We start from the raw sequence: 53,142 nt of genomic DNA on the forward strand, positions 1-53,142 counted from the left end.
AAACTTGTTCGTTGTCTTGCTCATAAGGACTCCATCTACTCAAGAGTTGGAGCCTCCGACAATCCCGGGGCGGTTCAATCATTACAGAGGAGCAGTTCTTTTCGGTCCAAAAGGCACTTCGCGATCGTGCACCAAACAAGACCGCTCCGCGCCTAACCACGAGTGCGGTACTCCTTGGCGGGATTGCCTACTGTGGATGCCCGGACTGCCATTCGCCGTTGCAACTTGCGACTGGAACAAGCCGAACCGGTCAAGTGCACCGCTACTACAAGTGCTCCAACCGGATCATCCGTGGCGAATGTCCCGCCGAAAAGCCAATCACAATCCGCGAAGACGAACTTGACGAGATCGTGATCAGCGCGATCTGCGACGATGTTCTTCAGCCCGACAGGCTTCAAGCAATTGTCAAAGCATTCGCCGAGTTTGAAGCTGATGGTCAAGCGGAAGCGTCTGAGCGGATCAAAGCTCTCAAAGATCATCTTCGTGGCGTAAAGAGCAGGATCGACAACCTTTACGAAGCCATCGAAACCATGGGGCTGACTGAGGATGGGACAAGAGAGCGCCTCTCGAAGCTCAATCATGAACGACGGGAGCTAGAGCAACATATCTCTTCCCAGCAGTCACTCTTGGAAGGATCAAGCAAGCCAATCTCTTTGGATGATGCCGAGCAATTGGCCACCAAGATCAAGGAGAACCTGTTAAGCTCGGACATTAATATTTTGCGCAGGTATGTGCGCAATTTCGTCAAGATCGTTGTAGTTGGAGAAAACGACATCTTCATCGGCGGTCACAAATCCACTCTCGCTGAAGCAGCTAAGGGGATTGAGGCGAGTGACCAGAGCCGACAAACCATGGTTCGCGGTTCTGTGCAAGAATGGCTGGGGTGGCAGGATTCGAACCTGCGCATGCCGGTACCAAAAACCAGTGCCTTACCACTTGGCTACACCCCAACAGAGCGGCGTCGTATAGCGGTTCCCGCGCAGATGTGAAGGGTGTATGGTTGGTTATTCAGAAGTCGCTCGCCGCCCAGCCAGACCGGCTTCGACCGTAGCAATGGTCTTGTGATCCAACCGGTAGAACAGCATAGCCGCCCCGGCTGGGATCAGGATCAGCGCGGGCATCACGGCAAAGGCAAAATGGATACCCGCAATCGCTCCGGCGCTTTGCTGTGCGCCTGCGACAAAGCCGGTCAGATCGAGCACCAACCCCGGCAGCGCGCCGCCTAACCCCATGCCGATCTTCACTGCAAAAATCGACGCGGAAACGGTCAGCGCCGTCATCTGCTGACCCGATTTCCAGTCGATATATTCGGCGATGTCGGTGAACATTGAGAAGGCCAGAACCATCAAGAAGCCAAACCCGATCCCGACCAGATATTGTGCGATAGTCTGGGGCCACACGGCATCCAGCGGCACGCTTGCAAAGGCGATGATGCCGATAATCTTCAATGTTCCGCCGCAGATAATCAGATGCGCTTTTTCAAACCGGCTTTGAAGCCTATAGCCAAGGATCACTCCGGTGACCTGACCCAGCGCCAAAGCGGTCAGAAACAGACCGAAACGGTCGAGAAACAGAAACACCGGAGCGCCGTCATCCCCAGCGACATATTTGAAGAAAAACCGCGCGGTCGATGCCCTGCTGGAGATCGACAACACACCGAACACGGCCGACACCGCCACCGCGATCCACGCGCCGGTCCGCACCAGAATTCCCAGGTCACCGCTGATGGAATTGTTGGTCGCTGCCGCCGGAATGCGTTCTTTGGTGGCGGCGAATGTGGTCCAAAAGATAAACACTGAAACAGCAGCAAAGATGCCCATTGTCAGCATGATCCCGCGTGCTTCGTCGCCTTCGCCAAGCTCGCGCACCAATGTTGTGGCCAGCACGCCGACGACGATCCCTGCCAGGCCGGAAAAGAACATGCGGTATGCCGTGACGTTTGCCCGCTGCTTGGCCGAAGGTGAGATGACCCCCAATAGCCCGGAATAGGGCACATTGACCGCAGTGAATGCCAGCATCGCAAGGCCATAAGTCACATAGGCCCAGACCAGCAGCCAGCCCGTCGACATTGGCGGCGCGGCGAAAATGGCAAAGCCGGTGATGCCAAACGGCACCGCGCCGAACAGCAGATAGGGCCGATACCGTCCCCAGCGCGTGCGCGTGCGGTCGCTGATTGCGCCCATGATCGGATCGGTGACCGCGTCGAACACCCGCGATAGCAGCATCATCAGCGCCATGGCTGCCGGTGCCACTCCGCCCAGATCGACGAAGAAGAACAAGAGATAGGCGCCAAAGAAATTGAGATAGAGGCCAGAAGGCACATCGCCGACGCCGTAGCCCAGCTTTTCCTTCAGGCGGATTTTCTCATGCGGCTCAGCGGCCAAGCGTTGATCCTCTTCACCGCGACAATGGGCCGGAAGCGGTTAAACTTCCAGCCCATTTCGTAACCCGGTCCAATCGAAGAATCAGAAGGTGAAATCGAGGTTCTTGCCGTCAAAATCTGCCGCTGAATGACGCGCCGCGAGCTGCTGATCCTCATCGCCCCAGACCTTGTTGACCAGTCGCCCGCGCCGCACGCCCGGACGCTGCGCTATCTCGCGCGCCCAACGGGCGACGTTGGTGTATTGGTCTATCGACAGAAAGGTCTTTGCCTCGTTGTAGATCGTGCCGGCTACAAACGGGGCCAGCCACGGGAAATTGGCGATGTCAGCGATGGTGTATTCGTCGCCCGCAAGGAAGCGCGTTTCTGCGAGGCGCTTGTCCGCAACGTCGAAAATGCGCTTGGCTTCCATCGCATAGCGGTTGATCGGATATTCGTATTTTTCCGGCGCATAGGCATAGAAATGGCCAAACCCGCCGCCAATAAAGGGGCCGGTGCCGACCTGCCAGAACACCCATGACAGCACCTCTGCGCGCCTTGCCGGATCGCTGGGGAGGAATGCGCCGAATTTCTCCGCCAGATGGACCAGAATCGCGCCCGATTCGAACACCCGGAACTCGCGCTCACCGCTGGCATCCACCAGCGCCGGAATTTTCGAATTGGGATTGATGTCAACAAAGCCGCTGGTGAATTGCTGCCCGTCGCTGATGTTGACGGTGAAGGCGTCATATTCGGCGCCACTGTGGCCGAGTTCGAGTAATTCTTCGAGCATGACCGTGACTTTCACCCCATTGGGCGTGGCGAGCGAATAGAGCTGGAAGGGATTATTGCCGCGCGGCAGCTCCTTTTGCTCACGCGCACCGGCGGTGGGGCGGTTGATCCCCGCAAAGCGGCCGCCCGAAACAGTGTCGGCGTCCCAGATTGTTGGCGGGATGTAGGTGGGATCGGACATATGCGTGTCTCCTGTGATGGGAAGGAATGTTCCTGACGCTCCCTTGCCGAGCCAATTGGCGCTTTGCCCGCGATTGCGCAACTGCGCGCGCGCATGGTTTCGCTGTCAACGCGGAAAGTCAGGCTTTCCATAGCCCTAGGAAGCCGCCCGCTTTGTCGCTAGAGCGGGGGCGAAAGCTAACCGGAGCGCCCGCGCATCATGGCCGAAACATCGCATCCATTCTATGACATGCACGCCCACGGCTTTGTCCGGGTGGCAACCGCGACGCCTTCGCTTCGCACCGCCGATGTAGGCTATAACGTCGAAGGCGTGCTGGCAGAGGCGCGGCGCGCGCATGAACAGAATGTCGATCTGGTGGTTTATCCCGAACTGTGCGTGTCGTCCTATGCGATTGACGATCTGCATTTGCAGAACGCGCTGCTCGATGCGGCAGAAGCGGCGATTGGCACGATTGCAGCGGCGAGCGCGGATCTGACGCCGGTGCTGGTGGTGGGCGCAGCGCTGCGCCGCAACGCCAAGCTGTACAATTGCGCGGTGGTGATCGCGGGGGGCGAAGTGCTCGGCGTGATCCCCAAGAGCTATCTGCCCAATTACCGCGAATTCTATGAAAAGCGCTGGTTCGCGCATGGCCGCAATTGCCAGGATTTGTGGATCGGCATCAACGGAGATGAAGTGCCGTTTGGCACCGATCTGATATTCTCGGCGGCGAATTTGCCCGGCTTCACTTTTGGCGTGGAAATCTGCGAGGATTTCTGGGCACCCAATCCGCCGGGGACATTGGCGGCGCTCGCCGGGGCGCTGATCCTGTGCAATCTTTCCGCCTCGCCCGTCACGATCGGGCGCGCCGATGATCGCCATTTGCATTGCCGGTCGAGCAGCTCGCGCTCAATCTGCGCCTATGTCTATTCTGCCAGCGGTCACGGTGAAAGCACCACCGATCTGGCATGGGACGGGCAGGGCGTGATCTATGAGCTTGGCGGATTGCTGAAAGAAAGCGTGCGCTTCGACCTCGACCCGGAACTCTGCGTGGTCGACATCGACACAGACCGGATCGCGGGCGAGCGGATGCGCAACCAGACCTTTTCCGACGCGGCAGAGGCCCATGGCCGGCCCGAAGATACTTTCCGCAAGATTGTGTTCGAACATGCTCATACGGCGGGCGATGTCGGCCTGATCCGACCCGTTGCGCGTTTCCCCTTCGTGCCCAGCAACGCCAAGACGCTGGACGAGGATTGTTACGAGGCGTTCAATATTCAGGTCGATGCCCTGATGCGGCGTATTCAGGCGACCAAGGCCAAGAGCCTCGTGATCGGTATCTCGGGCGGGCTGGACAGCACCCATGCGCTGATCGTTGCGGCGAAAGCTTGCGACCGGCTGGGCCTGCCGCGGACCACCATTCGCGGGTACACCATGCCCGGTTTTGCCACCTCTGACATGACCAAAGGCAACGCATGGAAGCTGATGGAAGCCTTTGGCATCACGTCCGAAGAGATTGACATTCGCCCCGCCGCCAACCGGATGCTGGAAGACATGGGCCATCCCTTCGCCAAGGGCGAGCCGCATTACGACGTGACGTTCGAGAACGTGCAGGCGGGCCTGCGCACCGATTACCTGTTCCGTCTCGCTGGCCAGCACCAGGGATTCGTCGTCGGGACGGGCGATTTGTCCGAATTGGCGCTGGGCTGGTGCACCTACGGAGTGGGCGATCACATGAGCCATTACGGCATCAATTCGGGCGTGCCCAAGACGTTGATCCGTTACCTGATCCGCTGGACAGTGGCGACGCAGCAATTCTCCGAACAATGCGGCGAAGTCCTGACGGCGGTGTACGATACGGTGATTTCGCCCGAACTCGTGCCCGCCGGAGAAGATGGAGCAATCCAGGACACAGAGGCGCATATCGGCCCCTATGAACTCAACGATTTCTTCCTCCATCACACGATCAGGTTTGGCCAGCGTCCGGGCAAAATCGCCTTTCTGGCGTGGCATGCGTGGCGCGAAGCGGCGGCCGGAGCATGGCCCGCCGGTTTTCCCGAGCATCGCAAGAACGAGTATCATCTGGCGGAAATCGCCCGCTGGCTGGAAAACTTCCTGAGGCGTTTCTTCGCCTTCTCTCAGTTCAAACGCAGCGCGATCCCCAATGGGCCGAAAGTCTCTTCGCAAGGGGCGCTGTCTCCGCGCGGCGACTGGCGCGCGCCCAGCGACGCGGTGGCCGATGTGTGGTTGAAGGACCTGCGCGACAATCTGCCGCCTGACGTGCTGAACCCGTGAACGCATCAACCCTCGCCATATTGCTTGCCTGCAACATCGTCTGGGCGCTGAACGTGGTTGTAAGCAAACTTGCGGTCGACGATTTCGGCGTTCCGCCGCTGTTCTACACGGTGCTGCGTTCGGTGCTGGTGGTGGCGGTGCTGTTTCCGCTGCTGCGCCCGCTGCCCGCGCAATTGGGGCGCGTTCTGCTCATCGGTTTTGCGATCAGCGGCGGATCCTTCGCGCTGCTGTTCATCGGGCTGCAGACCGCCTCGCCCTCGGCAGCCGGGATCGTCAATTTGTCGGGTGCGCCGCTGACGGTGCTGTTCGCGATCCTGTTCCTCAAGGAAGAGGTGCGCTGGCGGCGCGGGATCGGCATGGCCCTGACGCTTGGCGGTGTGGTGATGGCGATTGGATCGCCTGCCGGTTCGCAAAGCGGGATTGGCCTTGCGTTTGTTTTCGCCTCGGCGCTGCTCGGCGCGCTGGGGTCGGTGTTCGTCAAACGGCTGGAGATTGGCTCGGCGGCATTGCAGGCATGGGCGGCACTGATTTCCATTGCCGCGATCCTGCCGATGACGCTGGCGTTTGAAAGCGGGCAGATGGCTGCGGTTACTGCCGCGCCGTGGGAAGTCGCCGGCTGCGTGGTGTTTGCAGGATTGATCGTGTCGGTGGGCGCGCATTCGGCCTACTTCAAACTGTTGAAATTGCACGATGCGAACCTGATCGTGCCGCTGACGCTGCTGACCCCGCTGCTCACCATCGGCTTTGGTGCGTGGCTGACCGGCGATCCCATTGGTTGGCGCTTGTTAGCTGGAGCGGGGGTTGCGATGAGCGGCGTTGCGATTATCGTGCTGCGGCCCAGCCGCAAGCTGTTCAAACCGCTGCTGGTGCGCCCGCGGATCTGAATGGAAGGCTCGCCGGGCGCTGAACCAAAGCGCCCGGCGAGCTTGAGTAAGTCAGCGGTTGATCAGGCGATCAACTGCCCAACCTTTTCATGCGCCGCCGCGATCTTGTCGGCACCGTCTGCGCCCATGATCCCGTCGGCGGCGATGATCTCGACATCTTTGATCCCGAGAAAGCCCAGGAAGAACACAAGCCAGCGTGACATGAAGTCGATCTCGCTGCCAATCGGCGTCCCGCCAGATGCGATGGCGAGATAGACCTTCTTGCCAGTGAGCAGGCCCACTGGCCCGGTTTCGGTGTATTGGAACGTGGTCCCCGCGCGTGCGACCAGATCGGCCCAGGCCTTCACCGTCGCGGGCACGCCGAAATTGTAGACCGGGCTGGCGATCACGATGGTGTCAGCCGCCTGAAGTTCTGCGATCAGCGTATCTGCGATGGCCGCGAGTTGCGTTTGATCGGGAGTGCGCGTGTCGATCGGCGTGAGGTTTGCGGCGAAACGTTCGGCGCTGACATAGGGCAGGTCGTTGGCGGCAAGATCGCGGCGGGTGACGCTGGCCCCGCCTTTGGCGACAAGCCCTTCGACCAGACGGTTGCCTAGGGCATTGGAAACGCTTTCGTCGCCGCGAATGCTGGCGGTGATGTGAAGGATATTGGACATGGGAAATGCTCCTGTGGAGGGTGAGAGGGGGTGGGGCCGACCGCAGGAGAGAGGGAGGGGGAATGCGGTCGGCCCCGAGGGAAGGCAATCAGGCAGCGTCGACAAGCACCACTTCGCTGTCTTCGAGCGCAGTGATCTGCACCTCTGCCAGCTGGGTGATCGCAACCCCGTCGCGGGCGCTGGCCTCCACATCGTTCACGCGCACCTTGCCGGTGGCGGGCACGAGGTAGAGGTGCCGATCAGCCGAGGCGGGCGTATAAGTCACGCTTTCACCGGCCTTGATCGTCGCACCAAGCACGCGGGCATTGGCGCGGATCGGCAGCGCGTCGTCGTCATTCACGACTCCGCTGGCGAGCGGGACGAAGGCTCCGGCGCGGGGCTCTTTGGGGAATTGCTTCGCGCCCCAGCTCGGTTCGCCGCCGCGCTGATCGGGAATGATCCAGATCTGGAACAGCGTGGTGTCCTCGCCTTCCAGATTGTATTCCGAATGGCGCACGCCGCTCCCGGCGCTCATCACTTGCACGTCGCCTGCTTCGGTGCGGCCTTCATTGCCCATGGAATCGCGATGGGTGATCGCGCCCGTGCGGACATAGGTGATGATCTCCATGTCACTGTGCGGATGCGTGGGAAACCCCGTGCCCGGCGCAATCTTGTCGTCGTTCCACACCCGAAGGCTGCCCCAATGGACGCGGGCGGGATCGTGATATCCACCAAAGGCAAAGTGGTGATGCGCATCGAGCCAACCGTGCTTGGCCGCGCCAAGCGTGCCAAAGGGGCGCAGTTCAATAATGGGTTCGTTCATGGCGTTTCTCCTGTTGCCGGAGTGGCCTCGGGATAGAGGCTCGCTCTGTTGAGATGGAGATAGGCGTCAGATGGTTGCCGGAAAACTGCGATAAAACTTGCCAAAATGTTCGGAATATTCGAACATAACCCGCATGAAGCTAGGTGATCCCAGTCTCGATCAATTGCGCATCTTCATCGAAGTGGTGGAGGCTGGCAGCTTTGGCGGCGCGGCGCGGCGGATGGGACGCGCGGTCTCCGCCATCAGCTACGGCATTGCGCAATTGGAGACGCAGTTGGCGGTCACGCTGTTTGAACGCGAAGGTTCGCGCAAACCGGTGCTGACCGAAGCGGGTGAGGGGCTGCTGGCCGAAGCGCGCGCCGTGGCGGACCGGGTCGATGGCCTGCTCGCCAAGACCCGCTCGCTCCACGCTGGGCTTGAAAGCAATCTTGGTCTGGTGCTCGATGTGATGCTGCCGGGCGAGGTCACTGCGCAGGTGCTGCGCGATTTCCGCGCAATATTCCCGACGGTCGCGCTGCGGCTGCGGGTGGAAGGGCTCGGCGCGGTGGTCGAATGTTTGCTGGACGAAGGCGCTCAGCTTGCCATCGGCGGCCCGATTATCGGTGAGGAAGCGGCGCTGGAACGGCAGGCGGTGGGCGCGGTGGACCTGATCCCGGTTGCATCGCCCGACCACCCGCTGGCACGCTGCGGCATTGTGCCGGGAGAAAGCCGCAAACATCTGCAACTCGTGCTGTCGGACCGATCACGCCGCACCGAGGGGCGCGAATTTTCCGTCCTCAGCCCGCTGACCTGGCGGCTGGGCGATCTTGGGGCCAAGCACACTTTGCTGAAAGCGGGGCTGGGTTGGGGCAATATGCCGCGCGAGATGGTGGCGAGCGATCTCGCCTCGGGCGCGCTGGTGGAGTTGGACCTGCCCGAACGGCCGGGCGCACATTATCAACTAAGCGCGCTATGGCGCCGCGACACGCGGCTTGGCCCGGCAACCAGTTGGCTGATCGATGCCTTTCGGGATGGCTTAGCAGCTAGGGCCTGAGCCTATATGAAGTCGCGGTTTTCGCGCAGCCAGCGTTCGGCAGTCCTCACATCGTCGAAGAATTCCACTTCGAGCCCCTTGCTGACCCGCTTGTACTGCATTTTCATCAGCGCCGTTGCATTGATAATCGCCACGCGTTGCAGCCCGAACTTGCGGGCATTGGCAAGGTGGTCCGCCACCAGATCGGCGGTTTCGCGGTCCTGCGGCAAAGCGTCGGTGAAATCGCCCAAGGCGTAGATCGGTTTGCCGGCCTTGATGAGAGGAAGAGTTTTCTGATTAAGCTCTTCCAGAAACCGCCGCATCGTCTCAGGATTCCAGAATCCCGCGCAGGCGAAATGAATCTCGCAGCGCGGCTCAATCAACTCTGACGAATAGAAATTTGCTGTTACGCTCATCAAGTCTGCATTAGCCAGCTTTGGTGAAGCTTCGGTTAAGTCCCGGCTTGCCGTAGCGTCATGGACCAAATCGGATCGCCGGATCGCCCGCTTTCCAAGGCACGAATTTGGGCATGATTCTGGCGAAGAGATCGCTGGCCAGGTGCGTCTTGAGCCATGGGTGCAGATGCGGCAAATCCTGCGCGTCGAACCAGTCCCGGTCGTGATTGGCAAACTGCCGGATGAAGGGAAACAGCGCCGCATCGGCCAAGGTGCGGGTGGCACTGCACATCTGACCCTGCGCGGCTAGACGCGCGTCCCATTGTTTAAGGATCGCCAGCCCCTCGGCGCGGTGGTCCACCCCGTCGGGTTCGTAGCGGTTTGGGTATTTGTAGCGGTCGAGATGGTGCTTGAACTTCCCATCTGCCAATTCGATCAATGCAGCATCATCGCCCGCCAGCCAGCCTTCGGGGTCGCTCTGCGCGAGCGCCCAGCGCATCACCGCGATGCTATCATCGATCACCTCGCCGCCGGGCAGGACCAGCACCGGCACGGTTCCCTTGGGGCTCGCTTCGAGCATTTGCGGTGGCTTGTCGGCAAGTTTGACCTCGCGCAGTTCCACTACAATTCCGGCGATCCACAAAGCCATGCGCGCGCGCATCGCATAGGGGCATCGGCGGAACGAATAGAGGATCGGCAGCGCGCTCACCCGCCGTCCTTGCTGCGCGCATTTTCCAGTTCGCGCTGGCGTTGGCGCTCGGCATAGCGGGCACGTTGTTCTGCGGTTTTCTCGTCGATGCAGCGCGGGCAGCTGATGCCTTCCTCAAACGCGGCGCTGGCCTTGTCGGCTGCGCTGATCGGGCGGCGGCAGGCGCGGCACAGGCCGTATTCGCCGGGTTCGAGCCCGTGGCGCACCGTCACACGCTCATCAAAGACGAAGCAGTCGCCCTGCCACTTGCTCTGGTCCTGCGGCACTTGTTCGAGATATTTGAGGATGCCGCCTTTCAGGTGGAACACGTCCTCGATCCCTTCGGAGCGCAGGAAGCTGGTCGATTTCTCGCAGCGGATGCCCCCGGTGCAGAACATGGCGACGCGCTTCTTGCCCGCGAGCAATTCCTCGCGGTGGGCGCGAAACCATTCGGGAAAGTCGCGGAAGGATTGGGTGGCCGGATCGACCGCGCCTTCGAACGTGCCGACCGCCACTTCGTAATCGTTGCGCGTGTCGATCACCACGGTGCCGGGATCGGAGATCAGCGCGTTCCAGTCCTGCGGATCGACATAGCGCCCGACGCTGTGGCGCGGATCGATATCGGGCTCGCCCATGGTGACGATCTCGCGCTTCAGCCGCACCTTCATCCGGTGGAACGGCATTTCGGGCGCGTGCGAGAATTTGACCTCGGTATCGAAGCAGCCGGGGAGGGCGCGGATATGATCGAGCACGGCGGCAATGGCGTTGTCGGTTCCCGCAATGGTGCCGTTGATGCCTTCCTTGGCGAGCAGCAACGTGCCCTTGACACCAACGTCTTCGCACGCGGCGAGCAGCGGAGCGCGCAGGGCTGCGGGATCGGGGAAGGGCGTGAACTTGTAGAGCGCGGCGACTTGGATCGAGTCAGTCATTGGTCAACCTGTCCACGCTACATCCATCGATCGCAACTCGGTATTCGTCGTCGCGGCGTTCGAGCCTAATCTGGCCTTGCACCTTACATCCCGCGAAGTCGCTGGCGCGTCCGCGAACAAGCTGTTCTCCGCCATCTTTTGTCAGAACGACTGCACCTTTGCCGTTTCCATAGAAGCTTACGATTTGTGCCGTCTCAAAGCGTGGCGGGGTTTTTAATCTTCCGGCTTCGTTCCAAACATAGAAGCCAAGGATTGCCGCCAATGCCAGCATGACCAGATAGAAACCGAGCGTTGAAGGAGAAATTCTCCCGCCGAGTGGCTGCAATTCGCTTAAGTCTGTCAAACCCGCATCTCCCAGCCGTGCTTGTCCTCGACCGCGCCGTCTTGCACGCCGGTCAGCTCTTTGCACGCGGCGAGCAGCGGCTCGCGCAGCGAGGCAGGATCGGGGAAAGGCGTGAACTTGTAGAGCGCGGCGACTTGGATGGGATCGAAAGTCATTCTGTCCGGCGACTGCCGGGCAGACATCCATCAGACACGCTTCTCATTTTGCCGTTGAATTCTTCGAGTTCAATCTTCGCACCTACCGGGCAACGTCCCCATTGTTCAACTGTCAGGGTTATCTGATGCGTGGTCCCGTCCGGGATTCTTACCCAGATTGCGGGTATTGGGTGTGTCCTTGTCGAAACGGAACCTCTCCACTGGATTTCTCCGACGAGTGCCTCTCCGCCCAGTTTCATCGGTCGACCTTGAACGTACCACAAGGCGGCCAACAGCGCGGCCGCCCCAAGCAGGCAGAGGAACAAGAATGCGCTTGAACTTCGCCAAATCGATGGTGCAAGCGGATCACCCACAGATCAAACCCGTATCACCCAGCCGTGCTTGTCCTCGACCGTGCCGTTCTGCACGCCGGTCAGCTTTTCACGCATCTTCTGCGCCATCTGGCCGATGCCGCCGGTGCCGATGGTGAATTCTCCGGCGGGGGAGGCGACCGTGCCGACCGGGGTGACGACCGCCGCGGTGCCGCAAGCCAAGGTTTCGAGCAGCTCGCCGCTTTCGGCTTCCTCGCGCCATTGGGCGATGGAGTAAGGCTCCTCGCGCACCTCAAGCCCTTCCTCGCGCAGCATGGCGATAAGGCTGTCGCGGGTGATGCCGGGCAGGATCGTGCCGGTGAGCGGCGGGGTGATGACACTGCCGTCGCGGCGCACGAAGAACAGGTTCATGCCGCCCAATTCCTCGACCCATTTGTGCTCGATCGCATCAAGGAACACCACCTGATCGCAGCCTTGGGCAATCGCCTCGGCCTGCGGCACAAGCGATGCGGCGTAATTGCCGCCGGTCTTGGCCGCGCCGGTGCCGCCGGGGGCGGCGCGGACGTAATCCTGCGACACCCAAATCTTCACCGGGTTCACGCCGCCCTTGAAGTAATTGCCGCTGGAAACGAGGATCACGACGAATTTGTATTGCTTCGCCGGACGCACGCCCAGAAACGCCTCGGATGCGAACATAAAGGGGCGGATATAAAGCGAGCCGCCCTCAACATCGGGCATCCAGTTGGCGTCGGTTTTCACCACCAGTTTCACCGCCTCAAGAAACAGCTCCTCGGGGATCTCGGGCATCGCCATCCGCCGCGCGCTGGCGTTGAAGCGCCGCGCATTCGCGTCGGGGCGGAACAGCGCAAGGCTGCCGTCAGGGTGGCGGTAGGCCTTCATCCCTTCAAAGATTTCCTGCGCATAATGCAGCACGCTCGCCGCCGGATCGAGCGCAATGGGTTCGCGCGGACCTATCCGCGCCGAATGCCAGCCGCCCTGATCTTCATCGAAATCGATGGTGACCATGTGATCGGTGAAGACCTTGCCAAAACCGGGATCGGCAATGCGCGCCTCGCGCTCGGCATCGGGTGTGGGCGAGGGGTGGGGGATTTTCTCGAATTGCATATCCGGCGATTAGTAAGGAGCGCCCCCAAGAGCAAGAATATTGGCCATAGCTGGTTCGGGCCACAGGCCCGCAAGCGCGGATGCGCCTTCGAAAAGAAAAAATGAAAAGGGCGCTTCCAGCCCGCCAGATGAAAACGGGGGTGGAAACGCCCTTTCATGGTCAGCGGCCAGGAAGTGCCGCTCACGAAACCTCACTCGGTAAGGAGACTGTTACCGAATATGCTCCGTAGGGATCTTCACCGACCTCGCTACTGAACCATGAGACATCGGATCACCTCCTTTCGCGCTAGATAGCCAAGACCTCGCCGTATCACCGGGGGCCGAGAGCCGCGTTCGCCGCTGGCCTCAAGTGCTGTTTTGAATCATGTGATTCGCGCGTGCAAGACTTGTAATTATCTTTTCCCACGTCATAATCGATGATCGTTGCGCAAAACGGCGCAGCACCGCCGCCTAGGGGAAACCCGGGCGTTTTTTATGCCTGTTGGCAGGATGTGGACAGGCTGCGCATAAGCCTGTGGATATTAACGTATAGAATCAGGAAATAGCCGACCTATCGGCAATCCTCGATCACCCTGCTCACCTCGGCCCAGGCGGGCAGATAGAGCGTGCGTTCGCCTTCGACCTCGACAGCAAAGCGGCCTTTGGTAAGCGCCATGGCGTCTAGGATCGGGTCGTTCACCGCAATATCTGCGTTCAGATAAGGGTTGGTGTCTTCGACTTGCACCACCTGCATTTGGCGTGTGGCGGTCTCTGTGCGGATAATCATTGCGCGCGGTGAAGCGGCGGTCCCCGAACGGAACAGTTCAATCTGGCCGCGTTGGCGGTCGCAGGCCATGATGAACTGGTCGCCCCTGTTTGCCGTAATGAAGATTGCGACTGGCCCGGAATCGCTGACTTCATATTCCCACACCCCCGGCGTTTGCGGCGCGTCGAGGAAATTGTCGTAGCGCGGCTCCTGCACCACCGGGGGCGGCATTTGCGTTGGTGTTGGGGCCGGGCGCACCACCGGCGGCGGGACAGGCGCAGGTGTTGGCGCCGAAACGCAGGCGGCGAGGCCAAAGGTCAACGCTATGGCGCCGGCGGCGTGAAGGTATGTCGCTTTCATGCGCCCTAAATGCGCGCTATCGGCTGAAGCGTCCATGACCAAACCGCCGAAATCCTCGAAAAAGAAGCGCGTCGATCACCTGCTGGTCGAGCGCGAGTTGGCCGAAAGCCGCACCCGCGCGCAGGCGCTGGTGATGGCGGGGCTGGTGTTTTCGGGCGAGGAGAAGGTCGCCAAGCCCGGTCAATCGGTGGCCGAGGATGCGCCGCTCGAAGTGCGCGGGCGCGATCACCCCTGGGTCAGCCGCGGCGGGATCAAGCTGGCGCATGCGATCGAACACTTTGGCCTCGATCCGGCGGGCGCGGTGGCGATGGATGTGGGCTCGTCCACCGGCGGGTTCACCGATGTGCTGCTGACCCACGGAGCCGACCATGTTTTCGCGGTGGATTCGGGCACCAACCAGCTCGCGTGGAAACTGCGGCAGGATGCGCGCGTCACGGTTCTCGAACAGACGAGCGCGCGGATCCTGACGCGCGACCATATTACCCGCGACTGCAATTGGGTGGTGTGCGATGCAAGCTTCATCAGCCTAGCCAAAGTGCTCGAACGCCCACTCGAACTGGCTGCGGTGCAATGCCGCCTGGTGGCGCTGATCAAGCCGCAATTCGAAGTCGCCCGCGAAGAAGTGGGCAAGGGCGGTGTGGTCCGCAATCCGGCGCTGCACGCGCGTGTGTGCGATGAAGTTTCGCAATGGCTCGAAGGGCTTGGCTGGGATATTGAAGGGATTGTCGAAAGTCCGATCACCGGCCCTCAGGGTAATGTTGAGTTTTTGATTTCCGCTATCAGGCAATAGCTCAATTCTTCGGGCCGCAGGCCCGCAAGGCCGACTGGCCGCCCGCAGCGATGCGACCTTCAGGTCGAATGAGCGAGGATTTCGCACGCCGGATGGCGTGCGGACATCACAACTCCAGCGACCCGATCTTTTCATCGAGATCAATCGGGATGTACGACAGCACCTCAGCTCCGCTCGCCTTTTCATAGGCCACGACTTCGCCATGCTCGCCAATCAGTTCTGCATGGCGGGCATCGCGCTGACGGATCAGATCGGCGATTTCATCGCGGTATAGCGCGACCATCGCGGTGACAAAGCGGTTGACCAGATCGTCTTCCTTGGTGTGGTCGACGTTAAAGCGGGGCAGATGCTCGATCATCACATCCGCCGGATAGAGAAATTCATTGGTCACAAACCTGTTTACGGTGAACCAGCTGCGCGGAATCCCTCGTGTATCGATCGACAGCGCGATCAGATGGGTCACATGCGCCCGCGCTTCCTCGCGCTGCGGCGGCCAGACCTTGGGCTCCAGTCCCTCGGGAAGCTGCGTCCGGTGCAGAAACAGGTGAAAATGGCCGTGCTCTTCCGGGTCGCGATCTCCCGGCGCATGAACGTGATAATACCAGCGCGCGCGGCAAAATTCGTCCCGCGCGTCGGCTTTGGGATAATGCGTCCAGAAATTCGCCCCATTTTCGGGCACCACGCGCAGCATCAGCGGGCGCTGTTCCAGCGCCATCGCGGTGATGGTTTCGATAACGATATGAGCGGCTTTGATTTGGGTGATGGGTGCAATTGTCATGGTGGCGATGTTGTAGCGATCCCAAGGCGAAGTTTCAAAAGGACAATTTATGCCCAAAGCACATTTGCCAATTGGTTTTTGAGCCTGCGCCGGACGCAAAACGGCCGATGGCAACTTGCGCTGCCATCGGCCGGATATTCACGCAGATGCGTTAAGCTTAGGCTGCTTCGCAAGCAGCGGCACAGCATGCGCCTTCGCATGCAGCGGCACAGCAAGCGCCTTCGCATGCAGCGGCACAGCATGCACCTTCGCAAGCAGCGGCACAGCATGCGCCTTCGCAAGCAGCAGCGGCACAATCAGCAACAGCAGTGGTGTCCGCTTCGGTTGCAGCTTCTTCAGCAGGAGCCGAGCAAGCAGCGGTAGCAACAGCGAGACCGCCAGCGACGGCGAGCATCGATGCAAAGTTGGTCTTTTTCATTAAATCGTTCCCCTCAGTGAAGTCTGGCCATTTCGGCTGTGACTCCAGTTGGTTAGATGGAGCGCGGGTGGAAGCTTCTTGCCGAACAGCGCTCCGAATCACGGCAAGAATGTGGCGAAGCTATCACAATGATGGGCAGGCGCACATGCACTTATTCATCTTTCCGCAATTTTGCCGCATGTCTGACCCAAAAACCGAGCAGGCAAAGGCGCTTGCTTGGCAAATGCTGCGGCAGAGTGATTGGCGCTTTCGGCCTGCTGGTGTATCGGGGCGGCTCGGGATTCGGACACGGCAAGTCTTGTTGATTTTTCGGCTGAAAAATCTTCGGGGCGGAGCGGGAGAAACAATGAATTTTCTGGCTTCCAAGGCGCAATTGCGCGCCAGCTTTATGCGCTGGGCGCTGTTTCTGGTGCCGCTGATCGTGCTGCTTGGCTTCGCCGCTGGGCAGCTTGGTAGCCCCCAGACCGTCTGGTTTCAAAGCCTGACCAAGCCTGCAATCTTTCCGCCCCCTGCTGTTTTTGGGATTGTCTGGGGTATTCTCTACGTTGTCATCGGTCTTGCGCTGGCGTTGGTGGTCAGCGCGTGGGGCGCGCATGGGCGCGGGCTGGCGATCATCGTCTTTGCGCTGCATTTTATCGGCAATCTGGCATGGACTCCGGTGTTCTTTGGAATGCAGAACATGTGGGGCGGGTTGTATGTGCTGATCTATGCCGTCGTTACGCTGATCGCGGTGATCGCGGTGTTCTGGCAAGTGCGCCGGATCGCTGCCCTGATGCTGCTACCCTATCTCGCATGGGCGATCTTTGCGGGCGTGCTCAACTATCAATTCATTGCCGAAAATCCCGATGGCGGCGTGACCGAAGGCAGCGGCGCTGCGATCGAAGTGACGCTGTAGGCAAAACCGGCCTAGACAAGTCGCTCAAGCTCTCCCAAATACAGATCATGCAAAGCGAAAACCCGATCATCGCCGACTTCGTCAAACTCGCCAACAGCGCGGCAGGCACCATGGCCGGTATGACCCGCGAAGCGCGCGAAAGCGCGCGTGAACGCATGCGTGAGGCGCTGGGCGGGGTCGATTTTGTCAGCCGTGAGGAATTCGACACGGTCAAGGCAATGGCGCAAAAGGCGCGCGAACAGGCCGATGCGCTCGAAGCCAAGGTCGCGGCGCTAGAGGCGAAGCTTTCGGGCAAATAGTCAGGTGCAGGCGCGAGGATGAACCTGCGCGCCCCCGCCATACTCATTGCCACTCGCGCGCATGCAGAAACCGCTGCGATTGTCCGGCTGCTGACTGAGGAGCACGGGCTTGTCGCGGGCTATGTCGCGGGCGGACGCGGGCGGCAATTGCGCCCGGTTATGATCCCCGGCAATGCGGTGGAGGTCGAACTGCGGTCACGCTCCGCCAACCAACTGCCCTTTGCCCGGATCGAACTGACCCATAGCCGCGCGCCCTGGATGACCGAGCCGCTGCCCGCCGCCGCGATCCAGTGGGCCTGCGCATTAGCAGCCAGCACACTGCCCGAACGTTACCCCTATCCTGCGCTCTATTCCGCGCTCGACGGATTGCTTACTGCGATCTGCCATGCGCCGTCCGCTCGCGGCTGGTTGGCGGCGATGGTCGCTTATGAAGCGATGTTGCTGCGCGAGCTTGGCTATGGCGGAGAAAGGCCCGATATGGGGGGCGACTTCGCCGCTCAGTTCGCCGCGTTCCGCGCGCTGCATCGCCCGATCCGCGACTACCTGCTTGCCGAGCGCGCCCGCGATGTTATGGCCGCGCGCACCGCGCTGGGTGAACGGCTGGCGCGGATGATCGAAGGATAGGCCATGAAGATTGCCGTATTGCCCGGCGACGGGATCGGTCCCGAAGTGACCCGCGAGGCGGTGCGCGTGCTCGGCGCCCTGGCGTTGCCTGGAATGACGCTGTTCGAAGGGGATGTCGGCGGAATCGCCTACAAACGCCATGGCCATCCGCTGCCGCTCGAAACGCTGACTATGGCGCGCGAAGCCGACGCGGTGCTGTTTGGCGCGGTGGGCGATCCCGATTGCGACGCGCTTGACCGGCATTTGCGTCCCGAACAGGCGATCCTTGGCCTGCGCAAGGAATTGGGCCTGTTTGCCAATTTGCGCCCAGCGAAGGTGTTTGTAGGGTTGGAGCATCTCTCGCCGCTCAGACCCGAAGTGGCCGCAACAATGGATTTGCTGATCGTGCGCGAGCTGACCGGCGATGTGTATTTCGGCGAAAAAGGCGTGCGCGCGGCGCTGGATGGCAGCCGCGAGGGCTGGGATTTGATGTCCTATAGCGAAACCGAGGTGCGCCGCATCGCTCAGGTCGCCTTTCGCGCGGCGCGCGGAAAGGATTGCCGGGTGTGCAGCGTGGACAAAGCCAATGTCCTCGAAACCGGGCAGGTGTGGCGCGACACGGTCAAGGATGCCGCGGGATCGCATCCCGATATCGAATTGTCGCATATGTATGTCGATAATGCTGCGATGCAGATCATCAGCCATCCGGGCCAGTTCGGGGTAATTCTGACGGGCAATCTGTTTGGAGACATACTGTCTGACCTTGCCAGCGCGGCCGTCGGTTCGATTGGTTTGCTCGCCAGCGCATCCATGGGCGACCGCCCGACCAGGGAAAGCGTCGGGCAGGGCTTGTTCGGCCTTTACGAACCAATCCACGGCAGCGCGCCCGACATTGCCGGCATGGGCAAAGCCAATCCGATGGCGACGATCCTGTCAGCCGCGATGATGCTGCGCCATTCGTTTGGCTTGGAGGCGGAAGCCGCGCGGATCGAAGGCGCGGTGGAAAGGGCGCTGGCAGACGGCATTCGCGGCGGCGATCTGGGCGGGGCGCACGGCACCGAGGCGATTGGCGCGGCGGTGCTGGAGCGGCTTTGAGATCCTGCCATGACGCTCGAACTGGCGATTGTCCTCCCGACGCTTAACGAGCGCGGCAATCTTGGCCCGCTGGTCGATCGGATCGAACGCGCGCTGGGGCCCGATGGCTGGGAAGTGCTGATCGTCGATGATGACAGCAAGGACGGCACCGCCGACGAAGCGCGCGCCATCGCGCTGACCGACCGGCGCGTACGGGTACTCCAGCGGATCGGGCGGCGCGGTCTGGCGAGCGCCGCGATTGAGGGCTTTTGCGCCACCGCCGCGCCGTTTGTCGCGGTAATGGACGCCGATCATCAGCACGACCCCGCGCTGCTCCCGCCCATGCTGGCTGCGCTGAAAGCAGGAGAAGCCGAAATCTGCGTGGCCAGCCGTTTTGCGGAAGGGGCGAGCACTGCGGATTGGGCAGAGCCGGAGCGCGAGCGGCTGTCGGGCATTGCCAATGCGGCCGCGCGGCGGATCACGGGCGTGGCTTTGACCGACCCGATGAGCGGCTATTTCATGCTTCCCGCCGCCGCCGCGCGCGCATTGGTGCCGCGGCTGTCGGGGATCGGGTTCAAGATATTGCTCGATCTGTTGGCGAGTGCGCCGGGCATTCTGGGCGCGCCGATGACAGTGAAAGAATTCCCCCTGCAATTCGCCGCAAGGCGGGAAGGGCAAAGCAAGTTGGACCGCGCCATATTGTTCGATTTTCTGGCTGGGCTGTATGACAAGGTGCTGGGCCGGATTATCCCGACCCGCTTCGCGCTGTTCGGCACGGTCGGCGCGCTCGGCGTGATTGTCCATATGGCGGTGCTGAGCGCCTTGTTGTTCGTGTTTGAGGAAAGCTTCACCGTCGCACAAGCGGTCGCGGTGCTAAGCGCGATGAGCTTCAACTTCTGGCTTAACAACTGGCTGACCTATCGCGACAAGCGGCTGAAAGGCTGGGGCGCGGTGCTGCGCGGCTGGATCGGGTTCTGCCTGACCTGCGCAGTGGGGGCCTTTGCCAATGTCGCGGTGGCGACCTTGCTACAAAGCGAAGGTCTGTTCTGGGCGCTCGCCGCGCTGGCGGGTATCCTGATCGGATCGGTGTGGAATTACGCGCTATCGAGCCGGTTTGTTTGGGGGCGGTTTTAAGAAGGCATTGTGCTTTCCTTGAAATCGAACTTCAGCTTGCTTGCCACGCACCGCTGGTTCGGCGTGTCCGAACGGATATACTGTATGATTCTAGGCATTGCTGCTTCGACCGATCGAATGATCGCGGTTGACATCGGTGGGTCGGTCGGGCGCACGGCAAATTTGCAATCGGTGAAACGTCCCGTCGCATTGACCGCGCAAACGAAATCGACAGTCGTCCCGTCCGGCCATAGCTGGCCGACATCGCTGGGGACGGCATTGACCCACCCGTCTTCGAAAATCACTTGCCCCCGTTGGGAGGGACAATTGAAATCATCATTTTCCACCGCCTGAGCGCTAACCAGCAACAGAACTGCGAAATGCTGTGTCACCGCCACCCCGCGATCCAGGTCCAGTCGGCGAAGCTCATCGGGCCAGCGAGCGGCGCGGCGGTCAGGATTTTGTAGAACAGCGCGAACATTCCCGCTGACCCTGCCAGCACCGTGTAAGCCCACCGGTCACGCCCGCTTACCTTGAGATCGCTCAGCGCCAAGGCCAGCGCGGCGAGCAGAAACACGCTCGGCATGAGATAGTGGTAATAGAACTGCACCGGCTTGGGCGCGATCAGCCACAGGCCCAGCGACACGCAATATCCCGTCGCGGCGGCCAGCCTCGCCCAATCATTGCGATATAATCCCATGACAAGGCACCAGACCAGCGCAGGCAGCCCCAGCAACATGGTCAGCGGATTGCCGATCAACAGCACTCCGCGCTGGGCCCCGTCGACATATTCATACAGGTACCAGATGCCGCGCGTGTTCAGCACCCATTGCGGCCAGGTGCTCTGATAGGCGTGCGGGGCGAGCACTTGCTGCTGCAAATCGAGCATTTCGGCGTGCAAGCCGATCATGCCGTTTTCAGCCAGCGGGGAGGCGTGGAACTGCGTTCCCAGCCAATATCCCGGTGCAAAGGTCAGCGCATAGACCGCCAGTGGCACCGCGCCAAGCCACGCGAACGCCTCGATCAGGCTGACGCCCGGCACGGGTATGCCGCGTTTGCTGGTGAACAAACGGCGGCGTCCGGCCGAAAGGCGCGCGGCAAAAAAGGTGAGGCCAAACGCCATCGCCAGCGGCACCGCGTTCCATTTCGACGCCAAGGCGCAGCCAATAAAGACGCCGGTCAGCGCAAGCCGCAATCTTCCTCGCTCAGGCTCTCGCATCGCAGCGGCAAACTGCCACGCGGCCAGCGCCAGAAACGCCGCCATGAAGATGTCGAGCATGGCAATCCGCGCGTGGACGAACAGATGAAATCCGGTCGCCAGCAGCACGCCAAAGGCGATCACGGCAAACCGGTCATGGCTCGCCCGCCACAGCGCGCGCATGCTCGCCGCGACCGCCACGGTGCCCGCGATCAGCGACATGATCCGCCAGCCCAGCGGATTGTCGCCGAACAATGCCATGCCCAAGGCGATCAATTCCTTGCCCAGCAGCGGATGTTCGCGGTTGAGGTAGGCTCCGCCCGACCCCTCCCAGAACAAGAGCAGCTCGCGCGCAGCGGGGAGGTAATGAACCTCGTCAAAATAGGGCGAGGCGGGGGTCGTCAGCCTGAGTCCGGCAAGCAGCGCGAACAACACGGGGATAATTACGCACCACAGCCGCGGGTCGCTGGGATGCGGCGGCGCGGTTGGCGCTCCGGCAGGCGCGTCCTGCAATTTCAAATGTCTGGCTGCGGCCTCTGTCATCGGGCGCAGAGGATTAGGGGCGCGCCCGATGCGGAGCAAGCACGTTTATGCTGCAGTTTTTTCCGCAGCTGCTTTTTCCAGCCAGAACAGCCGGGCGCACATAGCGAGCAGCCCGATGCTGGCGGTGCAGGCGACAAACAGCGCCCAAGGCAGCACGTTCATTCCCGCCTTGCGTGCGCGCGGCGCGATCAGGAACAAAGCGATCGTCACGCACATAATCAGGTCCCACCACACCTGCACCCCGGTAAGATTGGCCGTATGGTTGGTCCAGAACATCACGATCCCGTCCTGCCAGATCTGCACCGCGGTAAAAGCGGCAAAGCCTGCAGAGAGCATCGCGGCGAGCATTGCGTTTCCGGTGATGCGGTTTGAAACGAGCACCCAGACCAGAGCGGCGATGCCCGCAGCAAGCCCGGCGATGGTGAGAATTTCGGTGGGGGTCATGGAAGTCTCCTGCGAATTATGTAGCGACTGCTACGTCGCTTGATAGCGCTATGTAGCAGGTGCTACAAGGGGAAATGGCGACCGATCGACTTTCGCGCGAAACGCTGCTCCCGCTGCTCGCCGCGCATGTGCTCAGCCACGGGCTGGGCGGGGCGAGCCTGCGCCCGCTGGCCAAGGCAGCGGGCACCAGCGACAGGATGCTGATCTATCATTTCGGCAATAAGGAGCGGCTGATTTCCGATCTGCTTGACTATATCGCCGGCCTGTATTCCGCCGCGCTTCAGGAGGGCATGGGGCAGACCCGCCCCGCCAGCCGTCAGGAATGCGTGGCGCGTATTCTGGCACAGGGCCGCCAGCCTGAAATGCAGCCGTTTCTGGTGCTGTGGTGGGAAATTGTCGCGGGCGCCGCGCGCGAAGTGCCCGGATACAAGGACGCCGCCGATCAGATGATGGCGCGGCTGCTGGGCTGGCTGGAAACGCAGATGCCGGTTGATGATCCCGATCCAGTTGGCGGGTCGCGCTATTTGCTGACCCTGATCGAGGGCACTTTGATGCTCGGCACGGTCGGCCATGCGCGCACCGCCCGCGAAGGTCTGCTTGCGAGCGATCTTTGACCGCTTTAAGGGCTGGCTTCATGAAAAAGACCACCGGAATGAACCGCGCCGTCACGCAGAAATGGCGTCCCGCAACGCAGGCCGTGCGCGGCGGCACCTGGCGCAGCGAGCATGGCGAGACGAGCGAGGCGCTGTTCCTCTCCTCCGGCTATACCTATGACGACGCACAGACCGTCGCGGATCGGTTTGCGGGTGATGCCGAGGGCATGACCTATTCGCGCCTGCAAAACCCGACCGTTGCGATGCTGGAGGAACGCATTGCGCTGCTCGAAGGGGCAGAGGGTTGCCGCGCTCAGGCGACCGGGATGGCGGCGATGACGGCGGCGTTGCTGTGCCAGCTATCGGCCGGGGACCACTGCGTTGCCGCGCGCGCGGCGTTTGGATCGTGCCGCTGGCTGGTCGACAATCTCCTGCCGCGATTCGGGATCGAAACCAGCGTGATCGACAGCGCCGACAACGTTGCGTGGGAGGCCGCGATCCGGCCCAACACCAAAGTGTTCTTCTTTGAAACCCCCGCCAACCCAACGCTCGACATCGTCGATCTGCAATTTGTCTGCGATCTTGCCCGCGCGCATGGGATCACCACGGTGGTTGACAACGCCTTTGCCTCTCCCGCGCTGCAGCGCCCGCTGGAATTCGGCGCGGACGTCGTCGCTTACAGCGCGACCAAGCTGATGGACGGGCAGGGCCGAGTGCTGGCGGGTGCGATCTGTGCCAGCGAGGAATGGCTGACCGAGGTGCTGATGCCGTTTCAGCGCAACACCGGGCCGATCATCTCGCCGTTTAACGCATGGGTGGTGCTCAAGGGGCTGGAGACACTTTCTCTGCGTGCCCACCATCAGAGCCGCAGCGCGGTGGCGCTGGGTGAATTTCTGGAACCGCGGGTCCTTCGCGCCGGGGGAACAATGCGCCATCCGGGGCTGCCGAGCCACCCGGCCCACGCGCTCGCCATCAGCCAGATGGATGCAACCGGTCCGATCTTCGCCTTTGACGTCGGCACCCGCGCGCGCGCCTTTGCCGTGCTCGATGCGCTTGAACTGATCGATATTTCCAACAATATCGGCGATTCCAAGAGCCTGATGTGCCATCCGGCCTCCACCACTCACGCCAATATGGGCGAGGATGCGCGCGCCGAAATGGGCGTGAGCGAAGGCCTGCTGCGGATCAATGTCGGGCTGGAAGACATCGCCGACCTGATCCAGGATATGGATGCGGCGCTGAGCGCGGCGGGGCTTTGACGATTTAGCCTCGGTTCAGCGAAAAACCGGGGCAGCGGGCCTGACCCGCCACCCCGATTTCCAAGCACATATACCCCGCCGAATGCTCACCTTGCGGTGCTGGTCTTTAGCCCGAGCCTGCCGGGGTATTGGGAACGACTGGCAAGTGCCATCTGTCCGATGACGATCCCCTTGATAATCGCAGGCACCTAATAAATCCGCAGGGAACGCCGATAATGCCGGTTTAACCATCCTCGCACCAATTTGGGTCAAGGTTGTGCGGTGCAGCATTTGCGGCTAGGCGCGTCCCAGACCTTTATCAGGTAACCGATATCTTGCGCGTTACCCTCACAGTAAATCCGGACAAACCCGCGTATGAACCAAACCCGCTCAATCGCGGCGACGCTCCGCCGTGACTGGCTCGCCCAGCCGCGGGCTGACATCCTTGCCGGCATCGTCGTATCGCTGGCGCTGATCCCAGAGGCCATCGGCTTTGCCCTGATCGCGGGCGTCGATCCCAGCGTCGGGCTATACGCCAGTGTCGCGATTGCCATGGTGATCGCCTTTACCGGCGGACGCCCGGGAATGATCTCAGCCGCGACTGCAGCGGTGGCGGTGGTGGTTATCCCGCTGGTGCGCGATCACGGGGTTGAATATTTGTTTGCCGCGACGATCCTGATGGGTGTGTTTCAGGGGATCGCGGCGCTGCTGCGGCTCGACTTGCTGATGCAATTCGTCAGCCGCAGCGTTATCACTGGTTTCGTCAACGCGCTGGCGATCCTGATTTTCATGGCGCAGATCCCGCAGCTGATGCCCGGCAACGAAGGCGTTGGCCCATGGACCTGGGCGATGGTGCTGGCGGGGCTCGCCATCATCTATGGCTTTCCGCGCCTCAATAAGACCATTCCCAGCCCGCTGGTCGCGATCCTCCTGTTGACCGCCGCAGCCGTTTTCTGGGGCCTGCCGGTCAACAATGTCGCGGGCGAGGGCACGCTGCCCGACGGCCTGCCAATGTTCGCGCTGCCTGACGTGCCGCTGACGTGGGAGACGCTGCGGATCATCGCGCCCTATTCGGCGACCATGGCGGCGGTCGGCCTGCTCGAAAGCCTGCTGACGGCGCAGATCGTCGACGATATGACGCACACCGAAAGCAACAAGCGCCGCGAAAGCGCAGGGCAGGGCGTGGCCAACATCGTCGCGGCCTGTTTTGGCGGGATGGGCGGCTGCGCGATGATCGGGCAGTCGGTTATCAACGTCGCCAGCGGCGGGCGCGGGCGGCTTTCTACCTTCACAGCCGGAGCCTTCCTGCTGTTCCTGCTGACCGCGCTCGGCCCATGGGTTGGGCAAGTGCCAATGCCCGCGCTGGTCGCGGTGATGATCATGGTCAGCATCGGGACTTTCAGCTGGAATTCGATCCCCAATCTCCGCCGCCATCCGCCCACCAGTTCGGTGGTGATGGTGACCACCGTCATCGTCGTCGTGTGGACCCATGATCTGGCGCTCGGCGTGCTTGCCGGTGTGCTGCTATCGGGCATCTTCTTCGCGCAGAAGGTCCGCAATCTTTTCACAGTCGAACGTGTGCGCCGCCCGCACAGCGCGGTCTATGTCGTCACCGGCGAAATCTTCTTCGCCAGCGTCGACAAATTCATCGCAAAGCTCGGACCCGAAAGCCAGTTTGAAGACGCTGCGCACCATGTCGTTATCGACGTGTCCAAGGCGCATTTCTGGGACATTTCGGCCATCGGCGCGCTGGAAAAGGTGATCGAGCGGATGCGCCGCAACGGCCGCCACACGCGCGTTGTCGGGTTGAACCAGGCAAGCGCCGATCTGTTCGACAAATTCGCGCTGGAAGACCGCACCGGGATCGAACTGGGGCTCTTGCCGCATTAGTGGTTGCGCTCTCCCATCCGGGAGAGCGTCCTCGGTGCTGTTTCGAACCCCTTGGGTTCGAGCACCTGCGGGCGCGCAGTCGCGCTTGCGACGCTGCGCGTCGGGGGCGTCCAGTTTGAGTTGCGCTCTCCCATCCGGGCGAGCGTCCTCGGTGCTGTTTCGAACCCTTTGGGTTCGAGCACCTGCGGGCGCGCAGTCGCGCTTGCGACGCTGCGCGTCGGGGGCTACGACCGCGCGACCATTCCAATCCAAGCGAGACAATCATCATGGCCAACCGCGTCGAACTGATTTTCGATTTCGTCAGCCCCAACGCCTATCTGATCTGGTGGCCGCTGCGGGACATTATCAAACGCACCGGAGCAGAGCTGCACGTCACGCCGGTGTTCCTTGGCGGGATGCACAGGCTGACCGGCAACGCCCCGCCGATGATCCGCAACGCCGATGTAAAGGGCAAGGTCGAATATGACATGCTCGAAATGCAGCGCTTCATTGCCAAGCATGAGCTGAGCAAATACCGCCTGCATCCGCAATTTCCGTTCAATTCGATCACGCTGCAACGCATGCTGGTGGCCGCCGATCAGGATGGGCGCGGGGTGCAGTTTGTCGAAAGCCTGCTGCCCGCGATCTGGGAGGAGGGCGTCGATGTGCTCAACCCCGAAACGCTGGGCGCAGCGGTGGCCAAAGCGGGTTTTGACGCAAGGGACCTGTTCGCGCGCAGCCAGACGGACGCGGTCAAACAGACCCTCGTCACCAACACCGACGACGCGGTGGCGCGCGGTGCCTTTGGCATTCCGACGATGTTCGTGGGGCCAAAGGGCGGCGCGACCGAGATGTTTTTTGGTAAAGAGCGGCTTGGCCAGATCGAGGATGAGCTGGCGCGGGGGTGATGGCGACTATTGGGGCAAGAAGCCCAGTTCATACACCATCGGGCGCAGCTTTTGGGTCAGCTTGGCATAGGCGGCTTTGAACGGGTCGAAATCGGTGAGGGCGATCTCGCCATACGCTTCGAGCGCGCGGCGCACCTGATACCATCCGGCATCGGCGCGGCCCAATTTGTATTCTTCCCTGATCTTGTTCGGGAATTGGGTTTTGTGGAAGCGCTGGAACAGCTTGCGGCCTTCATCGAGAACGGCTTGCGCTTCGGGTGAGAAGGTCATGCCCGCCATGTAGCGCACCATGAAATCGCTTTCGAACCGCTTGGCGCCCAATTCGCTTTCGGTGAAGGGGATGAAGTGGTTGGTGAGGCTCCAGTCGCGATCATTCCAGCGCAGCCCTTCCGCGCCTGCGGTGAGATTGCTGCCGTTGAACAGCATCCAGACGAGGCAATCGGATTTGAACTCGTCGGTCAGCGGCTCGCTAGGCTGGAGGAATTGGTCGCGGTCGTTGAGCCATGTTTGCGGGATCACGCGGCGGACGGTGAAAACTACGGCAACGCGCCAGAGGTTTTCCTCCGTTACAAAGTAGCCGCCTCCGTGCCCAATCGAATGCACAGATGAGAACAAGGCAGTCCTTGTCCCCGCGTTCTGTAAATCATTGCTGTCGCAGAAGAAATGTCCGATTGCCCCGTCCGACCACTTGGTATTTCGGACACCCACAGTGGCCTTCGTCGGCGTTACTGCATTGATAAGTGGCAGAGCATCGACCGCATTCTTCTTCGACCGTGGCAGCCACTCACTCAAGAAACGATCAGAAGTGAGTTTCGAAAAAGTCTTTTCCGCCTCGAACTGCCCTGATCGACCTAAAGCGATGACTGTAACGTGATCCATGGCAGAGCGACGAGCCATGTCATAAATCAAAAATCCAATCGGATAATTGCCTTTCAAGCCGTCAAATTCTTTACTGTGAAAAATGAAACCACTCAAATACTCCGCCTGCCAATTTGCACGAAACGATTCAAAATTGGGGCCATTGATATGCTTTAATTTGCTGAAAATTGAGAGTTTTGCAGTCGGCATCTCGACAATGCATCGATACATAAATTGGACGAACAATTCTCGCGCCGCGTAGCCGAGATGCCCCATGCTGTGGCTTATCCGTGTCGCAGCAATGCCCGTTTTGCCTGCACTTCCTTTGGTGTTGCCTGCCTCGCCATAAGGCGGATTAATCAGCACCAAAATCGGCTTCGCGCCCTTCTTGCCCTCGCGCGCATCGGCAATCGCTTGCCTAAGCGCCTGCGGCACCTTGCCCGACAGCCCGTAATCAATCTCGCCAAAATCGGTCACATCGTCATTCAGATAATCATATTGGAAAATTTCCGCCCCGGCGAAGGCCGGATTGCTGCGCATGATCGTCACGTCCTCCTGATCCAGCGTGGACATATAGACATTGCGCAGGTTGGAATGCTTGGCCTCCAGATTGCCGACGCCCGCGCACATGTCCCAGACGATATATTTCTGCTGCCAATCCGCGCCCAGCGTCGCGTTCAACTGGTCATAGGCTTTGTCGACGATGTGGAGCGGGGTGTAGAACGCGCCTTTGAACTTCTGGTCGTCCATCGGCAGCAGGCTGTCGCGCCGTTCGAGCAGATAGTGCCGATGCTTCTGTTCGGGCGGGCGGTGGTAGATGTTCCAGAAATTGCGATAGCCACGCTCGCTCGCCAATTCATATTGATCGGCCCCGATGATGAACACCGGTTTGTTCCCGCTGAACAGCAGGCGGGCGGGCAGATTGCGCATCGCTTCATTGGTGCCATCATGCATAATGTCGGCAAAGAACAGGACGGCGTAATCCGCCTCGCGCTTCACGCCCAGTTCCACGCCCACCATCGCCACCCATTTATCGAACACCTGCCGCAAATTGTTGGGCGTGATCGGGGTGCGGATGATGCGGCCTTCGCGCACCGCGTCCTTCGCGGCCTTGATGAATTCATCTTCGTAACCGTCAATCTGGTAGAGGATGAAATGGGTTTCGATGGTGGGGGCGATCTGCGCCGCCAATGCCTTGTCGGCGGCAGAGCCGGACTTGGGCCAGGTGATGCTTTTGTCATCGAGGATGGGTAGCGCATGTTCGGTCGCCATCAGTGCGGCCTTTTCGCGGTCGATCACGCAGAGGAAGCCGGGGATAGCCTCACCCCGCTTGCGCGCGGCGCGGACATAGGTGAGCAATTGCGCGAACATCAGCAGCGGCGGGGTGGGGGCTTCCTTGGCCTCGAACCAGATTTCGGGGGTCTGTATATCGACCAGCCCCTTGAACACGCCTTGCAGGCCCAGCGCCTTGATATAGGCGTCCTTGACGTCTTCCTCGGTGCGGGCGCGCGCAAGTTCTTCGAGCAGGTTCAAGTCAGTCCTTCCATGCGCGGCCTGATGGCTGCTGCGAGGAAACAGCAAGCGGTCCCGCGGGTCAACAACGGCATTTCCGTCAACTTTGCGCGCGATGCAAGGGCGGTTGCAGGTAAGTCCTCAGCTCATCGTTGAATAGTCTGGAACACCCTCTTGTGAGCGGGTTCAAAATTGCTACGTTGAGAATCGTATGAAAGAGCTGTTCCAACACGCCGCTGTCACCGACGGGATCACCGTGCGGGTGGCTGTCAACTTCCTGCCGGAGCAATCGCATCCGGAGGCGGGCAAGTGGTTCTGGGTGTATCACATCCGGATCGAGAACGGCTCGCACGAACCTGTCCAGCTGCGCACCCGGCACTGGCGGATCACCGATGCGCGCGGGATGGTGAACCATGTCGATGGCGAAGGCGTGGTCGGCGAACAGCCCCGGCTCGCGCCCGGCACCAGCCATGATTACGTCTCGGGCTGCCCGCTGACGACGCCGCATGGCTCGATGGAGGGGTTCTACACCTTCACCCGCAGCGATGGCGAGCCGCTGGAGGTGCGCATCCCGTTCTTCCCGCTTGCCGCGCCCGAAACCGCGGATGGGCGTTCTGCCTGATCGGGCTTGCGGGTCAGTGGCTGCGCGATTAGGCGCTTGAACCGTGAAACGCACCCATCTCCCCCTCAACGCCCTGCGCGTCTATGACGCGGCGGCGCGGCACCTGTCCTTCACCCGCGCGGCAGACGAGCTGGCGGTGACGCCCGCCGCCGTGGGTCAGCAGATCCGCGCGCTGGAGGATCACCTCGGCGTGGTCCTGTTCCGCCGCACGTCCAAGGGGCTCGAACTCACGCCGGAGGGCTGCGCCGGGCTCGATCCTTTGCGCGAAGGGTTCCTGCGGTTCGAGGAAAGCGTCGCCGCGATGCAGGCCGGACAGGCCTCTGACCGCTACACCATCGCCGCGCCGCGCGAATTCTACGCCGAATGGCTCGCGCCCCGGCTGGCCACCTTCCAAAAGGGCACGCCCAATGACCAGGGGGGGGTGGTCTATTCAATCATCGCGGATGAAGGCGCGGACTTCACCGAGGCCAACCTCGACCTTGCGATCCGGCTGGTTGACGGGCCGGGCGAGCTGGAGGGCGTGCAATTGGCCGAGGCCCGGCGCGTCACGGTGGAGGCGCCCGGCGCGCGCGACGCCTGGATCGACTGGCCCGGTGCGGCGCTGCCCGATGGCGTGCTGCCCTGCATCAAGGCCGGCAGCCCCGGACAGGCGCTGTCCAGCGCGCTGGCGGGGATGGGGCGCACGGTATTGCCGCTGCCGCTGGTCGAAACCGCGATCACGCGCGGACAGCTGAGCGCGCTGGATGAACCGCAGGAAAGCCGCCGCGCTTATTGGCTGGTCGCCCCGGTCCCGCAATGGCGCAGCAAAAAGGTGAAAGCCCTCGTGGAGTTCCTGACCCGCGCATGATCGGGCGCAAGCCGCAGCGACTAGCGCGTCTCGCCCAGCACCCGGCGCTTTGAAGCCTCCGCCGCCAGCTCGCGCTCCCACTGATCCCGCCACTTCGCTTTCAGCCGCAGGAAGAAATCGTTGCGCATCTGTATGGCCTCGGGAGAATGGCGCTCGGCATTTTGCTCCTCCACCCACTCGGCGCGCAGACGCTCGACCAAGGCGTCGTAGGCGGGATGGCCGGGCTCAAACGCCCCTTCCTGCGCCGATTTGCCGTATCGTTTGGGCAGGCGGTGGCGCAGGAAGAACATCGTCAGCGCCTCATTATGGCGGATTTCCGTGCCCAGCACCTGCCCGGCGGAGACAACCAAGCGCTCCTCCCCAGCAATCGCCCGCGCCAGCGCGCCGCTTTCCAGCCGCGCCACCCCGCGATCAATCGCCGCATCCCACGCCGCGCGAAACCCCTCCGCGCCGGGCCGCTGACGCAGTTTATAGATCGCCTCCATAGACTTGCCGATATGCCGCGCCGCCTCGGAGACGATGCCCGTGGCGGCCAGATGCGCGATAAAGGCGCGCTGGAGATCAGGCGTGATCGAATTGCGGCGGAGCTGCTTGTGCGGGACCGGCGCGAAGCCAAGCAGCGGATCGTCCGGCGCAGGCGGAGGCGCGGTGTGCGCGACGGCGCTGGTGGCCTGGCGGGTGGTTTTGCGGGTGGGGGTGGGTGAGGGCGGTTTGGGCATAGCCGCGGGTAGATTGCAGATTTTGGGAGAGTAGGAAAATGGTAAGGCACCAACGCAGAGCATGGCACAATAACGGCGCGCAGCGCCGCAAGCGCGACCGCGCGCCGCGCCTTTTGGCGCGTAGCCAAGCAGGCCGGATGGCCTGCGCCCGGCGCTTGAGGGCGCAAACAAGAGACTCGCGGAGGGGAGGGGCAGCGTTCTTCCCCCAATAGCGGTGCCTCGGGCTTCGGCTTGCTGATGTTTTAAGCCCGACCAGTTATCCTCATTTTCGATCAATCGGACGTTGCAAAGCTTATGGGCACTGTTAAGCACAAAGCATGAACGAAAAGACTTTCTACGAGTTTTTTGCAGGGGGCGGCATGGCGCGCCTTGGCTTGGGCTCTCAGTGGCATTGCCTGTTCGCCAATGATTTCGACCGGACGAAGGCCGCCGCGTATCGAGAAAACTGGGGTCACGAGCATTTCCGTGACGACGACATCAATGACCTCAGCCCTTCTGATTTAAGCGGATGTGCTGATCTGGCTTGGGCATCATTCCCCTGTCAAGATTTGAGCCTCGCTGGCAATGCATTGGGTTTGGGTACTGCGACAGACCAAACTCGTTCAGGTGCCTTCTGGGCGTTTTGGTCGTTGATGGAAGGGCTCGCCAAAGAAAAGCGTGGCCCGAAAACCATAGTTCTAGAGAATGTATACGGGGCACTGACTGCTAACCAAGGACAAGATTTTTCGGTGATTTGCCGCTGCCTGTCGCTGGCGGGGTATCGTTTTGGTGCTGTGATTTTAGATGCGGTTGAATTTCTTCCTCAGTCGCGCCCGCGCATGTTCCTTGTGGCGGTTCGCGGGGACATCCAGATTTCTGAGCGTCTTTTGGCCTATGGCCCGGTTGGTGCGCTGCATCCTAAGGCAATGGTGACAGCCATGGCGCGTTTAGCTGAAGTAGACCAAGCTCGATGGGTATGGTGGAAGGTCCCAAGCGCATCGGCGAAGCGTTCTAGTCTCATGGAATTACTTGAGCCCGATCATGTGGTGTCTTGGCACGACGATGCCACATCGTCGAAGCTCATCAACATGATGAGTGCGCTAAATCGTCAAAAATTGCAGCGCATGGTTGCTTCTGGGCAGCGTTCTGTTGGGACTATCTACAAGCGAACCCGTGTCGAAGGGGGGCATCGTGTTCAGCGCGCCGAGCTTCGCGATGACGGCGTTGCTGGCTGCCTGCGCACCCCAGGTGGAGGCTCCTCCCGACAATTTGTGATTGTCGTTGACAAGTCTGTCATTCGAACGCGCCTTTTGACAGCGCGAGAGGCTGCTCGCCTAATGGGGCTTCCCGACACTTACCGACTACCGTCTCGTTATAACGAGGCATATCACCTCGCTGGCGATGGACTTGCCGTTCCCGTGGTTGCGCATTTGGCACAACACGTTATCGGTCCGATTCTCGATGAAAGTTTAGCGGTTTCTTCATTGGCGGCGTGAGGTTTATGGCAATTGATCTTGGCTTCCGGCGAAAGGCGCTGCGCCAATTAACGAATGAAATTGGTTGCTATGCTCTTTGTGATCTGGATGAAGTTCCGATTTACGTTGGCCAGTCAGTTGACGGTATCAGATCGCGTGTAAATCGACATCTGACTTCGGCCCGATCTGACATCATTGCAAATCGGCAAGTCGATGTTTGGGAGATTGCCTACGTTTGGGCGTTCCCAGTCGATGACAGAGCCAAAATTCAGCCTCTCGAAGATGCGCTATTCCATAGCTTTCACAAGGTGTCGCCTTTGATGAACGGGAAAGTGCCGCCGGTGCCTGCCGTGCTCGCTGTCCCGAAGCCAACCCAGCGGTTGCAAGTGATGTCTCAACAAGAAATTGACGAGAAACGAGACCCAGCGCTAAGGCTTCCGCGTCAAGCCGAACATTATTCTCAGATTGTGGGTCACTTCTTGGCTGTCAAAAACTCCCGTGAAATTGCAGTTGCTATTGATGCCCACTTTGCTCGGTTGCAGCGTTACCATCAGCGATTGCTGGCGCTTTCAATGGAGGTGCAAGGTGACCGCTAGTTGGTTGCGCACCTCTCACCCGCACCAACACCAACCCTTGACCCCCCACCCAATCCCGCCTATGGGCGCGCTTCCTCCGGGGTTATTCCCGGTTTGAGCTGAACATTGGCGGTCCGTCTCTCCCTTACGGAAAAGGCAGCTGTCAAAGTAACCCGGTGGCCGTGGGGCCGATCTGGGTGGAGTGTTTCAGTCCTCTCGTCGTTCCAGCGGATGCTGGAATCTCGGGCCGCAGGCGTCACCGCTTGCCGCTTTAGACCCCAGCTTCTGCTGGGTTGACGGTTAGGGCAAAGAACCCTCCGCACATGATCGTCCGCTTGTTGTCACCTCCACACGGTGAAGAGAGAAAGTCTTACATGCCGACGATCAACCAGCTGGTCCGCAAGGGCCGCACTCCACAGAAGGCCAAGTCCAAGGTCCCTGCGATGGAGCAGAACCCGCAGAAACGCGGCGTTTGCACCCGCGTCTATACGACGACGCCGAAGAAACCGAACTCCGCACTTCGTAAAGTCGCCAAGGTGCGCCTGACGAACCAGCGCGAAGTGATCTCCTATATTCCGGGCGAGGGCCACAATCTGCAGGAACACAGCGTCGTGCTGATCCGCGGGGGCCGTGTGCGCGATCTTCCCGGTGTGCGTTACCACGTCCTGCGCGGCGTGCTGGATACGCAAGGGGTCAAGGACCGCAAGCAATCGCGTTCGAAATACGGGGCCAAGCGGCCGAAGTAATTGAGGCGCGGCGGCGGTCCTCACCCCCACCCGGACACCGTTAAAGGTATCCTGTGGGTGGCCGGGTGGGGGTGAGGGCCGGTGCCGCTGGGCGCTCATGGATATGAGCGGCCACTCCGAAGGAGTTAAACAATATGTCACGTCGTCGTAGACCCGAAAAGCGGGTAATCCTGCCCGATCCCAAGTTTGGGGATCAGGTGCTGTCGAAATTCATGAACAACCTGATGCTGGACGGCAAGAAAGCCGTGGCCGAGGGGATCGTGTACACCGCGCTCGCCACGGTTGAATCGAAGGCCAAGGCCGATCCGGTGCAGCTGTTCCATGACGCGCTCAACAATGTTAAGCCACAGGTCGAAGTGCGCAGCCGCCGCGTTGGCGGTGCCACGTATCAGGTGCCGGTCGAGGTGCGTCCCGAACGCGCCCAGGCGCTGGCGATCCGCTGGCTCATCACGGCAGCGCGCGGACGTCCGGAAACCACCATGAGCGCGCGCCTTTCGGGCGAGCTGATGGATGCGGCCAACAACCGCGGCAATGCGGTGAAAAAGCGTGAAGACACGCACCGCATGGCCGATGCCAACCGCGCGTTCTCGCATTACCGGTGGTAATTGGCACGGCGTAGAAGGTCGCCTCCCCTTGCTGCTGGTCCCCTGAACCGGGGATAGGGGCGGGGAGGCGTCTTCAACCCGTCACACTTGTAACTATATGGGGCGCGACCATCCTCGCCCTTTCGAACCCAAGGAATTGAACATGGCCCGCGAGTACCCGCTCGAGCGTTATCGCAATATCGGCATCATGGCGCACATCGACGCCGGGAAAACCACGACCACCGAACGCATCCTCTATTACACCGGCAAATCCTACAAGATCGGCGAAGTGCACGACGGCGCGGCGACGATGGACTGGATGGAGCAGGAGCAGGAACGCGGGATCACGATCACCTCGGCCGCGACGACGACGTTCTGGACCGCTGAGGACCCGACGATGGATCCGATGTCGGAACCCGATGCGCTGCGGGCGGATATGCCCAAGCACCGGATCAACATCATCGACACCCCCGGCCACGTTGACTTCACGATCGAAGTCGAGCGGAGCTTGCGCGTGCTCGACGGCGCGGTGGCGGTGTTTGACGGCGTGGCAGGCGTTGAACCCCAGTCCGAAACCGTGTGGCGCCAGGCCGACAAGTATGGTGTCCCCCGGATGTGCTTCATCAATAAACTCGACCGCACCGGCGCGGATTTCTATTACTGCGTGCAGTCAATCGTTGACCGCCTCGGCGCGAAGCCCCTGGTGCTGTATCTCCCGATTGGCGCGGAAAGCGACCTGCGCGGCGTCGTTGACCTCGTCAACAATCGCGGCATCGTTTGGGAAAACGACGGGCTGGGCGCGGAATACAGCTTTATCGCAATCCCGGATGATCTGGCTGATAAGGCTGCGGAATATCGCGAACAGCTGATCGAAACCGTTGTCGAGCAAGACGATGCGGTGATGGAAACCTATCTCGAAGGCGAAATGCCTGATGCGGCGACTCTCAAGCGGTTGATCCGCAAGGGCACCATGGCGCGCGATTTCGTCCCAGTGCTGTGCGGTTCGGCGTTCAAGAACAAGGGCGTGCAGCCGCTGCTTGATGCAGTGGTCGATTACATGCCTTCGCCGCTCGACGTGCCCGCGATCAAGGGCGTGCTGCCCGACAGCGACGAGGAAGCCGAACGTCCGTCGAGCGACGATGCGCCGTTCAGCGCGTTGGCGTTCAAGATCATGAACGACCCGTTCGTGGGCTCGCTGACTTTTACCCGCATCTATTCGGGCAAGCTGTCGAAAGGCACTGTGACGAACAGTGTAAAGGACAAGAAGGAAAAGATCGGCCGCATGTTGCTGATGCATTCCAACAACCGTGAAGACATTGATGAGGCATTTGCTGGCGATATCGTTGCGCTTGCCGGGATGAAGGATACGACCACAGGCGATACGCTCTGCGATCCGGCCAAGCCGATCATCCTTGAACGGATGGAATTCCCCGAGCCGGTGATTGAGCTTTCGGTAGAACCCAAGACCAAGGCTGACCAGGAAAAGATGGGCGTTGCGCTCAATCGCCTTGCTGCCGAGGATCCTTCGTTCCGGGTGTCGACCGATCACGAATCCGGCCAGACGATCATCAAGGGCATGGGCGAGCTTCACCTCGACATTCTGGTTGACCGGATGAAGCGCGAATTCAAGGTCGAGGCCAATGTCGGTGCGCCGCAGGTGGCATATCGCGAATCGCTCGCCCGCGCAGTCGAGGTTGATTACACCCACAAGAAGCAGTCGGGCGGCTCCGGCCAGTTCGGCCGCGTAAAGGTGCGCGTCACTCCGGGCGAACGCGGGCAGGGTGTCTTGTTTGAAGACGAGATCAAGGGCGGTAACATTCCCAAGGAATATATCCCCGCGATTGAAAAGGGATTCCGCGAACAGGCCGCAAGCGGTCACCTCGTCGGCTTCCCGATTATCGATTTCAGCATCACCTTGTTCGATGGCGCATATCATGACGTCGATTCGTCGGCGATTGCGTTTGAAATTGCCGGTCGCGGCGCAATGCGCGAAGTGGCCAGCAAATCGGGCATCAAGCTGCTGGAACCGATCATGAAGGTTGAGGTTGTCACGCCTGACGATTACCTCGGCGATGTCATCGGCGACCTCAACAGCCGCCGCGGACAAATTCAGGGCACCGACAGCCGCGGCAACGCTCAGGCGGTCGAAGCCTTTGTTCCGCTGGCGAATATGTTTGGCTACGTCAATGAACTGCGCTCCTTCACTCAAGGCCGCGCGCAGTACACAATGCAGTTTTCGCATTATGACGAAGTTCCGGCCAGCGTGGCGCAAGAGGTCAAGGAGAAGCTTGCCTAAACAGGCAGCAACGTCTAGGGGCGGCGCCTGATTCAGCGGGCCGCCCTTTCTCCCGCACAGAGATCATTTTTGAAAAAGGTATATACGAGAAATGGCGAAGGAAAAATTCCAGCGGAACAAGCCGCACTGCAACATCGGCACCATCGGTCACGTTGACCATGGCAAGACGACCCTGACTGCGGCGATCACCAAGGTCATGGCTGAAGTGAACGGCGGCGCTGCCGTCGACTTCGCCAATATCGACAAGGCACCTGAAGAGCGCGAGCGCGGCATCACCATCTCGACCGCACACGTCGAGTATGAATCGGCTTCGCGTCACTATGCCCACGTCGATTGCCCGGGCCACGCTGACTATGTGAAGAACATGATCACCGGTGCTGCCCAGATGGACGGCGCGATCCTGGTGGTGAACGCTGCTGACGGCCCGATGCCGCAGACGCGTGAGCACATCCTGCTCGCCCGTCAGGTCGGCGTTCCGGCGCTGGTCGTTTACATGAACAAGGTTGACCAGGTCGATGACGAGGAAATCCTCGAACTCGTCGAACTGGAAGTGCGCGAATTGCTCAGCTCGTATGACTTTGACGGCGACAACATCGCCATCGTCAAGGGTTCGGCGCTGGCCGCGCTCGAAGGCCGCGATGACAACATTGGCAAGGAATCGATCATTGCCCTGATGGAAGCTGTCGATGCGCATATCCCGCAGCCCGAACGTCCGGTTGACAAGCCGTTCCTGATGCCAATCGAAGACGTATTCTCGATTTCTGGTCGCGGCACCGTGGTAACCGGCCGTATCGAAACCGGTATCGTGAATGTTGGCGACGAAGTCGAAATCGTCGGCATCAAGGACACCACCAAGACCACCGTCACCGGCGTTGAAATGTTCCGCAAGCTGCTTGATCGCGGCGAAGCTGGCGACAATGTCGGCGCGCTGATCCGCGGCGTGGCTCGCGAAGCAGTGGAGCGCGGTCAGGTCCTCGCAAAGCCCGGTTCGGTCAATCCGCACACCGAATTCAGCGCAGAGGTTTACGTTCTGTCGAAGGATGAAGGCGGTCGTCACACGCCGTTCTTCGCCAACTACCGTCCGCAGTTCTATTTCCGCACCACCGACGTGACTGGCGAAGTGATCCTTCCCGAAGGCACCGAAATGGTAATGCCGGGCGACAACGTGACGATCAGCGTTAAACTGATCGCTCCGATCGCCATGGATGAAGGTCTGCGCTTCGCAATCCGTGAAGGTGGCCGCACCGTCGGCTCTGGCGTGGTTGCAAAGATCACCAAGTAAGACCCGCTGGGTCCGACCTTTTGCTCCTGACGGAGCGAGGCAAATCTCTGGCCCGGTTCACCACGGTGAGCCGGGCCACCATTTATGTGAGCCCCGGTTTGCAGTTTGCATGTCGGAGCTGCAACAAATGGCGTAAATTTCGTGACACTTCGGGGTTGCCAGAATCTCAAGCCGAACGTATAGGCGCGTCATCGCAAGCGAGATTCGTTTCGCCTGCAACGAAATTCATGGGGCCTCCCGTTCCGGGCAACCGGGTATACAGGGCGGGCCTTTTATTTTTGAGAGTGTTCTTGCCCGTCAGGGATGCTCTTTGGCTCTTTCGCATCGGTATAGGTAATGGAAGCTCAGAATATCCGTATTCGCCTCAAGGCGTTCGACCACCGCGTTCTGGACCAGGCAACTGGAGAGATCGCAGATACGGCTCGCCGTACAGGTGCTCTTATTCGTGGCCCCATTCCCATGCCGACGCGCATTGAGAAATTCACCGTGAACCGCGGACCGCACATCGACAAGAAGTCGCGTGAGCAGTTCGAGGTGCGCACTTACAAGCGGTTGCTCGACATCGTGCAGCCTAACGCCCAGACTGTCGATGCTTTGATGAAGCTTGATCTGGCAGCGGGTGTGAACGTGGAAATCAAGCTGGCCTAGGCCGCTTGTTGCGACGTCTTTAGGCTGGACGTAAAACTGGCTGGCAGTTTGGGGCTCCAATGGCCCCGCCGATCCTCTGGGACCGGCAAGACATCTGGATACCGCCGGCTATTGCCGGGCTGCGTCCTCCGTCTCGCCAAACTTCACCATCCTGGTGAGGTGCGGCATCAGCCCGGACGGGGCGCAGCATAAATTTTGGGTTGGCTATTATTGGCCTCACGCACCCTGGGGATGGTCCCTCGGGTGCCTCTGTAAGGAGTAAATGACGATGCGCACCGGCGTGATCGCAAAGAAAGTCGGGATGACCCGCCTCTTTCAGGAGGATGGACGGCACGTGCCCGTTACCGTTCTCGCACTGGAAGATTGCCAGGTTGTCTCCCATCGCACCGCTGACAATGACGGCTATTTCGCCGTTCAGCTCGGCGCGGGCGAAGCGAAACAGAAAAACGTTGCCAAGCCGCAACGCGAACATTTTGCCAAGGCCGGCGTCGGTCTGAAGAAGCAGGTTGCTGAATTCCGTGTGGAAAGCGCCGATGGCCTTGTGCCGGTCGGTTCGCTGATCAGCGCAGACCACTTCATTGCTGGGCAAAAAGTCGACATCACCGGGCACACCCAGGGTAAGGGTTTTGCCGGGGCGATGAAGCGTTGGGGCTTTGGCGGTCTGCGCGCATCGCACGGCGTTTCGATCTCGCACCGTTCGCACGGTTCGACCGGCCAGCGGCAGGATCCGGGCAAGGTGTTCAAGGGCAAGAAGATGGCTGGTCACATGGGTGACCGTCAGCGTACCCAACTCAACCTTGAAGTCGTCCGCACCGATGCGGATCGCGGCCTGCTGTTTATCAAGGGGTCGGTTCCCGGCTCGAAGAACGGCTGGTTGCTGGTCCGTGATGCGATCAAGCTGAAAATGCCCGACAATCTGCCGTTTCCCGGTGCCGTGGTTGAAACCGACGCGCCGCACGCAGAACCGGTTTCGGCTGATGTTGCTGCTGATGCTCCTGCGACGGAAGCTGTTGCTCCCGCCGGCAGCGAAGAAAACAAGGAGGGCTAAACCATGAAGGTGAAGGTCCAGAAAATCGACGGCGCAAAGGTTACCGGCGCGGCGGGCGATATCGAACTCAATGATGCCGTGTTCGGCGTTGAACCGCGTGCAGACATCCTCCACCGGATCGTGACCTGGCAGCTTGAAAAGCGCCGCGCCACCGCGCGTCCGACGCGTGAACGTGCCGATGTTGCGCGGACGGGTAAGAAATTCGGTGCACAGAAAGGTTCCGGCGGCGCTCGCCACGGCAATCGCGGTGCTCCGATCTTTATCGGCGGTGGTAAGGCTCACGGTGCGCGCAAGCGTGACTTTGATCCCTCGCTGAACAAGAAAATCCGCTCGCTTGGCCTTAAGATGGCGCTTTCGACCAAGGCGAAGGATGGCTTGGTCGTGGTCGACAGCCTCGAACTCGCCGATATCAAGACCAAGGCGCTCAAGGGGCAGCTCGACAAGGCGGGCTTCATCGGAAAAGTGCTCGTGATTGACGGTGATGCGGTCAATGACGGTTTCCGCAAGGCTGCAGGCAATCTGCCCGGGATCAATGTGATGCCGGCGATGGGTGCCAATGTCTATGACATCCTCAACCACGACACGCTGGTCCTGACAACGGACGCGGTCGCCAAGCTGGAGGCGCGTTTCGCCCTCACGGGAGGCGCTAAGTAATGGCTAAGAAGCAGGACATTGACGCGCGGCATTACGATGTGATCCTTGCGCCCCACATCACCGAGAAATCGACGCTCGCGTCGGAAAACAATGCGGTGGTGTTTAAGGTGGCGACGGATGCGACCAAGCCGCAGATCAAGGAAGCGATCGAGGCGATCTATGACAAGAAGGTCGCATCGGTGAACACCATTCTCACCAAGGGAAAGACGAAGCGCTGGAAGGGCAGACCCTACAAGCGTTCGGATTTCAAAAAGGCTGTTGTGACGCTCGCTGATGGCGAGATGATCGACATCACCAGCGGTATCTGAGGCGGATCATGGCACTCAAGAACTACAAACCGACAAGCCCGGCGCGCCGCGGCCTTATTCTGATCGATAAATCGGGTCTCCACAAAGGCGGTCCGATTAAATCGCTCACCGAAGGCAAGCGCAAGACCGGTGGACGCAACAACAAGGGGCATGTGACCTCGCGCGGGATCGCGGGTGGTCACAAGCAGAAATATCGCTTCATCGATTTCAAACGTCGGAAGTGGGATGCTCCCGCGACCGTTGAGCGGATCGAGTATGACCCCAACCGCACCGCCTTCATCGCTCTCGTGAAGTACGAGGACGGCGAGTTGAATTACATCATCTGCCCTCAGCGACTGGCTGTCGGCGATACGGTAGTTGCTGGCGAAAAGACCGATACGAAGCCGGGCAATGCCATGCTTCTGAGCCAGATGCCGGTCGGCACCATTTGCCACAATGTGGAAATGAAGCCGGGCAAGGGCGGTCAGATTGCTCGTAGCGCCGGGGCCTATGTGCAGGTCGTCGGGCGTGATCGCGGGATGGTGATGGTGCGCCTTAATTCGGGCGAACAGCGCTATATTCGCGGCGATTGCATGGGCACGGTTGGCGCGGTTTCGAACCCTGACAACCAGAACCAGAATTTCGGCAAGGCTGGCCGCACCCGGTGGAAGGGTCGCCGTCCACTTACTCGCGGCGTGGCCAAGAACCCGGTCGATCACCCGCATGGCGGCGGCGAAGGCCGCACCAGCGGTGGCCGTCATCCGGTGACCCCATGGGGCAAGCCGACCAAGGGTGCCCGGACTCGTAAGAACAAGCAGACGGACAAGATGATTATCCGTTCGCGTCACGCGAAGAAGAAGAGGTAAGACACGATGGCACGTTCCGTCTGGAAAGGTCCGTTTGTCGAACTCAGCCTGCTGAAAAAGGCAGAGAACGCACAGGAAGCAAGCAGCAACAAGCCGATCAAGACCTGGTCGCGCCGCTCCACCATCCTGCCGCAGTTCGTTGGTCTGACGTTCAACGTTTATAACGGTCACAAGTTCATCCCCGTCTCGGTGTCGGAAGAGATGGTCGGTCACAAGCTCGGCGAATTTTCGCCCACGCGCAGCTTTCCCGGTCACGCTGCCGACAAGAAGGGTAAGCGATAATGGGCAAGCAAAAATCCCCCCGCCGCGTTGCGGATAATGAGGCACTGGCCGTTGGCACGCAGATTCGCGGGTCGGCGCAAAAGCTCAACCTCGTTGCGCAACTGATTCGCGGCAAGAAAGCCGAGGAGGCCTTGAACATCCTCTCCTTCTCCAAGAAGGCGATGGCCAGGGATGCCAGCAAGGTGCTCGCTTCGGCGATCGCCAATGCCGAAAACAACCACGATCTGGACGTCGACGCCCTGATCGTTGCGGAAGCTTCGGTCGGCAAATCGATCACCATGAAGCGGTTTCACACCCGTGGCCGCGGCAAATCGACCCGCATCCTGAAACCGTTCAGCAAACTGCGCATCGTGGTTCGCGAACACGAGGAAGAAGAGGCGTAAGATGGGTCAGAAGAGCAATCCGATCGGTCTGCGTCTGCAGATCAACCGCACCTGGGACAGCCGCTGGTACGCCGAAGGGCGTGACTATGCCGGTCTGCTGGCCGAGGACATCAAGATTCGCAAATACATCTTTGCCAATCTGCCGCAGGCGGCGATTTCCAAAGTGGTGATTGAGCGTCCAGCCAAATTGTGCCGTGTTTCGATCTATGCGGCCCGTCCCGGTGTCATCATTGGCAAAAAGGGTGCGGACATTGAAAAGCTGCGCAGCAAGCTGGCCACTTTGACCAAAAGCGAAGTGAAGCTCAACATCGTCGAAATCCGCAAGCCGGAAATTGATGCCAAGCTCGTTGCTCAGGGGATCGCCGATCAGCTGGTTCGCCGTGTTGCGTTCCGCCGCGCGATGAAGCGCGCGGTGCAATCGGCGCTGCGTCTGGGTGCTGAAGGTATCAAGATCGTATGCGGCGGCCGTCTCGGCGGCGCTGAAATCGCCCGCGTCGAATGGTACCGCGAAGGCCGCGTTCCGCTCCACACGCTGCGTGCGAACATCGATTATGCTGAAACCGAAGCGCTGACCGCTTACGGGATCATCGGCATCAAGGTGTGGATCTTCAAGGGCGAGATTCTGGCTCACGATCCAACCGCGCAAGACCGCCTGATGATGGAAGCTCAGACTTCCGGCGTCCGGCCTGCTCGCTGATTGCAGGACTAGGAAAAAACCATGCTGCAACCTAAGAAAACCAAGTATCGCAAGGCCTTCAAGGGTCGGATCAAGGGCGAAGCCAAAGGCGGCACCACGCTGAACTTTGGTTCCTATGGCCTCAAGGCGCTTGAGCCTGACCGGCTCACCGCGCGCCAGATCGAAGCGGCTCGCCGTGCCATCACCCGCGCGATGAAGCGTCAGGGCCGGCTCTGGATCCGCGTCTTCCCCGACGTTCCAGTGTCCAAGAAGCCTGCCGAAGTGCGTCAGGGTAAGGGCAAGGGCTCGGTCGAATATTGGGCCGCTCGGGTAAAGCCCGGCCGGATCCTGTTTGAACTTGACGGGGTTCCCGGCCAGGTTGCAGCGCTCGCGTTTGAACGCGCAGCGATGAAGCTGCCGATTAAAACGAAGGTTGTTGCCCGGTTTGGCGACACCTCGCATCTTGGAGGCGAATAATGGCCACCACCGAAGACCTTCGCGCGAAGACTGACGATCAGCTGGTTGCCGAGCTGACTGAGCTCAAGCGCGAACAGTTCAATCTGCGTTTTCAGGCCGCGACCAACCAGCTCGACAAGCCTTCGCGAATTCGTGAAGTGCGTCGCTCGATCGCTCAGATCAAAACGCTGCAAAACGAGCGCGTGGCCAAAGCCGCGGCCGTGAAGGCGTAAGGAGTAGACAATGCCGAAACGTATCCTGGTCGGGACTGTCACCTCCGACAAGACCGACAAAACCGTGACCGTGCTGGTCGAACGCAAGGTGAAGCACCCGCTTTACGGGAAGATTATCCGCCGTTCGAAGAAGTATCACGCGCATGACGAGACCAATGAATACACGATTGGCGATGTTGTGCGGATCGAAGAAACGAGGCCGATCTCCAAGACCAAAAGCTGGGCCGTCAAGGACCGGGTTGTGGCTGGCGGAGTGCAGGCCATCGAAGCCAACCTCGATGCCGAGGCGGCTGGAAATTGAATTGATCCCCGCTTTGGCGGGGCAGGCGTAATCGGAACTGCCAGACTGGTTCTGGCAAGCCAATGAGAAGGAACCGGATCCATGATCCAGATGCAGTCCAATCTCGACGTCGCGGACAACAGCGGCGCAAAGCGCGTCCAGTGCATTAAGGTGCTGGGCGGGTCGAAGCGTCGGTTTGCCTCCGTTGGCGACGTGATCGTCGTCTCTGTTAAAGAGGCCCAGCCGCGTGCGAAGGTGAAGAAGGGCGATGTTCATCGCGCCGTGATCGTTCGCACCCGCAAAGAAGTCCGCCGCAATGATGGCAGCGTGATCCGTTTCGACAGCAATGCCGCTGTCCTGGTCAACAAGAACGAGGAGCCGATTGGCACCCGTATCTTTGGCCCGGTGGTGCGCGAACTGCGCGGGCGCGGCTTCATGAAGATTATTTCGCTCGCGCCGGAGGTGCTCTGATCATGGGTGCTGCAAAGATCAAGAAGGGCGACAGCGTCGTCGTGCTTTCGGGCAAGGACAAGGGCCGCACCGGCACCGTCAGCAAGGTCATGCCGAAAGAAGGCAAGCTGGTGGTTGACGGCGTCAATGTCGCGGCCCGTCATCGCAAGCCAAGCCAGCAAAACCCTCAAGGCGGTATCGACCGGTTCCCGGCACCGATGCACATCTCCAAGGTAGCTCTGGCTGATCCCAAGGATGGTTCGCCCACCCGCGTCCGGTTCGAAATCAAGGACGGCAAGAAGGTGCGCGTGGCCGTAAAGAGTGGGGAGGTCGTCAATGACTGATAATTACACTCCGCGTCTCAAGACGAAGTTTGAAGACGAAATCGTCAAAGCGATGACAGAGAAGTTTGGTTACACCAACCGCCTTCAGGTTCCGCGGCTTGAAAAGATCACGCTCAACATGGGCGTGGGCGAGGCGAGCCAGGACAAAAAGAAGGTCCAGACGGCCGCCGAAGAAATGGCGCTGATTGCAGGCCAGAAGCCGGTGATCACCAAGGCCAAGAAGTCGATCGCGCAGTTCAAGCTGCGCGAAGGCATGCCTATCGGTTGCAAGGTCACCTTGCGCCGCGAACGCATGTACGAATTTCTCGACCGTCTGGTGACCATCGCCATGCCTCGTATCCGCGACTTTCGCGGTGTGAATGCCAAGTCCTTCGATGGACGCGGCAATTACGCGATGGGTCTCAAGGAGCAGATCGTGTTCCCCGAGATCAGCTATGACAAGATTGAAAAAGTGCGGGGGATGGACATCATCGTGACCACCACTGCCAAGACCGACGAAGAGGCCCGCGAGCTTCTGCGACTGTTCGGCTTCCCCTTCCAGGGCGAAGCTGGCGAGCAGAAGGAAGCGGCATAAGCCCCCGTGGCATTATGCGGAGCCCTTTGATGACCGAAACGACACAAGAGAAGAGAGCTTAAGTCCAATGGCGAAACTGAGTTCGATCAACAAGAATGAGCGTCGCAAGAAGCTCGTTCAGAAATATGCAGCGAAATACGAAAAGCTGAAGGCGGTTGCCGATGACGAAAGCCTTGATGAGGGCGACCGGCTGATGGCGCGGCTGAAGATGGCCGAGATTCCCCGCAACGGGAACCCGACCCGCGTGCGCAATCGCTGCGCGACCACCGGCCGCCCGCGCGGCTATTACCGCAAGTTCGGCATCAACCGCATCGAACTGCGTCAACTCGGCACAAGGGGCATGATCCCCGGCCTGACGAAGTCGAGCTGGTGAGGAACTGACAGATGGCAATGACCGATCCCCTGGGTGATATGCTCACCCGTATCCGCAACGGCCAGCAGGCGAAGAAGGACAGCGTCCTCTCGCCCGCTTCCAAGCTGCGCGCAAATGTTCTCGAAGTGCTCACCCGCGAAGGGTATATTCGCGGCTACAGCGAAGACGAGTCCGGCAAGCACAAGGCGCTGCGGATTGAACTGAAATATTTCGAAGGCGAGCCGGCGATCAAGCATGTCGCGCGCGTCTCCAAGCCGGGCCGCCGCGTCTATTCGGGTTCGAAAGACCTCCCGACTGTGCGCAACGGACTTGGCATCACCATCGTCTCGACCCCGCGCGGCGTCCTTTCGGACAGCGAAGCCCGCGAAAACAAGGTCGGCGGCGAAGTGCTTGCGGAGGTCTTCTGATGAGCCGCATTGGTAAAAAGGCGGTCGCAATCCCGGCAGGGGTTACGGTCAACATCGACAATGGCACGTTGAGCGTGAAGGGTCCGAAGGGCACCCTTTCGATGGGCATGTCGGACCTGATCGATTACAAGATCGAAGAGGGTCAGATCGCGGTCAACCCGGCCAACGATAGCAAGCAGGCGCGTTCCTTCTGGGGTATGCAGCGCACGCTAGTGTCGAACCTGGTCGAGGGCGTGACCGATGGGTTCACCAAGACGCTTGAGATCACCGGGGTCGGCTACCGTGCCAAGGCGCAGGGACAGACATTGAAGCTGGAACTGGGTTTCAGCCACGATGTCGATCTTGATGTGCCGGCTGGTATCACGGTGAACACGCCTGATCAGACCACGGTCGAGATTTCCGGAATGGACAAACAGGCTGTTGGCCAGTTTGCTGCCGAAGTCCGCGAATTCCGCAAGCCTGAACCTTACAAGGGCAAGGGTATCAAGTATCGCGGCGAGTATATCTTCCGCAAGGAAGGGAAGAAGAAGTAAGATGGCAAAACTTTCCCTCTTTGAACGGCGTCGCCGCCGTGTCCGCACCGCGCTGCGCGCGCGTTCGGGTGGTAAGCCGCGTTTGTCGGTGCACCGCACGGGCCGCCACATCTACGCGCAGATCATCGACGATGCTCAGGGCAAGACCGTTGCCGCTGCATCCACCCTCGGGGCCAAGGCATCGGGCGCAAATGTCGATGCTGCGGTGCAGGTTGGCAAGGACATCGCCGCTGCTGCGAAGAAAGCCGGCGTCACCACTGTCGTGTTCGATCGCGGCGGGTTCCTGTTTCATGGCCGCGTAAAAGCGTTGGCCGATGCCGCCCGCGAAGGCGGGCTGGAGTTCTGATTATGGCTGACGAGAACATCGAAAACCAAACCGAAAACAACGCTGTGCCTGCTTCGGCGCAGACCCCTTCGGAAGCGGCAGACAATCAGTCTCCGGCACAGGCCGATGACGGTAACGCCCGTCAGGGCCGCGGGCGCGGGCGCGGTGGCAACCGTGAAGGCGGCGGCGGCGATCGCGGCCGTGGTCGCGGTGGCCGTGACAACAATCGCGGTGGCCGGCAGGAAGAAGATGATGGCATCATCGAGAAACTGGTGCACATCAACCGCGTCTCCAAGACGGTGAAGGGCGGTAAGCGCTTTGGTTTTGCTGCGCTCGTGGTGGTTGGCGATGGTCAGGGCCGCGTCGGCTTTGGCCACGGCAAGGCCCGCGAAGTGCCCGAGGCGATTACCAAGGCAACCGCAGCGGCGCGCAAGAAAATGATCCGCGTGCCCTTGAAGGAGGGCCGCACTCTGCACCATGACGGCAATGGCCGGTTTGGCGCCGGCAAGGTCACCGTTCGCACCGCGCCTGCTGGGACCGGCATCATCGCTGGCGGCCCAATGCGCGCTGTCTTCGAAAGCCTGGGTGTGGCCGATGTGGTGACCAAATCGGTCGGGACATCGAACCCCTACAACATGATCCGCGCCACTTTTGACGCGCTGACCGATCAGACTTCGCCGAAGTCGGTGGCTCAGCGCCGGGGCAAGAAGGTCGCTGACCTGCTTGGCCGCGGCGGTCAGGTGAGCGCAGCTGAAGCAGAGGCCGATGCCGCTGCGATTGTGGAGTAACAGCTAATGGCTACCGTCAAGATCAAGCAGATCGGTTCGCCGATCCGCCGCCCCGAAAGCCAGCGCAAGATCCTCATCGGTCTTGGGCTGAATAAGATGAACAAGATCGTAGAGCGTCAGGACACTCCCGAAGTGCGCGGCGCGATCGCCAAGATCCCGCATCTGGTGCAGGTCATCGACTGACCACTCGCACAAGTGCGAAAGGTTTTGAAAAGCCCGCTATGCTTTGTGCATGGCGGGCTTTTTGCTTTGTGTTTGAAAGTGTTGCGGCTCGCCACTTGGATCGGCGCGAGTGACAAAGACTGTTAGACACAGGGGGCTGTCGCCTTCGTGCTAGTGCAGCGCTCAGTGCGGTGATATGAACCGTGTTGGTGGGACGCTTGGCGGTTCTTCGGCATATTTAGGGGGTGTGGTAAATGTCTGTAAATAAGATGAAAATTGGTGCGGTCACTGTCTGTGCTGCGGTTCTGGCATTGGGTGCAGCGGTTCCGACTATTGCGCAAAGTTCGTATGAGGAAGAGGTCAATCGCCTGTTGAACCTGACCCAGAATATCGCCAATTCGCGCGGATTCTCGTCGAGCCACGCCCGTTATAACGGGCAGCTGCGCAATAGCGAAGAACGCACTGTGACGCTCGATCTCAATTCGGGCACCAGCTATATGATGATCGCACAGTGCGACCGCGATTGCAGCGATATCGACATGTGGCTCTATGATGAGAACGGCAATCTGATTGATGAGGACGTTCTGGTTGACGACACGCCGATCGTTGAAGTGACCCCGATCCGTTCGGCGCGCTTTTCGCTGCGGACGCGGATGATTACTTGCAGCGTTGAACCCTGCTATTACGGCGTCGGCGTTTACGCTCAGCGGTGATCGCGGCACTGCTGCGTTGAAGTTTGGGGCGGGGCAGAGGCCATTCAATGGCCTTTTCCCTGCCCACGACTTTGGCGGCACTGCGCCCTGCATCCGCAATAGACCCTTGCACCGCCGCGCAACCTTCGCTATCGGCCCCGCTTCCCATAGCGCGCAGCCCGTCGAAGGGCCGTAAGAAAGCGAAAGCGAGTGCACATGAAACTTAACGACATCCGTGACAATGATGGTGCCCGTAAAGGGCGTATGCGTGTCGGCCGTGGTATCGGCTCAGGCAAGGGCAAGACCGCCGCGCGCGGCCAGAAAGGCCAGAAGAGCCGTTCCGGCGTTGCCGTAAAGGGCTTTGAAGGCGGGCAGATGCCGCTCCACATGCGCCTGCCAAAGCGCGGTTTCAACAATCCGTTTGGCAAGGATTTTGCCGAGGTGAATACCGGCATGGTGCAGAAATTCATCGACGCCGGCAATCTTGATGCGAAGGCAGATATCACTGAAGCTGCGCTGCGGGACTGCGGCCTGGTGCGCGGCGGCAAGGACGGCGTCCGGTTGCTGGGCAAGGGTGAGATCACCGCCAAGGTGAAAGTCTTTGTAACCGGCGCGACCAAGGGCGCAATTGCCGCTGTTGAAAAGGCTGGCGGCAGCGTCGAAGTGGCTGCGCCCGCTCAGCCCGAACATGAAAAGAAAGCTGCGCGCCGTGCAGCCAACACCGCTGCAAAGGCCGCAGCGAAGTAAGATAGCTACATCGCCTCGGATGGATGCGGCAATCCTGGCTGCATCTGACCGGGGCGATGATATTTTCGGGCCGGGGGTTCGACAATCCTTCGCGCTGTTCCTATCTATGCCTGCATGACCGGGCACGTCCGGTCAAAAAGTCTAGGATCGACAAGAGACCATGGCATCACGCGCCGATAACATCGCCAGCAATCTGAACCTCGGAAACTTCGCTCAGGCGACCGAGTTGCGGCAACGCATCTGGTTCACCATCGGAGCGCTGATCGTCTTTCGGTTCCTCAGCTTCGTGCCGCTGCCGGGGATCAACCCGCTCGCTCTTGATGAGCTGGCGGCGCGGTCGCAGGGCACGATTGTCGATCTGTTCAACGCCTTTACCGGCGGTGCGCTGGCCAATATGAGCCTCATCGCGCTGGGTGTCATGCCCTATATCACAGCCTCGATCGTGGTGCAGATGGCTTCGGCATTGCACCCTACGCTTGCCGCTCTCAAGAAAGAGGGCGCGACCGGGCGGCAGAAACTCAACCAATACACCCGTTATGGCACGGTATTCCTTTGCGCGATTCAGGGCTGGTTCTTGGCAACGGGCCTTGAAAGCTATGCCAGCACACAGGGCATCGAGGCGGTCATCAACCCCGGCTATGGTTTCCGCGCTGGTGCCGTCATCAGCCTTGTCGGCGGCACCATGTTCCTGCTGTGGCTGGGCGAACAGATTACCTCGCGCGGGATCGGCAACGGCGTTTCGCTGATTATCATGGCGGGCATTGTCGCGCAGTTCCCGACCTTTGCCTCCAACATGTTTGAAGGCGGACGCACCGGCGCTATTGCTCCTGCTATCATTATTGGTTTTCTGATCATGGTCGCAGCGTTGATCCTGCTCATCAGCTATGTCGAGCGGGCGCAGCGGCGGTTGCTGATCCAATATCCCAAGCGGGCCACTCAGCGCGGCATGATGCAGGCGGAAAACTCCTATCTTCCGCTAAAACTCAACACCGCAGGCGTGATTCCGCCAATCTTCGCCAGTTCGCTGCTGTTGCTGCCTTTGACGATTTCGTCATTCGCGGGCAATTCGGTGGATACGAGCAGCGGCTTTGGCTCGGTGATCGTGACGCTGAACCAATATCTTGCGCATGGTCAGGTGATCTACATGTTGCTGTATGCTCTCGGGATTGTGTTCTTCTGCTTTTTCTACACCGCAGTCGTGTTCGATCCGGAAGAGAACGCGGAGAACCTGAAGAAGAACGGCGGCTTCATTCCCGGCGTTCGCCCCGGCAAGCGCACCTCAGATTATCTCGAATATGTCCTGACCCGCATCACCGTGGTCGGCGCGTTTTACCTGACCGTGGTCTGCGTGGTGCCCGAATACATGATCGCCCAAACCGGCATTCCGTTGTTCCTTGGCGGGACCAGTCTGCTCATCGTCGTCAACGTGACGGTCGATACGATCAGCCAGGTGCAATCGCATCTGTTGGCGCATCAATATGGCGATCTGATCAAGAAGGCGAAGCTGAAGGGCCGCATGCGTTAACGTCTGAATTCTTTCGGGCAGCAATCAGACACGCGGCGCAGGCGATCGCGTGACATTAGGGGGTTGGTTCTTTGAACATCATTCTTCTTGGTCCTCCCGGTGCGGGCAAGGGCACGCAAAGCGCAGGGCTGGTCGAACGCCATGGCATGAAACAGCTGTCGACCGGCGATATGTTGCGCGCGGCGGTCAAGGAACAAACACCGGTCGGGCTAGCGGCCAAGGCGGTCATGGACCGGGGTGAGCTGGTTTCAGATGAGATCGTATCTTCGCTGATCGATGAAAACCTTGCCGCTCTGGACACTGGCACCGGGGCCATCTTTGACGGCTATCCGCGCACTGCGGCGCAAGGCGAACAGCTGGACGAGCTGCTGGCCAAACATGGCCGCACGCTCGATCATGTTATTGAGCTTGAAGTGAATGTCGATGCATTGGTCGAACGGATCACCGGTCGCTTTTCCTGTGGCAATTGCGGCGCGCTGTATCACGACACCGCAAACCCGCCTGCCAAGGACGGCGTTTGCGACGTTTGCGGATCAACTGAATTCAAGCGCCGCCCCGATGACAACGAAGAAACGGTGCGCACCCGTATGGACGAATACCGCGCCAAGACAGCACCAATCCTGCCAGCCTATGAAGCGCGCGGTCTGGTTGCCCGGATCGACGGCATGGCCGGGATCGACGAAGTGGCCGGCGCAATCGATGCAGTGCTCGCCGGATAGTCCATTGGGCTTTCCAGTGCCCGGCAGTTCGCCTAGTCATGCGTGACAAGGAGGACGCAATCTTGCGCAGATCAATTATTTCTCTCACTGGCGCGGCGCTGGCCTTCGGGGCGTTGCCAGCGCAGGCCGAAGTGGTCGAAGCCGGACAGGATCACTTCATCACCCGCGCCGAAGCAGTGGTGGAGGCCGACCCCAAAGCCACGTGGCTCGCCCTCATCAGCCCGGCGCGGTGGTGGTCGAGCGAACACACTTGGTCCGCAGATGCCGCCAACCTTTCGCTGACGCCGCAAGCGGGCGGGTGCTTTTGCGAACGCATTCCCGAAGTGAATGAACCCGGGCGCTTCACCCTCGAAGGCAGCGTGGAGCACATGCGCGTCGTTCAGGCCTATCCTGAGGTTGCCTTGCGGATGGTCGGCGCGCTGGGCCCCTTGCAAAGCGAGCCGGTAACAGGCGTGCTCACCGTGGCGATCAGCGAAACTGAAGAGGGCACACGGATTGTCTGGGAATACAATGTCGGCGGTCAGATGCGTTACCCGGTGCCGGCCATATCGCGCGCGGTGGACGGGGTGATGAATTTGCAATTGAGCGGCCTGTCGCAATTGCTGGGGCAGGTGAGGGGGCCCGAGATGGCACCTGCTGCCGATGCGCCGGAAGCAGAGAGCGAAGCAGATGCGTCGGCGGCGGCTGCGCCGGAAACCACGTCCGAAACAGACGCCGAAACGGATGCAACGGACGCTCCGGTTTCAATCGATCCTGAGACCGTGATTGGCGAAGGCCCCGGTTCGCCGTCGGTCGATGATGCTTTTGGTGATCTCAGCGACGGTTGAATTGGCGCAGGCGGCGGTGCGCCGTTTCCCCCGGCGGGGCCGGTCCTGAGAATATCTGCGCTTGCCCGGTTGACGCAGCCGCCGAATCACCGTAAGCGCGCCGCTCATTCGACACGTTCGAACCCAGTCCGGCAGGCAAGGCCCTTGTGGTTTGCCGACCGGACTTTTGCTGTTTGAAGGGAGGGCTAGCGGCTTTTCCTGAATGGCAAAGCCACGGTTAGGGCGCGTCATTTGTTGAGCGTTGAGATGGGGTGCCGGTTTCATATCGGGATACCCTGTGGAGCATGGAGAATTAAGTGGCTCGTATTGCCGGGGTAAACATCCCCACCAACAAGCGCGTTATCATCGCGCTGACCTATATTCACGGAATTGGCCGCACCACGGCTGTTCAGATTGCCGACAAGCTTGGCATTGCGCATAGCGCGCGCGTTCAGGATCTTTCCGATGAGGAAATCCTGCGTATTCGTGAGACGATTGACAGCGATCATCAGGTCGAAGGCGATCTTCGCCGCACGACCGCGATGAACATCAAGCGTCTGATGGATCTGCGCACCTATCGCGGTTTGCGCCACCGGAACGGCCTGCCCGTTCGCGGTC

General features: G+C 60.4%; 65 protein-coding genes, 1 tRNA gene and 1 pseudogene (1 of these 67 only partly in view). 48 read left to right on the forward strand and 19 right to left on the reverse strand.

The window, feature by feature from the left end; translation table 11 throughout:
* Positions 1-218 precede the first annotated feature (218 nt).
* Positions 219-305: pseudogene (locus ACM64M_RS13485) on the forward strand (hypothetical protein); the annotation flags it as partial.
* Positions 306-875: 570 nt separating this feature from the next.
* Here the strand turns inward: ACM64M_RS13485 and ACM64M_RS13490 are convergent.
* The 3 genes from ACM64M_RS13490 to yghU all read right to left on the reverse strand — a co-directional run bounded on the left by ACM64M_RS13490 (position 876) and on the right by yghU (position 3,332).
* Positions 876-950 (reverse strand) — tRNA-Gln (locus ACM64M_RS13490).
* Between the two features lie 54 nt (positions 951-1,004).
* Positions 1,005-2,384 carry an MFS transporter gene (locus tag ACM64M_RS13495; RefSeq protein ID WP_416229230.1) on the reverse strand — a complete coding sequence of 460 codons (1,380 nt, stop codon included), beginning with the start codon at positions 2,382-2,384 and terminating at the stop codon, positions 1,005-1,007.
* An 81-nt stretch (positions 2,385-2,465) separates the two neighbouring features.
* The gene (yghU, locus tag ACM64M_RS13500) at positions 2,466-3,332 is read right to left on the reverse strand and encodes a glutathione-dependent disulfide-bond oxidoreductase (RefSeq protein ID WP_416229231.1); all 867 of its coding nucleotides are present in this window, start codon (positions 3,330-3,332) and stop codon (positions 2,466-2,468) included.
* A 198-nt stretch (positions 3,333-3,530) separates the two neighbouring features.
* Here yghU and ACM64M_RS13505 point away from each other — a divergent pair, with 198 nt between their 5' ends.
* Together ACM64M_RS13505 and ACM64M_RS13510 are read left to right on the forward strand one after the other, a co-directional pair.
* Positions 3,531-5,603, forward strand: coding sequence for an NAD(+) synthase (locus ACM64M_RS13505; protein ID WP_416229232.1), 2,073 nt, complete (start codon positions 3,531-3,533; stop codon positions 5,601-5,603).
* A complete protein-coding gene (locus ACM64M_RS13510; RefSeq protein ID WP_416229233.1) occupies positions 5,600-6,487 on the forward strand; it encodes a DMT family transporter in 888 nt (295 codons plus the stop codon). Before ACM64M_RS13505 ends, ACM64M_RS13510 begins: the two co-directional genes overlap by 4 nt.
* Positions 6,488-6,549: 62 nt before the next feature.
* Here ACM64M_RS13510 and ACM64M_RS13515 read toward each other — a convergent pair whose 3' ends face one another.
* Positions 6,550-7,143 carry an FMN-dependent NADH-azoreductase gene (locus ACM64M_RS13515; RefSeq protein ID WP_416229234.1) on the reverse strand — a complete coding sequence of 198 codons (594 nt, stop codon included), beginning with the start codon at positions 7,141-7,143 and terminating at the stop codon, positions 6,550-6,552.
* Between the two features lie 88 nt (positions 7,144-7,231).
* A complete protein-coding gene (locus tag ACM64M_RS13520) occupies positions 7,232-7,933 on the reverse strand; it encodes a pirin family protein (protein ID WP_416229305.1) in 702 nt (233 codons plus the stop codon).
* A 145-nt stretch (positions 7,934-8,078) separates the two neighbouring features.
* On the opposite strand from ACM64M_RS13520, the gene ACM64M_RS13525 reads away from it, so the two are divergent.
* On the forward strand, positions 8,079-8,978 hold the full coding sequence (locus ACM64M_RS13525) for a LysR family transcriptional regulator (RefSeq protein ID WP_416229235.1): 900 nt from the start codon (positions 8,079-8,081) through the stop codon (positions 8,976-8,978).
* A gap of 2 nt (positions 8,979-8,980) precedes the next feature.
* Here ACM64M_RS13525 and ACM64M_RS13530 read toward each other — a convergent pair whose 3' ends face one another.
* The 7 genes from ACM64M_RS13530 to ACM64M_RS13560 form a co-directional block, all read right to left on the reverse strand.
* Positions 8,981-9,373: a hypothetical protein gene (locus tag ACM64M_RS13530; protein ID WP_416229236.1), complete on the reverse strand. Its 393-nt coding sequence runs from the start codon at positions 9,371-9,373 to the stop codon at positions 8,981-8,983.
* Between the two features lie 58 nt (positions 9,374-9,431).
* On the reverse strand, positions 9,432-10,061 hold the full coding sequence (locus ACM64M_RS13535; RefSeq protein WP_416229237.1) for a glutathione S-transferase: 630 nt from the start codon (positions 10,059-10,061) through the stop codon (positions 9,432-9,434).
* Positions 10,058-10,969, reverse strand: coding sequence for a rhodanese-related sulfurtransferase (locus ACM64M_RS13540; RefSeq protein ID WP_416229238.1), 912 nt, complete (start codon positions 10,967-10,969; stop codon positions 10,058-10,060). The genes ACM64M_RS13535 and ACM64M_RS13540 overlap by 4 nt, the downstream gene beginning before the upstream one ends.
* Entirely contained in the window at positions 10,962-11,312 is a 351-nt protein-coding gene (locus tag ACM64M_RS13545; protein WP_416229239.1) for a hypothetical protein, read from the reverse strand. Before ACM64M_RS13545 ends, ACM64M_RS13540 begins: the two co-directional genes overlap by 8 nt.
* Entirely contained in the window at positions 11,309-11,467 is a 159-nt protein-coding gene (locus tag ACM64M_RS13550; protein ID WP_416229240.1) for a hypothetical protein, read from the reverse strand. The genes ACM64M_RS13545 and ACM64M_RS13550 overlap by 4 nt, the downstream gene beginning before the upstream one ends.
* Positions 11,468-11,823: 356 nt before the next feature.
* A complete protein-coding gene (locus ACM64M_RS13555) occupies positions 11,824-12,903 on the reverse strand; it encodes a branched-chain amino acid aminotransferase (RefSeq protein ID WP_416229241.1) in 1,080 nt (359 codons plus the stop codon).
* A gap of 550 nt (positions 12,904-13,453) precedes the next feature.
* A complete protein-coding gene (locus ACM64M_RS13560) occupies positions 13,454-14,008 on the reverse strand; it encodes a hypothetical protein (RefSeq protein WP_416229242.1) in 555 nt (184 codons plus the stop codon).
* A 34-nt stretch (positions 14,009-14,042) separates the two neighbouring features.
* On the opposite strand from ACM64M_RS13560, the gene ACM64M_RS13565 reads away from it, so the two are divergent.
* Positions 14,043-14,798, forward strand: a complete 756-nt coding sequence (locus ACM64M_RS13565; protein ID WP_416229243.1) for a TlyA family RNA methyltransferase — start codon at positions 14,043-14,045, stop codon at positions 14,796-14,798.
* 106 nt (positions 14,799-14,904) lie between these two features.
* On the opposite strand, the gene ACM64M_RS13570 is transcribed toward ACM64M_RS13565, so the two are convergent.
* Positions 14,905-15,576, reverse strand: a complete 672-nt coding sequence (locus tag ACM64M_RS13570; protein WP_416229244.1) for a DUF6969 family protein — start codon at positions 15,574-15,576, stop codon at positions 14,905-14,907.
* Between the two features lie 138 nt (positions 15,577-15,714).
* Positions 15,715-15,942, reverse strand: a complete 228-nt coding sequence (locus ACM64M_RS13575; protein ID WP_416229245.1) for a hypothetical protein — start codon at positions 15,940-15,942, stop codon at positions 15,715-15,717.
* Positions 15,943-16,340: 398 nt separating this feature from the next.
* Here ACM64M_RS13575 and ACM64M_RS13580 point away from each other — a divergent pair, with 398 nt between their 5' ends.
* Genes ACM64M_RS13580 through ACM64M_RS13600 form a run of 5 tightly spaced genes read left to right on the forward strand, consistent with a single transcriptional unit; the run spans position 16,341 to position 19,999 of the window.
* Positions 16,341-16,889, forward strand: a complete 549-nt coding sequence (locus ACM64M_RS13580) for a TspO/MBR family protein (protein ID WP_416229246.1) — start codon at positions 16,341-16,343, stop codon at positions 16,887-16,889.
* 47 nt (positions 16,890-16,936) lie between these two features.
* Positions 16,937-17,188, forward strand: coding sequence for an accessory factor UbiK family protein (locus tag ACM64M_RS13585; RefSeq protein ID WP_416229247.1), 252 nt, complete (start codon positions 16,937-16,939; stop codon positions 17,186-17,188).
* An 18-nt stretch (positions 17,189-17,206) separates the two neighbouring features.
* The gene (gene recO, locus ACM64M_RS13590) at positions 17,207-17,812 is read left to right on the forward strand and encodes a DNA repair protein RecO (RefSeq protein WP_416229248.1); all 606 of its coding nucleotides are present in this window, start codon (positions 17,207-17,209) and stop codon (positions 17,810-17,812) included.
* A 3-nt stretch (positions 17,813-17,815) separates the two neighbouring features.
* Entirely contained in the window at positions 17,816-18,886 is a 1,071-nt protein-coding gene (leuB, locus tag ACM64M_RS13595; RefSeq protein ID WP_416229249.1) for a 3-isopropylmalate dehydrogenase, read from the forward strand.
* A gap of 9 nt (positions 18,887-18,895) precedes the next feature.
* The gene (locus ACM64M_RS13600) at positions 18,896-19,999 is read left to right on the forward strand and encodes a glycosyltransferase family 2 protein (RefSeq protein ID WP_416229250.1); all 1,104 of its coding nucleotides are present in this window, start codon (positions 18,896-18,898) and stop codon (positions 19,997-19,999) included.
* Here the strand turns inward: ACM64M_RS13600 and ACM64M_RS13605 are convergent.
* Genes ACM64M_RS13605 through ACM64M_RS13615 form a run of 3 tightly spaced genes read right to left on the reverse strand, consistent with a single transcriptional unit; the run spans position 19,996 to position 22,163 of the window.
* Positions 19,996-20,370 carry a hypothetical protein gene (locus ACM64M_RS13605; RefSeq protein ID WP_416229251.1) on the reverse strand — a complete coding sequence of 125 codons (375 nt, stop codon included), beginning with the start codon at positions 20,368-20,370 and terminating at the stop codon, positions 19,996-19,998. The genes ACM64M_RS13600 and ACM64M_RS13605 overlap by 4 nt on opposite strands.
* Positions 20,367-21,719, reverse strand: coding sequence for a phospholipid carrier-dependent glycosyltransferase (locus ACM64M_RS13610; protein ID WP_416229252.1), 1,353 nt, complete (start codon positions 21,717-21,719; stop codon positions 20,367-20,369). The genes ACM64M_RS13605 and ACM64M_RS13610 overlap by 4 nt, the downstream gene beginning before the upstream one ends.
* A gap of 45 nt (positions 21,720-21,764) precedes the next feature.
* On the reverse strand, positions 21,765-22,163 hold the full coding sequence (locus tag ACM64M_RS13615) for a hypothetical protein (RefSeq protein WP_416229253.1): 399 nt from the start codon (positions 22,161-22,163) through the stop codon (positions 21,765-21,767).
* Positions 22,164-22,237: 74 nt separating this feature from the next.
* Here ACM64M_RS13615 and ACM64M_RS13620 point away from each other — a divergent pair, with 74 nt between their 5' ends.
* From ACM64M_RS13620 to ACM64M_RS13635, 4 genes are all read left to right on the forward strand, one after another.
* A complete protein-coding gene (locus ACM64M_RS13620; RefSeq protein ID WP_416229254.1) occupies positions 22,238-22,777 on the forward strand; it encodes a TetR/AcrR family transcriptional regulator in 540 nt (179 codons plus the stop codon).
* A gap of 20 nt (positions 22,778-22,797) precedes the next feature.
* Positions 22,798-24,015: a trans-sulfuration enzyme family protein gene (locus ACM64M_RS13625; protein ID WP_416229255.1), complete on the forward strand. Its 1,218-nt coding sequence runs from the start codon at positions 22,798-22,800 to the stop codon at positions 24,013-24,015.
* A gap of 354 nt (positions 24,016-24,369) precedes the next feature.
* Complete coding sequence (locus tag ACM64M_RS13630; RefSeq protein WP_416229256.1) at positions 24,370-25,884, forward strand: SulP family inorganic anion transporter; 1,515 nt, start codon at positions 24,370-24,372, stop codon at positions 25,882-25,884.
* Positions 25,885-26,150: 266 nt separating this feature from the next.
* Positions 26,151-26,771 (forward strand): 2-hydroxychromene-2-carboxylate isomerase, encoded by a 621-nt coding sequence (locus ACM64M_RS13635; RefSeq protein ID WP_416229257.1) that lies wholly within the window; start codon positions 26,151-26,153, stop codon positions 26,769-26,771.
* Between the two features lie 6 nt (positions 26,772-26,777).
* Here ACM64M_RS13635 and ACM64M_RS13640 read toward each other — a convergent pair whose 3' ends face one another.
* Positions 26,778-29,162, reverse strand: a complete 2,385-nt coding sequence (locus ACM64M_RS13640; RefSeq protein WP_416229258.1) for a hypothetical protein — start codon at positions 29,160-29,162, stop codon at positions 26,778-26,780.
* Between the two features lie 190 nt (positions 29,163-29,352).
* Between ACM64M_RS13640 and apaG the strand changes: the two genes are divergently transcribed.
* Together apaG and ACM64M_RS13650 are read left to right on the forward strand one after the other, a co-directional pair.
* Positions 29,353-29,763 (forward strand): Co2+/Mg2+ efflux protein ApaG, encoded by a 411-nt coding sequence (gene apaG, locus ACM64M_RS13645; RefSeq protein ID WP_416229259.1) that lies wholly within the window; start codon positions 29,353-29,355, stop codon positions 29,761-29,763.
* Positions 29,764-29,806: 43 nt separating this feature from the next.
* The gene (locus ACM64M_RS13650; protein WP_416229260.1) at positions 29,807-30,610 is read left to right on the forward strand and encodes a LysR family transcriptional regulator; all 804 of its coding nucleotides are present in this window, start codon (positions 29,807-29,809) and stop codon (positions 30,608-30,610) included.
* 20 nt (positions 30,611-30,630) lie between these two features.
* On the opposite strand, the gene ACM64M_RS13655 is transcribed toward ACM64M_RS13650, so the two are convergent.
* Positions 30,631-31,329 (reverse strand): hypothetical protein, encoded by a 699-nt coding sequence (locus ACM64M_RS13655; RefSeq protein WP_416229261.1) that lies wholly within the window; start codon positions 31,327-31,329, stop codon positions 30,631-30,633.
* A gap of 317 nt (positions 31,330-31,646) precedes the next feature.
* Here ACM64M_RS13655 and ACM64M_RS13660 point away from each other — a divergent pair, with 317 nt between their 5' ends.
* From ACM64M_RS13660 to rpsM, 32 genes are all read left to right on the forward strand, one after another.
* Positions 31,647-32,804, forward strand: a complete 1,158-nt coding sequence (locus ACM64M_RS13660) for a DNA cytosine methyltransferase (RefSeq protein WP_416229262.1) — start codon at positions 31,647-31,649, stop codon at positions 32,802-32,804.
* Between the two features lie 5 nt (positions 32,805-32,809).
* Entirely contained in the window at positions 32,810-33,379 is a 570-nt protein-coding gene (locus ACM64M_RS13665) for a GIY-YIG nuclease family protein (protein WP_416229263.1), read from the forward strand.
* A gap of 353 nt (positions 33,380-33,732) precedes the next feature.
* Entirely contained in the window at positions 33,733-34,104 is a 372-nt protein-coding gene (gene rpsL, locus ACM64M_RS13670) for a 30S ribosomal protein S12 (RefSeq protein WP_007164630.1), read from the forward strand.
* A gap of 134 nt (positions 34,105-34,238) precedes the next feature.
* Positions 34,239-34,709: a 30S ribosomal protein S7 gene (rpsG, locus tag ACM64M_RS13675; protein ID WP_416229264.1), complete on the forward strand. Its 471-nt coding sequence runs from the start codon at positions 34,239-34,241 to the stop codon at positions 34,707-34,709.
* 142 nt (positions 34,710-34,851) lie between these two features.
* Complete coding sequence (gene fusA, locus ACM64M_RS13680) at positions 34,852-36,984, forward strand: elongation factor G (protein WP_416229265.1); 2,133 nt, start codon at positions 34,852-34,854, stop codon at positions 36,982-36,984.
* 91 nt (positions 36,985-37,075) lie between these two features.
* Positions 37,076-38,266, forward strand: coding sequence for an elongation factor Tu (gene tuf / locus ACM64M_RS13685; RefSeq protein WP_416229266.1), 1,191 nt, complete (start codon positions 37,076-37,078; stop codon positions 38,264-38,266).
* 336 nt (positions 38,267-38,602) lie between these two features.
* The gene (gene rpsJ / locus ACM64M_RS13690; RefSeq protein WP_006831877.1) at positions 38,603-38,914 is read left to right on the forward strand and encodes a 30S ribosomal protein S10; all 312 of its coding nucleotides are present in this window, start codon (positions 38,603-38,605) and stop codon (positions 38,912-38,914) included.
* 268 nt (positions 38,915-39,182) lie between these two features.
* Positions 39,183-39,962, forward strand: coding sequence for a 50S ribosomal protein L3 (gene rplC / locus ACM64M_RS13695; protein WP_416229306.1), 780 nt, complete (start codon positions 39,183-39,185; stop codon positions 39,960-39,962).
* Positions 39,963-39,965: 3 nt separating this feature from the next.
* Positions 39,966-40,616 carry a 50S ribosomal protein L4 gene (rplD, locus tag ACM64M_RS13700; RefSeq protein ID WP_416229267.1) on the forward strand — a complete coding sequence of 217 codons (651 nt, stop codon included), beginning with the start codon at positions 39,966-39,968 and terminating at the stop codon, positions 40,614-40,616.
* Complete coding sequence (locus ACM64M_RS13705) at positions 40,616-40,924, forward strand: 50S ribosomal protein L23 (protein WP_416229268.1); 309 nt, start codon at positions 40,616-40,618, stop codon at positions 40,922-40,924. Before rplD ends, ACM64M_RS13705 begins: the two co-directional genes overlap by 1 nt.
* Positions 40,925-40,932: 8 nt before the next feature.
* Positions 40,933-41,769: a 50S ribosomal protein L2 gene (gene rplB / locus ACM64M_RS13710; protein WP_416229269.1), complete on the forward strand. Its 837-nt coding sequence runs from the start codon at positions 40,933-40,935 to the stop codon at positions 41,767-41,769.
* Positions 41,770-41,775: 6 nt separating this feature from the next.
* Complete coding sequence (gene rpsS, locus ACM64M_RS13715) at positions 41,776-42,051, forward strand: 30S ribosomal protein S19 (protein ID WP_416229270.1); 276 nt, start codon at positions 41,776-41,778, stop codon at positions 42,049-42,051.
* Entirely contained in the window at positions 42,051-42,434 is a 384-nt protein-coding gene (rplV, locus tag ACM64M_RS13720) for a 50S ribosomal protein L22 (RefSeq protein WP_416229271.1), read from the forward strand. Before rpsS ends, rplV begins: the two co-directional genes overlap by 1 nt.
* A 1-nt stretch (position 42,435) precedes the next feature.
* Complete coding sequence (gene rpsC, locus ACM64M_RS13725) at positions 42,436-43,131, forward strand: 30S ribosomal protein S3 (RefSeq protein ID WP_416229272.1); 696 nt, start codon at positions 42,436-42,438, stop codon at positions 43,129-43,131.
* 21 nt (positions 43,132-43,152) lie between these two features.
* On the forward strand, positions 43,153-43,587 hold the full coding sequence (gene rplP / locus ACM64M_RS13730; protein ID WP_416229273.1) for a 50S ribosomal protein L16: 435 nt from the start codon (positions 43,153-43,155) through the stop codon (positions 43,585-43,587).
* Positions 43,587-43,799: a 50S ribosomal protein L29 gene (rpmC, locus tag ACM64M_RS13735; protein ID WP_416229274.1), complete on the forward strand. Its 213-nt coding sequence runs from the start codon at positions 43,587-43,589 to the stop codon at positions 43,797-43,799. The genes rplP and rpmC overlap by 1 nt, the downstream gene beginning before the upstream one ends.
* Positions 43,800-43,809: 10 nt before the next feature.
* Positions 43,810-44,100, forward strand: a complete 291-nt coding sequence (gene rpsQ, locus ACM64M_RS13740; protein WP_416229275.1) for a 30S ribosomal protein S17 — start codon at positions 43,810-43,812, stop codon at positions 44,098-44,100.
* Between the two features lie 81 nt (positions 44,101-44,181).
* Positions 44,182-44,550: a 50S ribosomal protein L14 gene (gene rplN, locus ACM64M_RS13745; protein ID WP_416229276.1), complete on the forward strand. Its 369-nt coding sequence runs from the start codon at positions 44,182-44,184 to the stop codon at positions 44,548-44,550.
* 2 nt (positions 44,551-44,552) lie between these two features.
* Positions 44,553-44,873, forward strand: a complete 321-nt coding sequence (gene rplX / locus ACM64M_RS13750; RefSeq protein ID WP_416229277.1) for a 50S ribosomal protein L24 — start codon at positions 44,553-44,555, stop codon at positions 44,871-44,873.
* Positions 44,866-45,447, forward strand: a complete 582-nt coding sequence (rplE, locus tag ACM64M_RS13755; protein ID WP_416229278.1) for a 50S ribosomal protein L5 — start codon at positions 44,866-44,868, stop codon at positions 45,445-45,447. The genes rplX and rplE overlap by 8 nt, the downstream gene beginning before the upstream one ends.
* A gap of 67 nt (positions 45,448-45,514) precedes the next feature.
* On the forward strand, positions 45,515-45,820 hold the full coding sequence (gene rpsN / locus ACM64M_RS13760; protein ID WP_416229279.1) for a 30S ribosomal protein S14: 306 nt from the start codon (positions 45,515-45,517) through the stop codon (positions 45,818-45,820).
* An 11-nt stretch (positions 45,821-45,831) separates the two neighbouring features.
* Positions 45,832-46,227 carry a 30S ribosomal protein S8 gene (gene rpsH / locus ACM64M_RS13765; RefSeq protein ID WP_416229280.1) on the forward strand — a complete coding sequence of 132 codons (396 nt, stop codon included), beginning with the start codon at positions 45,832-45,834 and terminating at the stop codon, positions 46,225-46,227.
* Positions 46,227-46,760, forward strand: a complete 534-nt coding sequence (rplF, locus tag ACM64M_RS13770; RefSeq protein ID WP_416229281.1) for a 50S ribosomal protein L6 — start codon at positions 46,227-46,229, stop codon at positions 46,758-46,760. Before rpsH ends, rplF begins: the two co-directional genes overlap by 1 nt.
* 1 nt (position 46,761) lies before the next feature.
* Positions 46,762-47,106 (forward strand): 50S ribosomal protein L18, encoded by a 345-nt coding sequence (rplR, locus tag ACM64M_RS13775; protein ID WP_416229282.1) that lies wholly within the window; start codon positions 46,762-46,764, stop codon positions 47,104-47,106.
* 2 nt (positions 47,107-47,108) lie between these two features.
* Positions 47,109-47,873: a 30S ribosomal protein S5 gene (gene rpsE / locus ACM64M_RS13780; RefSeq protein WP_416229283.1), complete on the forward strand. Its 765-nt coding sequence runs from the start codon at positions 47,109-47,111 to the stop codon at positions 47,871-47,873.
* A gap of 6 nt (positions 47,874-47,879) precedes the next feature.
* Positions 47,880-48,056 (forward strand): 50S ribosomal protein L30, encoded by a 177-nt coding sequence (gene rpmD, locus ACM64M_RS13785; protein WP_416229284.1) that lies wholly within the window; start codon positions 47,880-47,882, stop codon positions 48,054-48,056.
* Positions 48,057-48,289: 233 nt separating this feature from the next.
* Positions 48,290-48,748, forward strand: a complete 459-nt coding sequence (locus ACM64M_RS13790) for a hypothetical protein (RefSeq protein ID WP_416229285.1) — start codon at positions 48,290-48,292, stop codon at positions 48,746-48,748.
* Between the two features lie 195 nt (positions 48,749-48,943).
* On the forward strand, positions 48,944-49,474 hold the full coding sequence (gene rplO / locus ACM64M_RS13795) for a 50S ribosomal protein L15 (protein ID WP_416229286.1): 531 nt from the start codon (positions 48,944-48,946) through the stop codon (positions 49,472-49,474).
* Between the two features lie 160 nt (positions 49,475-49,634).
* A complete protein-coding gene (gene secY, locus ACM64M_RS13800) occupies positions 49,635-50,999 on the forward strand; it encodes a preprotein translocase subunit SecY (protein WP_416229287.1) in 1,365 nt (454 codons plus the stop codon).
* Positions 51,000-51,070: 71 nt separating this feature from the next.
* Entirely contained in the window at positions 51,071-51,718 is a 648-nt protein-coding gene (locus tag ACM64M_RS13805; protein ID WP_416229288.1) for an adenylate kinase, read from the forward strand.
* Positions 51,719-51,780: 62 nt separating this feature from the next.
* Positions 51,781-52,545 (forward strand): SRPBCC family protein, encoded by a 765-nt coding sequence (locus tag ACM64M_RS13810; protein ID WP_416229289.1) that lies wholly within the window; start codon positions 51,781-51,783, stop codon positions 52,543-52,545.
* Between the two features lie 296 nt (positions 52,546-52,841).
* Positions 52,842-53,142 carry the 5' portion of a 30S ribosomal protein S13 gene (gene rpsM / locus ACM64M_RS13815; RefSeq protein WP_416229290.1) on the forward strand. 68 nt of this gene lie beyond the right edge of the window, so the window shows 301 of its 369 coding nt (coding positions 1-301); its start codon is at positions 52,842-52,844; the stop codon falls past the right edge of the window.

The sequence above is a fragment of the Qipengyuania sp. ASV99 genome, assembly GCF_047872805.1.
In the GTDB taxonomy this organism is placed as follows: domain Bacteria; phylum Pseudomonadota; class Alphaproteobacteria; order Sphingomonadales; family Sphingomonadaceae; genus Erythrobacter.

What these genes read in the sequence shown, in the direction of transcription:
- yghU (WP_416229231.1), bottom strand. Translation starts at nt 3,332, where the DNA reads ATGTCCGATCCCACCTACATCCCGCCAACAATCTGGGACGCCGACACT.
- ACM64M_RS13505 (WP_416229232.1), top strand. Translation starts at nt 3,531, where the DNA reads ATGGCCGAAACATCGCATCCATTCTATGACATGCACGCCCACGGCTTT.
- ACM64M_RS13515 (WP_416229234.1), bottom strand. Translation starts at nt 7,143, where the DNA reads ATGTCCAATATCCTTCACATCACCGCCAGCATTCGCGGCGACGAAAGC.
- ACM64M_RS13525 (WP_416229235.1), top strand. Translation starts at nt 8,079, where the DNA reads ATGAAGCTAGGTGATCCCAGTCTCGATCAATTGCGCATCTTCATCGAA.
- ACM64M_RS13530 (WP_416229236.1), bottom strand. Translation starts at nt 9,373, where the DNA reads ATGAGCGTAACAGCAAATTTCTATTCGTCAGAGTTGATTGAGCCGCGC.
- ACM64M_RS13540 (WP_416229238.1), bottom strand. Translation starts at nt 10,969, where the DNA reads ATGACTGACTCGATCCAAGTCGCCGCGCTCTACAAGTTCACGCCCTTC.
- ACM64M_RS13550 (WP_416229240.1), bottom strand. Translation starts at nt 11,467, where the DNA reads ATGACTTTCGATCCCATCCAAGTCGCCGCGCTCTACAAGTTCACGCCT.
- ACM64M_RS13555 (WP_416229241.1), bottom strand. Translation starts at nt 12,903, where the DNA reads ATGCAATTCGAGAAAATCCCCCACCCCTCGCCCACACCCGATGCCGAG.
- ACM64M_RS13560 (WP_416229242.1), bottom strand. Translation starts at nt 14,008, where the DNA reads ATGAAAGCGACATACCTTCACGCCGCCGGCGCCATAGCGTTGACCTTT.
- ACM64M_RS13565 (WP_416229243.1), top strand. Translation starts at nt 14,043, where the DNA reads ATGACCAAACCGCCGAAATCCTCGAAAAAGAAGCGCGTCGATCACCTG.
- ACM64M_RS13570 (WP_416229244.1), bottom strand. Translation starts at nt 15,576, where the DNA reads ATGACAATTGCACCCATCACCCAAATCAAAGCCGCTCATATCGTTATC.
- ACM64M_RS13580 (WP_416229246.1), top strand. Translation starts at nt 16,341, where the DNA reads ATGAATTTTCTGGCTTCCAAGGCGCAATTGCGCGCCAGCTTTATGCGC.
- ACM64M_RS13585 (WP_416229247.1), top strand. Translation starts at nt 16,937, where the DNA reads ATGCAAAGCGAAAACCCGATCATCGCCGACTTCGTCAAACTCGCCAAC.
- recO (WP_416229248.1), top strand. Translation starts at nt 17,207, where the DNA reads ATGAACCTGCGCGCCCCCGCCATACTCATTGCCACTCGCGCGCATGCA.
- leuB (WP_416229249.1), top strand. Translation starts at nt 17,816, where the DNA reads ATGAAGATTGCCGTATTGCCCGGCGACGGGATCGGTCCCGAAGTGACC.
- ACM64M_RS13600 (WP_416229250.1), top strand. Translation starts at nt 18,896, where the DNA reads ATGACGCTCGAACTGGCGATTGTCCTCCCGACGCTTAACGAGCGCGGC.
- ACM64M_RS13610 (WP_416229252.1), bottom strand. Translation starts at nt 21,719, where the DNA reads ATGACAGAGGCCGCAGCCAGACATTTGAAATTGCAGGACGCGCCTGCC.
- ACM64M_RS13615 (WP_416229253.1), bottom strand. Translation starts at nt 22,163, where the DNA reads ATGACCCCCACCGAAATTCTCACCATCGCCGGGCTTGCTGCGGGCATC.
- ACM64M_RS13620 (WP_416229254.1), top strand. Translation starts at nt 22,238, where the DNA reads ATGGCGACCGATCGACTTTCGCGCGAAACGCTGCTCCCGCTGCTCGCC.
- ACM64M_RS13625 (WP_416229255.1), top strand. Translation starts at nt 22,798, where the DNA reads ATGAAAAAGACCACCGGAATGAACCGCGCCGTCACGCAGAAATGGCGT.
- ACM64M_RS13630 (WP_416229256.1), top strand. Translation starts at nt 24,370, where the DNA reads ATGAACCAAACCCGCTCAATCGCGGCGACGCTCCGCCGTGACTGGCTC.
- ACM64M_RS13635 (WP_416229257.1), top strand. Translation starts at nt 26,151, where the DNA reads ATGGCCAACCGCGTCGAACTGATTTTCGATTTCGTCAGCCCCAACGCC.
- apaG (WP_416229259.1), top strand. Translation starts at nt 29,353, where the DNA reads ATGAAAGAGCTGTTCCAACACGCCGCTGTCACCGACGGGATCACCGTG.
- ACM64M_RS13655 (WP_416229261.1), bottom strand. Translation starts at nt 31,329, where the DNA reads ATGCCCAAACCGCCCTCACCCACCCCCACCCGCAAAACCACCCGCCAG.
- ACM64M_RS13660 (WP_416229262.1), top strand. Translation starts at nt 31,647, where the DNA reads ATGAACGAAAAGACTTTCTACGAGTTTTTTGCAGGGGGCGGCATGGCG.
- ACM64M_RS13665 (WP_416229263.1), top strand. Translation starts at nt 32,810, where the DNA reads ATGGCAATTGATCTTGGCTTCCGGCGAAAGGCGCTGCGCCAATTAACG.
- rpsL (WP_007164630.1), top strand. Translation starts at nt 33,733, where the DNA reads ATGCCGACGATCAACCAGCTGGTCCGCAAGGGCCGCACTCCACAGAAG.
- rpsG (WP_416229264.1), top strand. Translation starts at nt 34,239, where the DNA reads ATGTCACGTCGTCGTAGACCCGAAAAGCGGGTAATCCTGCCCGATCCC.
- fusA (WP_416229265.1), top strand. Translation starts at nt 34,852, where the DNA reads ATGGCCCGCGAGTACCCGCTCGAGCGTTATCGCAATATCGGCATCATG.
- tuf (WP_416229266.1), top strand. Translation starts at nt 37,076, where the DNA reads ATGGCGAAGGAAAAATTCCAGCGGAACAAGCCGCACTGCAACATCGGC.
- rpsJ (WP_006831877.1), top strand. Translation starts at nt 38,603, where the DNA reads ATGGAAGCTCAGAATATCCGTATTCGCCTCAAGGCGTTCGACCACCGC.
- rplC (WP_416229306.1), top strand. Translation starts at nt 39,183, where the DNA reads ATGCGCACCGGCGTGATCGCAAAGAAAGTCGGGATGACCCGCCTCTTT.
- rplD (WP_416229267.1), top strand. Translation starts at nt 39,966, where the DNA reads ATGAAGGTGAAGGTCCAGAAAATCGACGGCGCAAAGGTTACCGGCGCG.
- ACM64M_RS13705 (WP_416229268.1), top strand. Translation starts at nt 40,616, where the DNA reads ATGGCTAAGAAGCAGGACATTGACGCGCGGCATTACGATGTGATCCTT.
- rplB (WP_416229269.1), top strand. Translation starts at nt 40,933, where the DNA reads ATGGCACTCAAGAACTACAAACCGACAAGCCCGGCGCGCCGCGGCCTT.
- rpsS (WP_416229270.1), top strand. Translation starts at nt 41,776, where the DNA reads ATGGCACGTTCCGTCTGGAAAGGTCCGTTTGTCGAACTCAGCCTGCTG.
- rplV (WP_416229271.1), top strand. Translation starts at nt 42,051, where the DNA reads ATGGGCAAGCAAAAATCCCCCCGCCGCGTTGCGGATAATGAGGCACTG.
- rpsC (WP_416229272.1), top strand. Translation starts at nt 42,436, where the DNA reads ATGGGTCAGAAGAGCAATCCGATCGGTCTGCGTCTGCAGATCAACCGC.
- rplP (WP_416229273.1), top strand. Translation starts at nt 43,153, where the DNA reads ATGCTGCAACCTAAGAAAACCAAGTATCGCAAGGCCTTCAAGGGTCGG.
- rpmC (WP_416229274.1), top strand. Translation starts at nt 43,587, where the DNA reads ATGGCCACCACCGAAGACCTTCGCGCGAAGACTGACGATCAGCTGGTT.
- rpsQ (WP_416229275.1), top strand. Translation starts at nt 43,810, where the DNA reads ATGCCGAAACGTATCCTGGTCGGGACTGTCACCTCCGACAAGACCGAC.
- rplN (WP_416229276.1), top strand. Translation starts at nt 44,182, where the DNA reads ATGATCCAGATGCAGTCCAATCTCGACGTCGCGGACAACAGCGGCGCA.
- rplX (WP_416229277.1), top strand. Translation starts at nt 44,553, where the DNA reads ATGGGTGCTGCAAAGATCAAGAAGGGCGACAGCGTCGTCGTGCTTTCG.
- rplE (WP_416229278.1), top strand. Translation starts at nt 44,866, where the DNA reads ATGACTGATAATTACACTCCGCGTCTCAAGACGAAGTTTGAAGACGAA.
- rpsN (WP_416229279.1), top strand. Translation starts at nt 45,515, where the DNA reads ATGGCGAAACTGAGTTCGATCAACAAGAATGAGCGTCGCAAGAAGCTC.
- rpsH (WP_416229280.1), top strand. Translation starts at nt 45,832, where the DNA reads ATGGCAATGACCGATCCCCTGGGTGATATGCTCACCCGTATCCGCAAC.
- rplF (WP_416229281.1), top strand. Translation starts at nt 46,227, where the DNA reads ATGAGCCGCATTGGTAAAAAGGCGGTCGCAATCCCGGCAGGGGTTACG.
- rplR (WP_416229282.1), top strand. Translation starts at nt 46,762, where the DNA reads ATGGCAAAACTTTCCCTCTTTGAACGGCGTCGCCGCCGTGTCCGCACC.
- rpsE (WP_416229283.1), top strand. Translation starts at nt 47,109, where the DNA reads ATGGCTGACGAGAACATCGAAAACCAAACCGAAAACAACGCTGTGCCT.
- rpmD (WP_416229284.1), top strand. Translation starts at nt 47,880, where the DNA reads ATGGCTACCGTCAAGATCAAGCAGATCGGTTCGCCGATCCGCCGCCCC.
- ACM64M_RS13790 (WP_416229285.1), top strand. Translation starts at nt 48,290, where the DNA reads ATGTCTGTAAATAAGATGAAAATTGGTGCGGTCACTGTCTGTGCTGCG.
- rplO (WP_416229286.1), top strand. Translation starts at nt 48,944, where the DNA reads ATGAAACTTAACGACATCCGTGACAATGATGGTGCCCGTAAAGGGCGT.
- secY (WP_416229287.1), top strand. Translation starts at nt 49,635, where the DNA reads ATGGCATCACGCGCCGATAACATCGCCAGCAATCTGAACCTCGGAAAC.